Consider the following 57,671-nt stretch of genomic DNA (forward strand, 5'->3'; position numbering starts at 1 on the left):
ACGCCAAGGTAAACTAAGATGCCCCATACGCCAGCGATTAGGACCGCAGCTGATTGCTCAGGCTTGGCAAATGATACGGCAATCATCAAGACGATAAGTGCGACAAACACGCTCATGGCATCGACTTTGCCTAATTTTGCCAGACGGCTCTCAAGCCAATCGAACCAGTGTACTTCTTTTTCATCAAAGATGAAGTTTAAGAAGACGAGCAATAAGAAAATACCGCCAAATGCTGAGATTTCGGCATGATGCGCCAATAGTCTGGCTGAGTATTCTTTAGGATCGTTCAATGCCAAATCTATAACTTGCATCATACCAAGATCAGCGGTAACCGCGACGATGACAATAGGGAATACCAAACGCATACCAAAGACGGCGATTAAAATACCTACCGTTAAAAATATCTTTTTCCAAAAATCGTCCCAGCCCTTAAGGACTGAGGCGTTGACCACCGCATTATCAAACGATAATGAAATCTCCATGACGGCCAAAATAGCGGTAATAGATAGGGTGGTTATCATACCGCCCATACCGCCATGTGAATATCCCCACCATGCCGCGACCGCTAGGGCGATGGCTGTGAAAATAAAGTCTAAATAAAAATGTCTCATGACACATCCTGTCTGGTTGCATAAAGCTAAGGTCGGCCTACTATAGGCGCAAACCACAAAAAAAGCGGTTATCGCTAACCACTTTTTTTGCATAATTCTAAACGAAACATAAAGCATTACTAGTCATTTAGCTATGAATAATTGTGACTATTTTGCAACCATATTTTACAGCCATTATCATTGCTAATGGTGAGTACAAATAGAGGGCTAATACTTGCTTTATATTTTGAGTTTAATGGTCATATAGTAGTCTAAGCATGAATAAGTTATCACATTAGATAACAACGCCATACTGTTGACACATGGCTTGCAAGCCGCCTGAATAGCCTTGACCAACGGCGCGGAATTTCCATTCACCGTTGTGACGATAGACTTCGCCAAATACCATTGCTGTTTCAACAGAGTAATCTTCTGCCAAATCAAAACGTACCACTTCAGTACCTGTCTCTTCATTCACGACACGAATAAAGGCATTGGCAACTTGACCAAAGTTTTGACTACGAGCCGCCGCATCATGAATAGTAACAGTGACGACAATTTTATCCACATCAGCTGGGACTTGGGTGAGGTTTACTTTGACGACTTCATCATCTCCATCACCTTCGCCAGTGCGGTTATCACCAGTATGCTCAACCGCGCCATTATCAGACTTAAGCTGGTTATAGAAAATGAAGTCATGGTCGCCGCGTACTTTACCTGCCGTATTCAGTAAAAACACACTGGCATCAAGATCAAACTCAGCACCAGAAGTTGCGCGTTCATCCCAACCTAGACCGATAAGTAACTTCGTTAAATTTGGGTCAGTCTTGGTGAGCGATAAGTTACCGCCTTTATTAAGTGATAATGCCATGGTGTTATCCTTGTTATTAGAGTGATTAAGGGTTTGATAGTTAAGTTATATAAATAAAAACAATCGCAATAGTGGGATTAAAGCGCTCGTAAATATACGCTTCACGGTTGCTTAGCTATTACTTAGCTATTACTTAGCTATTACTTAGTGACGCTCTATCATAGCAACAAAAAATGACCCAATCAAAGCCGATTGGGTCATTGTTATGTGTACGACAAGACTGACTATAAAAGATGGCGTCTAAATGCGGTAGTTAACCTTTATATCCATCTATAAACCTAAATTATCAACCCTGACGATGACGAATCTCAAAACTTTGATGAATAGGTTTTTTAATATCAAAATCAAAACCAATGGTTTTTTGCGTGATATCGACAATATCATAACGCTCAGTTAGCTGCTCATCGAGCTCAAAGCGGGTAAAGTTATTTGAAAAATACAAAATCCCGTCAGAGGTCAAGCGGTTCATCGCACGATTAATGAGGGCAGAGTGGTCGCGCTGCACATCAAAGGTACCTTGGAACTTTTTCGAATTTGAAAAAGTCGGTGGATCGATAAAGATGACATCAAATTGTTCAGTATTGTCTTTAATCCATTCAAAGATATCGGCTGCGACGAATTGATACTTATTGCGGCTAACGTCCAGACCATTCAATACAAAGTTTTGCTTGCCCCAGTCTAGATAGTTCTGTGACAAGTCAACGCTGGTGACTTTTTTCGCGCCAGCAAGCGCCGCATGCACACTTGCCGTACAGGTATAAGCAAATAAGTTCAGTACGGATTTATTACGACTGTTATCTTTGATACGGGCACGCATATTACGGTGATCAATGAACAAACCCGTATCTAAATAGTCCGTAAAGTTGACGTAAAAATAAGCACCATCTTCACGTGCAACATGAAATTTACCACGCTTTTCTGTGGTGTTCTGTTTGCTATATTGGTCATTACCAGACTGGCGTGCACGAGTCTTAATAAATATTTGTTCACGGTTAATACCAAAAACTTCACGAATACCCATTAATGCCAAGTTGAAGCGTTTTTTAGCCGTCTCAGGTGGAATGGTTTTTGGTGGCGCATATTCTTGCACGTGCACATAGTCGCCATATAAATCGACGGCGACTTTGAAGTCGGGCAAGTCAGCATTATAAACGCGCAAATTACTAACCTTGTCTTTTTTAGCCAACTTCTTCAGCTTGGACAGGTTTTTTTGCAAGCGGTTGATAAAGTCTTGTCCCTCTTCCACTTCAATCTCACGTTTTTCGAAGCGACTAACGAGATTGCCAGTTTGTCCCGCAATCAACGTGCCATAGCGGAAATAAACGGTGATAGCACCATTATGACAGCGTAAGGTTTTTGGTTCTTTGATAGGTAAGATATCAACTTGCTCAACATTAGATGCTAATATGCCAAGCATTGGATCGATGCCGCTACCAGCAAAGCTGTCTTGCAAAATAAGCCCAATCGCTTGGTACAATGGCTTAATCATCTCTTCGTCACCCAAACGCTCACCATAAGGTGGGTTGGTGATGATTAGAGGATTGCTTAAGCGACCGTCATCGACCAATGGCTTCAAAATAGTGCTCAGCTGGTCAAGCGCACGCGTCTCAAGATCGAGTAGTGGTAGTAAATCTTGCAAACCTGCGGCAATCAAGTTTTTCTCTGTCGCTAAAATCGCGCCGCTATCGGCATCAAAACCCAAAATCAGCGGTAATGTATCTGGTTGCTCATTAGCAATTGCTAAGGCTTCGCGAAAACGTGTCTGGGCATCATCGATCATCTGTTGCCATAACGTATCATCATGATGCTGCCATTGGTAAAAACCAAATTGATTGGCGGCTTTATCGATACCCACAGCATAATCGCAATGCATGAGTAGTGCTTCAATGATAAAGGTGCCAGACCCACACATTGGATCAATTAGCGCATTATAAAAAGGTGCATTACCAGCTTCATTTTTCTTGTGCCAGCCTGCACTATATAGTAGAGCCGCTGCCAAGTTTTCTTTGAGTGGCGCTTCAGTCATTGCCACACGATAACCACGGCGATGCAAACTGGTACCTGATAAATCCAAATACAGCTCAGCTTGCTTATCATTCACAGTTGCAAATATAGAAAAGTCTGGATTTTTACTATCGACGTTAGGACGGCTGTCATAAACTTCATTGAACGTATCTGCAATCGCATCTTTGATACGTAGCATCGCAAACTGTTGACTGACGGCGACACGCTTGTCGACCGACAGACGAATGGCAAAGGTTTGCTCTAAACTAAACTGCTCAATCCAATTGACCGATTTTGCCAAGCCATAAAGTTGCTCAGCCACATCGTATTCGGCATTGATGTTTTTGCGTTTAATGAGCATTAGTACCCGCGAGGCGACACGTGACCACAAACAAATGCTATATAAGTCACGCAAAGTACCAGTAACTGCCAGACGGCCTGTACTTTTGATTTCACTTGCAATACCAAAACTTGTCAGCTCAGTTTGGAGTGGTGCCTCAAGCCCATCGGCACAGGTGATAATAAGGTCAAGCGACAATTCTGGTGAAGCTGCTGTTAGAGGTGCGGGCGCGGTTGTTTCGGTCATACGGATACCTGTGGGCTAAATTGATAAGTAATGCACATCATAAAATAAGATGTTTAACCGCCAATTTTACCATAATTCAGGGCAGGATGGTTTAAAGTGGTGGTGTTTATCAAAGAGAGGTTCAGCAACGCTACCTTTCACAAAATCATGCTTATCATACTGAGGATGAAAATCTTGAGCCTAAAAATTGTGGAATAAATTGTCCAAGGGATAAATAATATAATGAGCTTATTTATCCGCTTTGCTCAGTGGTGGTGTTTCTGACACGACCTGCGTTGTAGTCGCAAAAGGTTTAGTGGCAATAGGATAATCCACGTCCTTTGGCATAAGCAGACGCATATGAGGATAAGGAGTAGAAATATTAGCGGCATCAAAGGCACGCTTGATATCTTCTTTTAGACCTTCTTTAATTTTGGGCATGCGCGCGACAGCAGCAGGCTTGACCCAAAAACGCACGATAAAGAACACTCCATACTCACCAATTTCATCCACGGTGGCCGAGGTTTCAGGACGGCTGAGTACCACATCGGTGTCAGTAAGCACCTGCAAAATTTCCTTGCGAGCAGTATCGATATCATCTTCAAAGGCGATACGCACACGAATATCGAAACGTATGAAGTTCTTGGAGGTTAAATTGGTCACCTCAGAGGAGGCAACGTTAGAGTTGGGAATAATGACGGTGATGTTGTCTCGCGTCAAAATATGGGTGGTGCGTAACGCAATGAGTACGACGCGACCCTCGTTGTCATTGATATGAATCCAGTCACCAACCTGAAAAGATTGTTCGAGTAAAATGGTAATACCTGCAATGAAATTAGCAAGCGTTGACTGGGCAGCAAAACCGACTGCCAAGCCCACAATCCCTAAACCTGCGACCAATGAGACGATATCGAAACCAAATTGCGCCATGACGCTGGCAAGTCCGAGTACCAATAGCAGCACTGACAAGATGTTTTGAAGCAGCTGCTCTATAGAAGCATTGAGACCATAATGCTGTAACACCTTATGGATAATCTGTCCAGATGACGCCCAAAGTACATAATAAATACCCGCCCATGTACTGGCTTTTGCAGTGGCTTTGATAGTCTCTGGCTCAAAGTAAATCTGGCTCATAATGGCAATCAAGCTGGCAACTATCCAGATATAACGCAAGACTGAACGGACAATCTTAGTACGGCGCTCATTCAGGCGGATTTTTGTCCTACTTTGCTTAAGGATGTAAATGGCAAGCCAATAAAAAAATCCCAACACTGCCAGCAGTATCAGGATTTTGATGGCAGTACTAGCGAGCTCTACCGCTTGAGACGACCAATCAAGTGACTCTTCATCGACAGAGCCGCCAAGCGCAAGGTAGAGGCTAGTATGCAGGTCACGAACAATCTCTTTAAAAAAATCAGTAATACTAGCGATTGCCATTTTTTGGTCCATGCAGAGTTTTTAAAGTACCTCAAGTCGTTAGTGCTACCAAACACAACATGAGTGATGATTAATACGGCACATCCTTGTTTTGAAAGTGTAGCTGAGCTGATGCTTAAAAGCTATCTTCCTGTGTGTCTTGGTACTGATAAGGTATTGCCATTTTGTGTTGAACATCGCGTAAGGCGGTACGTAAGCCCTCTAATATCGTAGGATGATAAAAAGGCGTATCGAGCATGGCCTTAACACTCAAATCATTGGTAATCGCTGCCGCTAAAATATGTCCAATATACTCGGCATCAGAACCCACCATACTAGCGCCTAAGATTCTATCAGTTTTTTTACAGCCATAGATATGTAGCAGACCACAGTTGACGCCCATCACGCGACTACGTCCTTGATTATCGAAGCTGACGCTACCGATGACATATTCTAAGCTTGTATCCTGCTGAATGTCTGGTAGAGACATGCCGACGTTAACGATTTGTGGTGAGCAAAACACAATCGAGAAGGGCGTGGCGGGCGGGCGAATATGAGCGGCGTCTTCATTCTCGCAGACCATACTTCCAGCGCTATAGCCTTCATCACTGGCCACATGCAATAGTGGGAGATTGGCGTTGGCATCACCAACGATATAGACATCTAAATCACCAATCTGACCTGTTTTTTTATTCAAGTGCTTTGGACGATCCTTATCATCAAGTTTAACGCCTAAATGTTCGACTCCCAGCGGTTTGATATTATTGCGGCGACCGGTCGCAACCAGTACATACTCACCTTGCCATTGTTGCGACTCTCCAGCACTGTCTTCATAGTCAATGAACGCGGCTGAATGGTCATTATCCGTGGCTGTTTGCACGCCGACATCGTTGATTTTGCTGCCCAAATGCATGGTTAATTCGCGGCTTAAGCAATCGATAGCTTTGTTATTGATATCATCGTCTTTGAGACCTGCAACACGTTTGACACGATTAAACAAAGTTACTTCTACGCCTAAGCGGTTAAAGGCTTGCGCAAGCTCTAATCCGATAGCACCTGTACCGACGACGGCCATTGTTTTTGGTAAATTTGTGAGCTCAAAGATCGTATCAGAGGTGAGTATGGCGTCACCAAGCTTATCTGCCCAGCCATCTGGGATAAATGGAGAGCTGCCCGTGGCGATAATGATTTTGTCAGCGGCAATCAGCTCATCATTGACTTCAATGAATCCTTGGTTATTGATATGAGCGCGTCCTGAGATTTTTTTGTGATCAGGCCAGCTATCTACTTGAGCTTTGATGTAGCTAGCAAAATGAGCACGCTCGTCCCGAACGCGTTGCATGACTTGCTTGCCATCTATCTGGACAGTGGCATGAACGCCAAATTCAGCAGAGTGATTGGCTTCATACGCGCGATCAGCGGCGGCAATCAATAGTTTGCTTGGCATACAGCCGACCGCAATACAAGTGGTCGTCCAGAATCCGTCATTAATAATAACAACATCATCATGGGTTTTACTGGCTTGACGAAAAGCATTTTGCCCAGCAGTACCTGCACCGATAACGGCAACAGATACTTGGCGAGTAGCTTTGGATGCTGTGTTATCCGCTGCAGTATCGGATTGTTTATTCATATGATTCTCAAGTTATAAGATGTTTATTATTCAGGGCTGTTTTTTAGATAATTTTTTTAAGAGATTCCTCTGATAAGAGATTGCTCTAAAAGATAGTCATTCAAAAACTACTTTTGGCCTCTGATATCCAGCGTTTATCGTAATGATTATTAGCGTCTATTCTAAAATTCTTTTTTATGACTCTTAGTTTTATTGGTTAAGGTGCTAAGGTTTCAAGCAAACGTTCAGTGTAGCCTTTGGCACGTAGATTTCGCTGAGCATGGGTCAGCTCGCCATCTTTGTTAAAAACGAACACTGAGCGGATCAGCCCTAATGTTATTTTGCCGTACATGTTTTTTTCTTTAATAACGTCAAAGTATTGGCATAATTTTTCGTCAGTATCGCTGATAAGGGCAATGTTTAAATCATATTTGGTGATGAATTTCTCGTGAGATTCAACACTATCACGTGAGACGCCGATAATGTCATAGCCTAAATCATCAAACTCATGGAGATGAGCAGTAAATTCGGTTGCTTGAGTGGTACAGCCTGGCGTACTATCTTTTGGATAAAAGTACAAAATAAGTCCTTTATCAGTATTGGCAATCATCTCTTTGAGATTGATTTCATCATGGATAAAGTTGCCGGCAAGCTTTCGTACTATCGTCACTGGAAAGTCAGGTAAGGTTAGGTTTTCTGTGGTTGGTTTTGCCATTATAAAATCCTTATTCGTTTTTGTTTATGTCAGTACTTATATCAGTACTTACTTCGATTGGTAATCTATGCTGTGTGCTTATTATAAGCAGATTAGCAGCGATTCATAATCAGTTTTACACTTTGCGCCTGTATTGACAACAAAAAAGACTGGCAATAGCCAGTATCTTTCACTTCTATTTATTCTGAGCTATGCTGAAGAAACCGTACACCTAAACTTGGTAAACTAACGACTCGATGAGGAGTTTACCATGACTAAGAAAATCAGAACTTACAGCACAGAATTCAAAGCTGAAGCCGTCAAGAAGATAGCGGACAACGATGGGAATATTTCAGCGACTGCAAAGCAGCTTGGTATCGCCATGCAGACTTTATCTAACTGGCATAACAAAGCCACTCAAGGCAAGCTTGAAGGGACTGAGCAGTACGATACACAGCTTATGGCCGTGATGGAAGAGAACAAGCGCCTCAAACGACAGCTTAAAGTGGCTGAAGAGGAACGAGAGATACTAAATGAGGAAGGATAAAGCGAAGCACTGTTTCGCCCCGATGCAAGATGAGAGCTATGCTCGAATGAGGCGACGGCGTACTTCGCCAAGCACAGCTAGTAAGGTATGCCTTTATAAAAACTAATAGACAGGTTTTTAGTATCGTCTCTATGTGCCGTGTACTAAGTATTAAGCCGTCAAGCTACTACGACTGGATCAATCGTGATATCAGCGACCAACAGATACATAATAACCATTGCGAGCTACTAGTTAGAGCCGCTCATAGTGAAAGTAAAGAACGTTAAGGGGAGTTTATGGAACATTACGCGCAAAGGAGTATATGTCTCGAATGAAAGATAGTTTTCTCATAATAACGATGCAAGCAATGAGGAGGCAGGAAGAAGCAAACTTGCCTAATGATTTAGATATCGTGTATTGTAGATTTATTTGAATGAAGCTGAGAGTAAACAATACAATGAAAGCATTAAACCACTTATTCACATTCATATCAGGCATTATAGTTTTAACAGTTTGTTCTTTGGGAATAGCAAGTGCCAATAATGAATATGCCATGGTTGCAGCCGAACCATCTAGTGCAGAAGCATACGCAAAAGCACAAGCATCAGGAAAAGTAGCTAGGGCAGAAGCATACGCGAAAGCAGACGCAGCCATTGCAAAAGCAAACGCAGCCATTGCAAAAGCAGAAATAGCTAGGACAGAAGAAAAAGCAGCTAGGGTAAAAGTAGAAGCAGCTAGGGCAGAAGCGGACGCAAAAGCACACGCAGCTTGGGTACAGTCCAGTGCAGAAGCAAAAGCAGATAGGGAGGTATCATTCAAGAGGATTGAGCTGAAGGAATTAAGAACACATTGAGCGACAGCTTATGCAGCGGTGCTAGCGACCTGATGCAAGTATGCAAGCAATAAGAAAGCGTTTGAAGTGGCATGAAAACCCTTATCGAAAACCTAAAGGCATGCACTATGAAACCTACAAGCGGCTATTCACTGAATATCACGATATAGAAGATTATTATATGAGCTGCTTAACTAAGTTTGATGGGGTTACTAGTGTTAAGAGAATGAAATAAGGGGAGTTTTTCGGAGTGCTATAAAAGGAGAGAAAGCTACAGGTAACTATAAAAATGGCTACCAATAGATATAGTATTTAATATATATGCAATAAAAACAATGGTTTAGGTATATACAAAAGACTGGCAATAGCCAGTCTTTTGTATATCAAACGAGATGTGTATTATGCTGGTTTTTGTGGTTGTTTTAAATCTAAGCCAACAGTGCATTGCTGCAAATCTTTTTGCATTTTTTTGACGTAAGGCAGTGCAGACGGATCTTTTTTATCTTGGGCATAACTTTCAATTTCCCACATCTGACCGATGGTCATGTTGCTACGCACGCCAATAGTGCAATTGCATAGTTTGGTCGCATCGCCTTTGTCAGCGACTTTATATTTGACCGCACCATTAACGCAGGTATTGATGTTATTTTGCTTAATATCGGCAGCGTTTGCTTGTGGCATCACAAAAATGGCAGCTAAAGCTAGGGGTAATAATGGCAACAACTTCATAAATATCCTCTTACGGGTAACATCAATTTTCTAAATTTTGTACTCAAAGTAAAGCAAAAGTACTCATAGTTCGTTGACTAATGTGGTTACTTATATCTTGTGATAAATGCAATCGCTCATACCATAACAAGTATGTGAGTTAAAATACAACGGCGGCGTGCTGTGTTAATGCAAGCGAATGTTTCGCTAATGTTGATTGCTATCACGCTTTCATGCAAGTGCAATCTCATCATTAACTAAGATTGATAATGGGTTGGGTCAGTGATGCCAGCCTGAGCAAAGCCTTGACGGCGTAGGGCACAGCTATCACATACACCGCAAGCAAGACCTTGTGCATCGGCTTGGTAGCAAGATATGGTTTGCCCATAATCGACGCCCAATGACAATCCAAGCTCAATGGTTTTTGCTTTTGACAGTTGCTGTAATGGCGTTTGAATGGATAAGTGATGACCGGTAACACCCGCTTTGGTGGCAAGATTGGCCATATGCTCGAAGGCGGCAATATACTCTGGACGACAGTCAGGGTAGCCTGAGTAATCGACTGAGCTGACGCCAATGACGATATGATTGGCATCGGTCACTTCAGCAACGGCTAGCGCATAAGACAAAAATATCGTATTACGCGCAGGCACATAGGTGTTGGGAATAGCGTCGTTATCGATCTCATCACGCTTTTTATTAGGGAACTTATCCGTATCGCCATCAGGAACAATCATACTGTGATCTGTCAGCGAAGAGCCACCAAGCTGAGCGATATCAATATCAATAATCCTGTGATTGACCTCGGCAGTCTCAGCGATGGCTTTTGCCGCGACCAGCTCACTATTGTGGCGTTGACCATAGTTAAAACTGACCGCAGTCACCGACGCATAACGTGCCTTGGCCCAATACAAACAAGTCACCGAATCAAGCCCGCCTGACAGTAGCACAACGGCATTTTGGCTTTTATGCAGAGCATTTAAGTCAGTATCGAAGGCTTGATTATTGGAGGCGCTTTGCGAAGTAACATTAGTCATAGTGGTATCTATTATTGGTTTGCGAAATGGGTTTGCGAAAAACGCCTATTTTAGCAAAAATACGCTCATTACAGAACCACGAAGCCATTATAAATACGATATGAAACCTTAATCAGCTCAAAAGAGAAATTTGTTTATAAAAGTGTGGAGCTATCAGCAGTGCTATGGTCGAATGTTCACCATACCTTAAGCTAAGCCATAAAAAAGACTGAATATTTAATCTGATAGTTGAATCTCATCTTTTCAATCTGTTAGCAAATTTTGTTATAATCGCTGCTTTTAGAGCCACTGTGCTATTACCTCCTTGCTAAAGGCTTTATCCTTCCATTTTTTAGCAAAATTCCCTTGTAAAGATATTGAGTAACTTATGACCGCAGCAACCTTGTTTACGCCACAAATTACGCCTGAAATCGATGATATGTCAGCTGATACAGGTTTGGATAATCATGCTTGGGACACTGATGGTGATAGCATGGAATATGAGGATGTTGCTGACGATCATACAAATGAAAACAGTATCGCCGCTGCACCGTCAACGTCTACTGAATCAGCAGAGTTCCGTAAACTGCAAAAGAAGCTGCGTAGACAAGTCTCTTGGGCGATTCGTGATTTTAATATGATCGAAGACGGCGATGTAGTGATGGTCTGTGTTTCAGGTGGTAAAGACAGCTATACCTTGCTGGATATTTTACTATTACTCAAGCGTATCGCCCCGATTAACTTTGATATCGTCGCGGTCAATCTCGATCAAAAGCAACCTGGATATCCTGAAGATATTTTGCCAGCGTATTTGAACGAGCAGGGCATTGCTCACTATATCTTAGAAAAAGACACTTATAGTATTGTTAAGAGCGTGGTGCCAGAAGGCAAAACTTATTGCTCGGCGTGTTCACGTCTGCGCCGCGGCTCATTATACGGTTTTGCTAAGCAGATTGGCGCAACCAAAATTGCGCTGGGTCATCATCGCGATGATATGTTGGCGACTTTCTTTTTGAATTTATTTCATGGCGGCACTCTTAAATCGATGCCACCGAAATTGCTCAGTGACGACAAGCAAAACCTACTTATTCGCCCATTGGCTTATGTCGAAGAAAAAGACATCATCGAATATGCTCGCTTAAAAGAATTTCCAATTATTCCATGTAATTTATGTGGCAGCCAAACCAACTTACAAAGAGCCATTATCAACGATATGTTGCGGGAATGGGATAATGCTCATCCGCAGCGTTTGGCCTCTATTTTTAAAGCCATGCAAAACGTCGCACCGTCACAACTAGCAGACCGTGAGCTATTCGATTTTGAGCAGTTAAGTCTTGATCGTGATGACAATGAACGTTTGTTTGAAGGGGATAATATCCAAGCAGGGCAGACCGAGAGCTTGGCTGAAATTGGCTTACCTGTATCGCCAAAAACTCAAGCGTTCAATCCGAAGTTTGATCGTAAGCTGCTTTCGACAGAGTCGGATAATTCAGCAGAAAACAAGCATACGAATCAGAAGATTCCAACAATAAATCCTGTTATTTGACAATTCGCTTATTCGATATTGTTAAATGACATTTATAAAAATAGCGTAAACTGTTAGTATAAAAAACCAGCTCATTATTGATAAATGGCTGGTTTCTTTATGTGTTAATAAATCAATTATTAATCATGCTTATAATAGCAAGATTGGTAAAATCAACTTTCTGCAAAAACAGGTAATGGGTCAAAGCTAACTTTTGAACGTGGTAATTTCGCCACATCTTGCATACGCCAGTCATCTTTACCATCACTACTTACTTGTAGATAATATTTTGCTTTTAAAGGATCTATATCTACCTGCGCACTGTATTTATTGCCCTCGACATGTTGAAGTACGACATCGTGATCTTTTTTGATGTCGGTTGCATGCGAGATAGACAGATCTAGTTTTTCAGGATAAGCCAAAGGATTACCATTCAGCAGTTTACCTGATTGCAGACTCTGTTCAGGATAATTTAGATAAAATACAACATCACCATTATCTGCAAACTGCATTTCGCCGTGCAAATCTAAGTCATAAGTCAGCTTGTCACGTGATACATCATGATAAAGCGTCTTACCATCCATATACCAGTCGTCACGTACCACGCTATCCCGAATTTGATAAGAGTAATAAACAAAAAAGATACAGGCCACTACGACAAATGCTGGCATGCCAATAACAAAAATAACCACCATGTAATTCTTATACCATGGCTGAGTATCTTGATGCTTAAAATTTGATGCTGGAGTAGACATAAAATACCTATTAATCAGATATCTGTTTATCAGATATCTATAAACTGTATCAATGGATAAGCTGACAACGAAACAGCTGCCAGTTTAATGATAAATCGTCCACCTGCTAGCCACTGACTCACAGGTGAAATATAGAATTATATACTAGGGCGCATCCTCAGTCTGAATGAAAGCACCTAAATGGATTAAAAATGGTTAAATTTTGCCAAACTACTGGTTAATAGCACGATGTTATCTGCACTACTTTCCCAGTTTAGCTGCCATTTATCTCATTTTTATTACCACTTTTAAAATGAGGACCCGCACTAGCTAAGCTATCAAGCGCTTATAAAAACCTACTGCCCTTGAGTAGTAAATACGTTTTGTTTACTGACTTTATACTGACCATCTTCACTGGTCACATTTAGGGTCACTGATGTTTGTTCAAAATCGATGACCTTAGGATCGCCATAAATACTCACAGGCATATCAAAGCTTTCACCTGCTTCTAATGGTACATCGTTGAATCGCAGCGCCAAGCTCAAACCTTCTTGTGGAGCAAGGGTTATTGTATAGGTATGCGGCTCTTGTGTTTTATTAGTCAGCTTGACGATATAGCTGTTTTCAATCATGCCTTGATTATTCACTGAAGACAACTGATTACGGTCACGGCGAATATCAATCTCTAACGGTACACGGTCCGTCAACGCATAAATAACGCCACCACATAAAATAGTAATAACGGCTAAATAAGCAAATAGACGTGGACTGATGACGCGGGTATTTTCTTTTTCTGACAACTGTCGTTCTGTTGTATAGCGGATAAGCCCACGTGGATAGCCGACTTTATCCATAATTTCATTACAAGCGTCAATACAAGCAGCACATTGGATGCAACCAACTTGCAAGCCATCTCGAATATCAATCCCAGTCGGACAAACCTGTACGCACATGGTACATTCGATACAATCCCCTAAATGTTCAGGATGGGTGCCTTTTTTACGTGCCCCGCGAGGTTCGCCACGTTCATAATCATAAGACACAACCAACGTATCTTTATCAAACATAACGCTCTGAAAACGACCATAAGGACAGATCTGTACGCACATCTGCTCGCGCATGTAGCCCGCATTGGCATAAGTGGCAAAGGTAAAGATAAACATTGATACCCATACCCATGTTGGCCAATCAGGAATAGGAATAAAACCAATGGTTTGCCAGCTTTGATATAAATAATCTGTTCCAGCGACATAACTGACAAAGGTTGCCGCGGTAATCACTGAAAATACCAACCAAATAAAATATATCAAAGAACGTTTAAAGGCTTTTTTTGCACTCATCGGTTCTTTATCAAACTTGATACGTTTGTTGCGATCGCCAATCACCCATTTTTCAACATATTGATAAAGATGTGTCCAAATCGTCTGAGGGCAGGCATAGCCACACCAAACACGCCCCGCATACACAGTCACCATGAATAAAGTGAATGCGGCAATAATCGCAAAGGCGGCAATGAAGTAAAAATCTTGGGTCAAAAAAGTCATGCCAAAAATATAGTAATGCTGCGAGGGAACATCAAGCCATATTGCTTGCCTACCATTATAACGTAACCACGGCAACAGCAGAAAAGCGGCTAAAAGTGCATACATCGTGACGACACGAATGTTTTGATAAAAACCGGTGACAAACCTAGGGTGAACTCGATGCTTGGTCGCATCAAGGTCAATTTGCTGTACAGGGATTTTATTGGGTTGTGGTGCTGACATAAACGTGCCTCTTTTAAAAAAGAATCAGTTTGCTGGCATGATGAACAAACATCTTTAATCATCAGATGTATGAGTGTGTGATGTTATCAATGTCAGTAAGTAGCGGATAAAATATTGAACAGAAAAATATTTTAACCCATCTACCAAATGATCGATTGCAAATAGCTTAATGAGAATGGATGACTATCTTCTAAATTCGCCACTAATAAGTGGTTTTTATGTATTATCATTTTAGCATTCTCCCTATTATAAATGGGGTAATAATCTTAAAAACCAATCAATATATCAGCATAATGATCGATATATTGGTCATGCTCTATGCAGTATTAAACTCCATTTCATTTGCTACTCAAATTTTGACAATGCGGTAGCAGTCGATAAATTCTCATCAAAGAATTTATAAAAAAAGGAGAACTGCAATAACAGTTCTCCTTTTATCAAATCTTATCCACTGATGCTATGACAACCATCTTTAAATATTAGTTAGCCGTCGTTTCTATAGTGGTTGCTATTTGAGTAGCGGTTGGTGCTTTAGCAGCAGGTTGAGGGGTTTTATCTGATAATGAGTAAACATAAGCTGCAAGTAGCATAATACGCTCATTACCCAGTTTGGTTTCCCACTCAGGCATCACACCAGCACGACCATAACGTAAGGTTTCGCGGATGGTCTCACGATCACCACCATATAACCAAATGTTATCTGTCAAGTTTGGCGCGCCAGTAGAAGTCATACCTTTGGCATCTGCACCATGACAAAGTACACAGTTAGTCGGCTCATTAAAGATGGCCTCACCTTGAGCGACTTGAGCTTTATCAAGCTCGTAACCAGGTTGGTTGCCAGATATTGATAGCACGTATTCAGATACCGCACGTACCCCATCTTCACCGATTTGATCACGCCATGCAGCCATACCACCAACTCGACCTTTATGTAGCGTGGTCAAAATGTTTGACGCTTCTCCGCCATATAACCAGTCATTGTCAGTTAGATTTGGATAGCCTATCGCACCTTTGGCGTTAGAGCCATGACAGACCGCACAGTTCTGTAAGAACAAACGACTACCAACTTTTAAAGCATTCCGGTTTTCTGAAAGCTTTTCTACATAAGGGGATAGTTCTGCAGTTTTCTTGTCAATTTGATCTTGCAGATCTGCTGGTGGTGTTTCACTGCGGCGCATCGTTGCCTGTAACTCAGCAAGTGCCGCTAAGGTCTGTGTCGCACCACTAGCATCCGCTTTTGCTAAAATATTTTTCTCAAAGTTATCCGTAAATACTTTGTTATTACTCTCAAGTTCGCTATATAGCTCGTTCTTAGAGGTCCACGGTACAATTTCGCCATCGACTTCTACAGTGGCAATACCTTCCCATTTTGATGGGAAAATACCTGGGAAAAATACCCAATAGGCAACACCCCAAGCAATAGAGCCAAAAAATATCACGAGCCACCATTTAGGCAATGGCTTGTCGTACTCTTTGATACCATCATAAGCGTGGCCTGTCGTACCGTCATCTTCTAGTTCTGGCTTGTACTTCAATACCATTAGTAAGACACCGAGGATAGCAGCCCAACACATGATACTTAGTATGGTAATCCAAGAACTCCAAAAAAATGTCATCGTTTATCCTTATTGCGCTGCTCTTCAGACAGAGATTTTATATCCTCGTCATCAAGCGCAAGTTGTGCATCTTCTTCGAAGCGTTTTTTGTTTTTTGGCGAATACGCCCACCATGCAACACCTACGAAGGCAACAAAGGCAGAAACGGTCGCAATTGTTTGTAATTCACCAATACCCATTAGCGCTGTCCTTCCATCGCGGTGCCCAGTTGCTGTAGATAAGCAACCAAAGCATCAAGTTCAGTGGCACCAAGTACAGCATCTGGTGCTCCTTCGATATCTTCTTCAGTGTAAGGTACACCAAAGCGATCACGGAATAGACGCATTTTAGTTTGAACGTTTTCACCATTCACTTCGTTGGTAGCAAGCCACGGGAAACCAGGCATTACTGATTCAGGTACTAGTGAACGTGGCGCAATTAAATGCTGCTTTTGCCAGTCTTCAGAATAACGACCGCCAACACGTGCCAGATCAGGTCCAGTACGTTTTGAACCCCATAAGAACGGGTGATCCCACGTAGATTCAGCAGCACGTGAGTAGGGCCCATAACGTTCAACTTCAGCACGTAGTGGACGAATCATCTGAGTATGACAAACGTGACAACCTTCACGAATATAGATGTCACGACCCTCAAATTCTAGTGCAGTCCATGGCTCCATGGAGGGCAGGGGAGCATTCACCCCACCTTCTTCAGGACCCTTGTTGTCATATATCAATGGTACGATTTCAACTAGCGTTGCAAAGCTAATAGCAATAACGATACCGATAACCAACAAGCCTGTATTTTTTTCAATAATTTCATGCGGTGTACCAGACATGATCGCTCCTTATACGTTAGCTGCTGAAGGTTTATCAACACTAGGTTCATGATCAGTAGGATCTGCGATATCGACAGGCTTACCTTCTGGCATTTTAAGTGTTTTATAAACGTTATATGCCATCACAAACATACCCGATACATACAATAGGCCACCAAAAGCACGACCAATATATGGGAAATGTGAGAACTCAACTGTATCAACGAAGCTATATACTAACGTACCGTCTGGATTAGTAGCCAGCCACATCATGCCTTGGCCAATACCTGAAATCCACATTGATACGATATAGAAAATAGTACCCGCTGTCGCCAACCAAAAATGCGTGGTGATTAAGCTGATAGAATACATCTTAGGTTTGTTATAAATACGTGGTAACAGTACATATAGCGAACCAATGGTAATCATACCTACCCAACCAAGTGCACCTGAGTGTACGTGACCGACTGTCCAATCCGTATTATGCGATAACGCATTCACTGTCTTAATCGACATCATTGGGCCTTCGAACGTCGACATCGCATAGAACGACAATGCCACAATCATAAAGCGAATGATCGGATCGGTACGTAACTTATCCCAACTACCTGATAGTGTGAGCACACCGTTAATCATACCACCCCAAGATGGCGCAAACAGGATGATTGAGAATACCATTGCTAAAGACTGCGTCCAATCTGGAAGCGCTGAATAATGCAAATGGTGACCACCAGCCCACATATATGACGCAATAAGTGCCCAAAAGTGAACGATAGACAAACGGTAAGAATAAATAGGACGACCAATCTGTACTGGAACGAAGTAATACATCATTCCTAAGAAAGCTGCCGTTAGATAAAAACCTACCGCGTTATGTCCGTACCACCACTGCACCATCGCATCGGTCGCACCGCCAAATAACGAGTAAGACTTAAATGCGCTAACAGGAATCGCCATGCTGTTTACGATATGCAGTAATGCAATCGTAATAATAAAGGCTGCAAAGAACCAGTTAGCCACATAAATATGTGAGGTTTTACGTTTGATGAGCGTACCGAAGAAAACAATGGCATAAGAGATCCATACCAAGGCAATCAAAATATCGATTGGCCACTCAAGCTCAGCGTATTCCTTGGTCGATGTTAAACCTAAAGGTAGGGTAATAACCGCTGATACGATAACGGCTTGCCAACCCCAAAAGGTAAACCAAGCTAAATAAGGAGCAAATAACCTTGTCTTACAGGTACGCTGAACAATATAGTAAGACGTTGCGAACAGGGCAGAGCCACCGAACGCAAAAATGACCGCATTGGTATGTAGCGGTCTTAAACGACTAAATGTCAGCCATGGAATGTCAAAGTTAAGTGATGGCCATGCTAACTGTGAAGCAATGAACACACCAATACTCATGCCGACGATGCCCCATACCACGGCCATTATCGTAAAGAATCTTACGATAGTAATTTCGTACTCACGGTCAACTGGGGCGACTGCTGTGTTTTGTAAACTCATTGGATGATTCCTTTACAGCCCGAATTATCAACAGAATTAACTAACTCTCCGCGCTATCTGCATCATAAAAGTAATAGTCAGATAAAAATAGAATCGCGGCACATGCTGTTTTTTGTCTCGCTTATCACCATAATATTATTAACTATCAATCTAAGCTTTCGCTTTGTATCAGCTGGTATTGAGGCATAAAGGCGTTTTAAACGCACGACACTCACAGCTGGTCGATAGTAGGATTGTTAATAAATCATTAAGGTGAATAAGAAGATGCGCCGTTTTTGAGCATCAAACATCTAAAGAGGTGAAGTATTTATCTTAATTATTACCAAAAATGCTGTACTAATGAAGATAGATACCAATATCCATAGGGCCATAAAAATGTACTGACCATAGACGTATGCTAGCGGCGGCTGACAAAAAAACATGTTTGCGTAATGTTTAGTTAAAACTCCCGACTCTGTTTAAGGGTATTGTAACGCAATCCTAATCAAATATCATCAGAACTATGCGGCAAAATACAAACTCTTTGGTAAAAATCTTAGCAAGCAACTTATTATAGCTGTGCAATCTGTCTATTTTATACCCAATTTTATCACGATTCTAGAAATACATTTTGGTGATAGAGGGACAGTAATTACTACGCTTAGATATCATGACCAGCAGCATTTTTGTAACAATGGCCGCATAAGCACTCTAAATAAGTTTTACTTATCATCAAGTCGACCCTTATAATGAGGCTAAATATAAGTGATGATAGCAGTTTTTGTACTGCTATTATGAGCAACTATTTTATCACTTGATATCCAGTCAGGCGAGTGAGCCAAACAACGGTAGCCTGAAATAACACCAATTAAGGACAATAATATGGCAGTTTTTTTGACAGATGAGTGGTTTGAGCAAGTTGAGCAAATGGGTAATGAGGCAGGCGAGCTAAATTTGCCGCCAGCACTGGCGAATATGATCGTCAATCTAAAAGTATCTGACACTGAGCAAGACATTGAAGCAAACTTTGCAAACGGTTTATTGCATCGCGGCTTGAACGATGCAGCGACCACTACCTTGTTGCTTGACCGCAGTATCTTGCAATCAATCATCACTGATTTCGATACCAATGAAATTATGGGTGCCTTTATGGGTGGTAAAATTCGCGTTGAAGGCGATATGTCACAACTGATGGCAGTACAAACGGCACGCCCAAGTGCTGAACAAAAAGAGCTATATACTCGTATTAAATCAATGACGACCATGGCTTAATTTTATATTTTCAGGATTTTATCCCGACGATTGTAAAAAGACAAAAAGCCCCTAATGCTTATTAGGGGCTTTTTATTTGATGATACATTTAATGGTCATTCTTAAAAGTAGCGAATGACTCGTAAAGTAGTTAACTGGCTTTTGATTGCTGCGCCGCACTTTGCTGGTTTTCTTTATAGATGGCAGCTTGTAGCCAGACGTTCGCTTGTACGTAGTCATGCACTTTAATAGAAGCCGTCTCTGGCGTGTTGAGCGCGCCGATACGAATCACGAAAGGATCGGCATCTTGTTCGCGTAGTACCACGACATCAAACAGGATAATGGATTTATCATTAAACACTGTTTCTTGCTTACCGAGCACCTGACCTTGGCACCATGCTTCATCTTCTTGTCCCAAAGTATCACCAAATAGATAGGCACACATGTGACCTAAGTTGATCTCAACTGGCGCCATTTGCGCTTTGGTCTCTGGTTTCCATTCTTTGATTTGCTCTTGCAGATCATCGGGTATTTTTCCATCATTGGCGGCAACGATGTCGTTAAATGCACGGTGATAGCGGATCGCTTCTTGATCTTCGACCATGATGACTTCGTTTTGCTCACTTAGCTTAATCTCATGTGCCCAAGCGCTAAAGTTCACAAAGTAAGACGTGTCTCGCTGATATAAATGGCGATTGGTGGTGTAGAGCTGGTCAAAGGCGTAAATAATACTACCATCAGCGGTACGCAAGCGTAATACAGCATCGTGTGAATTGTCATTGGCAATGATACGCTCAATCTTACAATTGAGTCCATACGGGCTATCGACACAAGGATAAGCATTGATAAAGCATTCAGGCTTACCATTTTTCATGGCCAATACTTGATTGATATGACAAGGCTGGTTTTCAGACAGCAATAGGCAGCTGTCTTGAGCGCTGACATTGCTATTGAGACCTTTAGGCATGGCCGCCTTTTCGATCATTTTTTGTAGCCATTCTGGCACGTCATGACTCATGTCATCGGTCAGAATACTCCAATGATCGGCGTGACCTGCAGATTGTTCATCAGTCATGGTGATTTTGGTGGGAGATTGGACGTTTTTATATTGATAATTAATGGTCATGAAGATACTCAAAATTAGTCAGCGTGAGGTTTGGACCTGAAACGGCTATTGCTGGCTATCATAAGGCTCTATTTAACACGATAGATTTATGATAGTTGGCAACGTTGTCATCAGTAAAGGGTCAACAAACAACAATGAAATGAATGGTTAATGACAATTGTCCTTAGCATACAATATATAGGTATTGACGCAAGTAATAGCAAGCCCCTCATAAAAAATAGTAACAAAAGCCAGTTTTTTATTAAAAAATACGCCCAGTTTTTGCTAATGACTGGCACATATCAGCCAAATTGTGTCAAACTAGCTCCCTTTTGACGGCTGTCTTTGGCTCGTCTGAAACCCTGTTTTTGTGTTCGATTTATATGTGACTATGGCAAGTGCAGGTGTGAGATGCATTTGCTGTTGCTCGTTGTATAGTATATATAAAGTCGCACGTAGATAAGATAAAGAGTTTGAATATGTTTCGTCCTTTAGCGTTGTTTATCGGCTTACGATACACCCGAGCAGAGCGTAGTAATGGTTTTATCTCCTTTATCTCGCTGATCTCGATGATTGGTTTGACTCTTGGGGTTGCCGTATTGATCACGGTGCTATCAGTCATGAATGGTTTTGATCGGGAGTTAAAAACCCGTATTTTGGGTATGGTTCCGCAAGCAACGGTCGTTTCCACCGAGATTATCAGTGATTGGAAGCAATTGGCTGATAAAATTAAAGAAGATCCTGAAGTGGCAGCTGTAGCGCCTTTTATTCAACTGCAAGGGATGTTGACGTCAAACGGTCAGGTTGCAGGGATTATGGTCACTGGTGTCGATCCTGAATACGAAAAAGATGTCTCTATTATCAATGAACATATGGTTCAAGGCAGTATTGATACTTTACAAAGTGGTGAGTTCAATATTGTACTGGGTGAAGAGATGGTACAGTCTCTAGGGCTGCAACTGGGTGATAAAGTGACGCTAGTGCTACCAGAGGCATCGCCTTCACCAGCTGGCGTGATACCACGATTCAAGCGCTTTACCTTGACCGGTATTTTTACCATCAGTCCAGAAGTGGATAGCCTCATGGCATTTATCCCGATGGGTGATGCGGCAAAACTGTTGCGTCTGCCAGATGGCGCGCAGGGTGTGCGTATGAAGCTTAATGACATCTTTACCGCGCCGATGGCAGCAGAAAAAGCCGCCGCTATTGCTCCTCAGCAATTGTATCCTAATGATTGGACACAAACGCATGGCAACCTATTTGGTGCGATTCAAATGGAAAAAGCCATGGTCGGCTTGCTGCTATTTTTAATTATCTTAGTAGCAGCTTTTAATATTGTCTCCAGCCTAGTGATGCTCGTTACCGACAAAAAAGCGGATATTGCGATTCTAAAAACTTTTGGTGCGTCTCCTCGTTTGATTACCCAAGTGTTTATGGTGCAAGGTGTGGTGATCGGTGTGATTGGTACGATTGCTGGTACGATACTGGGCGTGATATTTGCGCTTACAGTGAGTGATATTTTAGGCTTTATTAATCAAGTCTTTAATTTGAACTTGTTTGATGCGTATTTTGTTAATTATTTGCCATCAGAGTTGCGTGTACTAGATGTAGTATTGATTACAGGTGCGTCTTTCGTACTGAGCTTTTTGGCAACTATTTATCCAGCACGCCGAGCGGCTAAGATTCAGCCAGCACAGACGTTGCGTTATGAATAAATGATTTTATATGCCGCTTAAGTTTTTATATACAGTTTAAGTTATCACCAATGCTTGTTAGTTAAAATTAATTTTAATGCAAGTTTAGGCTGATAAATTGTTTGTAGCGCTGAATACAGCATCAATACCAGTATAAATAGAATAAAGGAAAAGCCATGTCTGCCATTTTAGAGGCGAAAAATATCAACAAGATATATGATGAAGGGGCGGTTAGTACGCAAGTATTGACTGGCTTGGATTTGACCGTCCATGCTGGCGAGCGCATCGCCATCGTTGGCACCAGTGGTTCAGGCAAGAGCACTTTGCTACACTTGCTTGGTGGTCTTGATACGCCAACCAGCGGCGAGGTCTGGCTACATGGTCAATTGTTAAATAGCATGAATGAAACTGAGCGCGGTGCCATGCGTAACAAGCATCTGGGATTTATTTATCAGTTTCATCACTTATTAGCCGAATTTACTGCCATTGAAAACGTTGCGATGCCGTTATTGATGCGACCAGAGGTCTCAACGACTTCAGCAAGAGAGCAAGCAATTGCGATACTAGAAAGTGTCGGACTTGAGCACCGTCTGGCGCATAGACCTGGTGAGCTATCGGGCGGCGAGCGTCAGCGTGTGGCTATTGCCCGTGCTTTGGTTACGAAGCCATCGCTCATTTTGGCAGATGAGCCAACTGGTAATTTGGACTATGACAATGCGCAAAGCGTGTTTGGATTATTATCAGAGCTGCAAAATACCATGCAGACCGCACTATTAATGGTGACACATGATCGCAATCTCGCGGCGTTGGCAGATCGTCAGTTATTGCTACGTAATGGTCATTGGGAGCAGTATTAACTGTTTTTTAACACTGCATTTTTTAACGTTTTATTTTTAATAGCGTAAATGGTTATGGTTGCTAACTAGTAGGGTGTGTCCTGATTTAAGTCAATTGATATCTACATGGGCTAAACTTTATCAAACGTCGTTGAAATGAACTGCTGATTAATATTTACTATGATCTGTGTTATTTCTCTTGTTTAACGGCAATTTGTCTTGCTTTTATCATCATTATTATTAAATGAGGATATACCCTAGAACGATAATATTATGTTCAACAGACACGAAGTTTTTAATAAATATAAACGCAAAATGGGGCTGCAAAATGCCACCAATTTATTAAAGAAGGACTATTATGATGGATAGAGATGACGACCCAATCGCTGCTTTTGGCAGTGCCGAAGAAGGCAATGAACCTTTAACACCCTATATGGATGTGACGTTATTCGAAACAATTGATAAACAGGCACAAATAGATTTATTAACACCCGTTTTTGATGCCATTACTTTGGCTGGCGTTGATTATGATCTAAAAGCTCAAGACAGTGCAACGGGCAAACGTTATACATTGCTTAAAGATGAAAAAGTGGTTGAAGTTTTCGTGATGGACACTAGCCTTACGGACAACATCCTCGCTGCCATAGAAAAGAATAAAGAAGCAGAGTGATGGGTATCAGCAAAGAAAATGGCTTTTGTTTTTAGGTCATAGCATAGAATAATCGAGGGTAGATGGTGACCTAGATTGCTATCGTTAGCGAATGGTTAGCAGTAAAAGGTGGTTCGCTACGTTAAGGTTACCATGACTTGATAACAGCAGCATATATTAGATTTTAGGCGGTTTATCAGAAGGTTCTTGCTGACGTTTTTGCCAGCTCACGACGGTTTTATAGCGCCAAACAGCCTTAAATGCCAGTCCACAAACGATGCTGGTCACAATCGCTAAGATCGTCAAGCCTATGCAAAAAGCAGCAATCGATACCGTGCCGCGATAGGTAATAAATGGATTTGCACCATCTGACAGTGCCCATAAGCTAAAATCAGCAATCATCCTGCCGATAAGCCGCAGACTAATCATCGGTACGTCAAGGATTTTGGCACCGATATAATAGCCTGCATAAAAGATCGGCAAGCTCGTGAGTGGATTGGTAATCCAAGTCAAACCGAGTGCCATGGGAACATTGGCACGGAAAATTAATGAGCCAACTAGAGCCAGTAGCATTTGCCCTGGCAATGGGAAAAATGCACTAAGCACCCCGATATAGACCGCTTTATTTAAGCTATGTCGATTAAAGTGCCATAATCGTGGATCAGCCAAATGCGGTGCGAACAGTTTTAAGGTGCGACTTTCTAAGATTTTCTCTGGCGTAGGAAGCAGGTCTTTCAGACGTTTTTGGGGCACAGGATCGCCTTTTGTAATCGTTAGCTACAGTCCGCTCAATCGCATTGATGGTCTGCTATAAAGTAATACTATTCATAAAGTGTACAGCTGAGAATATATAGGATAATGATATCAGATTATCATCATCGCAATATGTCAGTCAGTATAGGGTAATAGTTATATAAATGCTATTGCATGACGTATCAGTTGTTGTTGCTGGTTTAAGTATCAATCTGTGTTTTGGTGTTCCGATACATTTTCGTCATATTAAGTGGCTATTTATCATAATAAATGGCTTTATTTAGGCAAAAACTAATATTCACCTCATCAAGCAAGGAGCGCTGGTGTACTGGTTGATTGGTAGCTTGATTATTATCGCCATGATGGGCGTTTTGGCAGTCGCAGATAGTATGGCGATACCCACTAGCTCATCGTTAATGGATATATTGAATACTCCTATCTTATCTTTGTCGCTCATTATTTTTGCTATTATCCTGATTGTTATTGCCCAGTTTAATGTACCTTCTGCAAAACCCAGCCATTTATCGCAACATACTGCTGGTCTCTCTTCACGTAATCCTTCATATAATACTTCACATAAATCTAAACTCTTCTTTCGTATTTTGACTCATGTTTTAGTTGCTGTATTGGCACTTGGATTAATCATTGGCAGTGCGCTGCAAGCCCTGATTGGCCATCAACAAGCAGAATTAACAGAAATCACTGAGCCAATGCGTGTACAAGCATTAGTCACTATCGAAGGGATAAGTGACAGCGTTTATGACGTCGCCACAGACAGTGGCTATCGACAAGTTGCTGTCATTAGTGATATATCACCCTTGGTGTCGGCGTTGGCGGTTGAAGATTTAGATGCTATGACCAGTAACTTTCTAATAGATGAAAATAATAGCCTAAGCAATAATAACCTATATAAAAATAACTCAAATAACAGTAAGGATGTCACGTATCGTGTATTGCTCAATGGTTATCCAAAAAGTCCATCAAAACAATCATCCAAGAAAAATTTGGACAATAATCCGTTTGACCGCTTAAATTATTTACAACCTGGGGATCAGCTGTTTATGAGTTTAGCCTTTGCACCACTGGCGACCTCTGAGCAAGCGTTGAGCAATCCATCTGGTTTTGACAGTTATCGCTGGCTACGAGGTCGTCATATTGATGGAGTTGCTAATATATTGACCGTTGGCACCTCAAATTTCACCAATACTGAGGTATCAAAGCAAGCATTTGCCTCTTCTTCATATCTGCAGCGTTTTCAGACTTATATCAACCAAGGACGTTGGCAATTACGCCAGCATTTTTATCAAGATTGGTCGACACAGACCACAGCAGCGCAACAGGCAAAAGCGGTCACTTTAAGTTTGCTCACAGGTGATCGCAGTTTAATCAATCGCGATACCAAGGATTTGTATCAACTGGCTGGTATTTCACATTTGCTGGCTATCTCTGGCACTCATGTATTGTTTTTAGCGATTATGCTGGCAGGTGCGGCGGTGTTGCTTTTTGATCGGTTATGGCCAAAGGTTTATCGTTATGTACCGCGTTGGCAAGTGCGCTGGTGGGTGATGATCGCTGCTGCTTTTATTTATGCGTTATTTACTGGTTTTGATGTACCTGCTGCTCGTACCGCATGGATGTTATTCGCGATAGGTTTGGTACGTTTAACATTATTGCCGGTTAGTACGATGCGGGTGTTGTTTGCCTTGGCAGTGTTGATGGCATGGCTTGATCCCTACGTATTATGGCAGGCAGGGTACTGGCTATCTTTTATCGCAGTGGCATTACTCCTTAAATATGATGATGCCTCATATACGCAATCAGCTGTCATATCAGAAACGGCATCTGCTCATAGTGCCAGTATAGTAGAGACTGCGTTCAAGCGTGTTTGGATAATAGGCAAACGTGTATTCAAATTACAGTTTTGGCTATTTATTACTTTATTACCTATTACATTGCTATTATTTGGCAAGGCGTCGCTGTGGGGTCTTGTCATCAATCTGTTTGCTATCGGTTTATTTGGTTGGGTGATTGTGCCGCTTAATCTGTTAGCAGGGCTTTGCTATCTTTTATCACCTGCTATTGCTGATAGTATTTGGCGGCTCGTTAGCGCCATTGTCGCGAAATTGCATGAACTGATAACGTGGTTAACTTCATTACCTGCATTGTCAGAAGCGTGGCTTTATACTCCTGTGAATGTCGCCATATTGCTGATGGTACTATTAAGTATGTTGCCATGGCTACTACCACGAGGATTTATCAGTCGTTGGCTGGCACTGCCGCCGCTAACCTTATTAATGATGACGGTATATGCCAATCAGCAATCACTAACGACGATACCGACCTTGTATATCTTACCAACGGGTGATCCCTATATAAGCGCTGCTTTGTTGCAGTATCCTGTTGTCAATAATGAGCAGTCATCCACAACAAATACGCATAAGACAAACATCAGCTGGCTATTTTTATCTGACCACAGACCCAATGCCGCACGAACGATGCCAAGTAATCTAAAGGCGAATAAGCTGTCGATGACATTGGCGCAGCAGCTGGGTAGCTTGTCAGTTGATACACTAGAAGGTATAGTCGTGCAGAGTAGTAGTGCTGGATTGACGGAGACGCTTACTACTGATAAGACGTATTTAGCTTCTAATGCTTTTGCTTCTACTAATGCTAATGCTTCTGCGCTGTTGCCTTTGACGGTTTTTCAGCTTAATCAGCGTTTACCTATTAGTCAGTATTGGCAAGCAGGACGCTCGGATCGTTGGTCTGCATTTCAGCAAGCCTATAAAGTCACTAGCCAATCCAAGGACATGACGAATATTAGTGTGCAACGCTGTGAACAAGGCAAAACGTGGCAGTTGGGCAATGGTGACTTGTCCATACAAGCATTGACAGGGTGGAGCAACATAGACAGTCCGAGTGTTTGGGATTGTACGGTGGCTATAGATGCCAGCTTGCCCATAAGGGTATTAAAGTATAATGCGGCTGATCCACTCAAATCAATACCTGCTACTGTGCAGACACTCACATCAAGTAGCCAGCCATCGACTCATCAAGCCAATACGCTTCAGGCACGTCTGATATTAAATGCAGATACTCATCAGCGCATTTGGCAAATGTGGACATTGTTATGTCCAGTTGAACCACCTGAGCAACCACGCACTTTTCGTAATGTGACATGGCTAGGACATAGCACATCACAGATAACTGCTGAGGTGATAAGTCGTCAAACCATCAATGAAATGATCACTTATGATGGCAAAATGCCAGAAGCAACGTTGTCTCTCAATCCGGCAGTAGATACTACCAATACGACGCCATAAAAATATTGCTTATCTAATCAATGTTACAATATAGTGATATTTCCCAGTTATACTATTGAACCATGATTGAAATACCACCATACTTAGCAGCCTATGAATATAGATGACTGTGACCGTATTTGGAGTGACAAGCAGCTCCTTATTACTGACTGTATTTCTATCTTCTCTTTTTATTGCTTTAGACTGTTTCTGACTTAGGAAGTTATATGCCCAACTGGCCACCAGACCCTAACAAACGTCCTGACAATTCGGCAAATCAGCCAGTACCGATGTCGCCGCCAAGCCAGCCGAGTGGACAAGAATGGCGATTGCTTGAAAACACTTTATTGGCTAGTGTGGTAGAGCAACGCCGCGCCCGTCGCTGGAGTATCTTTTTTAAACTATTGACCTTTGGTTATATTTTACTGATATTTCTGACGCTTGGTCGTAGTTGCAGCAGCAGCGCGCCAACGGGTCTAGATGGTGTCGACACGAGCAAGCCGCATTTAGCCGTGGTTGAGCTACAAGGTGTCATTAGTAGTGGCGATGTGGCCAACGCTTATGATGTCAATGAGGCATTGACCCGTGCTTTTGAAAATAGCAATTCAAAGGCGGTAGCCTTGGATATCAATTCACCTGGTGGCTCACCAGTACAGTCTGATGAGATTTGGCAGACTATGATGGATTTGCGTAAAGAATATCCAGACAAAAAACTCTATGCTGTGATTGGTGATATGGGTGCTTCTGGCGCGTATTATATTGCTTCTGCGGCGGATGAGATTTATGTGAACCCGTCAAGTTTAGTTGGCTCTATTGGCGTGATTATGCCAAGCTATAACATCAAAGGTTTGATGGATAAAGTTGGCGTAGAAGATCGTACGATTACTGCTGGTGAATACAAAGACATCTTAAGTTTGTCGCGTCCGCTAACGCCTTATGAAGAACAACATGTGGAAAAAGTCTTGGACAATACCCATAAGCATTTTATTAATGCAGTCAAAGAAGGTCGCGGCGATCGCCTCAAAAATCCTGAACAAAATAAGCTGTTCTCAGGATTATTCTGGACAGGCGAGCAGTCTATTGAGCTTGGCTTAGCCGATAAGAAAGGCAGCATTGCTACTTTAGAAAAACAATTAAAGCTGGATAATGTTATCAATTATAGCCCAACAGATCCGTTCCAGTTATTCATGGACCGCTTTGCTGTTAAATTGGGTGCGGGCATTGGCTCTAGTGTCAGCCTTGATGTTTTACCGCAAGAAGAAGGCAATGCGCAGATGCGTTAAGCGTTTTATGTTTGAGATTTACTGTGTATGATTGTTGAGGCTGAGCGTATGATTATGCTCAGCCTCAATTGTATATGAGATTCAATGATTATAAAAAACACCCTAAATAGCGACTTAAATCGAAGAGAGCTTGTCATGAGTGATGAAATTAATTTGCCAATTTTTACTGCTTTACCTGTCTCTACACTAACCAACAAACCTGTCCTGCATTTTGCTCATGCTAATGGGATGCCAAGTGCGGTTTATCAACCATTTTTTGAGAAGTTAGCAGAATTTTTTACCATTGAATATATTGCCATGTTAGGTGCAACGCCTGATTATCCAGTCGATGACCATTGGCGTAGCCTTACACAGCAGATTATTGATAGTGTCAAAAATACCTGTGAGAAGCATGGCGTGACGCAAGTAGTGGCAGTGGGCCATTCGCTGGGTGCGATGTGTACCTTGCAGGCATTGTATCGTGCGCCGCAGTACTTTGCCCAGGCGGTGCTCATGGATCCACCTTGGATTTATGGCAAGGTGAGTTTGCTATGGCATTTGGCAAAGACGGCGGATAGATTGCCGATGATGAATAACCGCCTGATGGATAAATTGTCACCAGCTGGCGTGTCTAAGCATCGCCGTGATGTCTGGGCGAGCCGCGCAGATGCGTATGATAAGATGCGGCACAAAGGTTTTTTCAAAAACTTTGATGAACGCAGTTTTCAAGGCTATATCGAGCATGGGCTACACGAACGTGCGGATGGCAAAGTGACATTGGCGATTCCGAAAGCCAGTGAGGTCGCTGTCTTTCGCACCAATCCATCTTGGTATTGGCTGGCACCAAATCATGGACCAAAGCCGCCTGTTACTTTGATTATCGGTCAAGACAGTATCTTTTTAAAACGCCGATTTCCGCAACAAATAAAGTCGCGTTTGAATATTCCTTATGAGACCCATGCCGGTGGTCATATGTTCCCACTTGAGTATCCAGAGTCGGTCTCTCAGCAAGTATTATCATTGATTGAGCAGCAATTACCAACATAATCGCTGATGACTATTTCTGCTCATTATTGCTTATGTTAATGCGAGCTGACAAAATATCCGTTTGAGTAATGACTTTATGCTAAAAAATGCTACTGGTTCGCACAATCTTAATACACCGCCTAAGCGCACGCCGCTATTTTCACGATTGGGTGTCTTTCTACTGACTGTTGGTATGCTGATGGCATTTTTTATCAGTCAGCTGCTAGGCGTGTATATCGCTGGCAAGCTAGTATTACCGGCTTCTAAAAATTCAACCATGGCTGATATCTTCTTTTTTGGTAGTAACGATGGCACCGTGGTCAGCCTCTCTATTATCATAGGCTGCGTGCTATTGATTGCTATTAGTCTTTTGGTGATCCGTGTAAGAGGCGGCGATAGTCGGCAGTATTTAGCGCTAAAGCCGTTCTCATTTGCGGTGGGTATGGGATTGCTTGGGCTGCTATTGATATTTATGATTGGCAGTCAGGCATTGACTTATTTACTTGATAAATCGCCATTGCTCTTCGTCGACCCTTTATATCAGTCTGTCAGCTCAGTATGGCTATTGATATTTGCAATGGTCATTGTCGCGCCAATCTATGAAGAGCTGATATTTCGTGGTCTATTATGGTCAGCGATCGCAGAGCAATTTACCTCGTCAACTTATTCAAAGCATCGAGGGGCGATCGTAGCAAGTGTCGTGACCAGCTTGATATTTGCGGTGATCCATGTGCAGTATGGTATTTATGAAATCAGCACCATTGTGGTACTGGCATTGATATTTTGCTACGCGCGTATCAAGTCAGGCTCGCTGTTACTGCCGATATTATTGCATATTGTGAATAATGGGGCGGCGATGTGGCAATATATTGCGCAAATCGCTTAAATAAACAATGGCTATTTCGGCGTTATTATTACACTTTTATGCTATCGTCATAATAATGAATTTTCTTAAGCATCAGGATTTAGTAGTAACACCTCATCCGCTGCCCGTTTGATATCGTCGATTGTTAGCTGAGGTTTACCACTTAATGCCTGTCGCCATTTGCGCGCACCCGTCAGTCCTTGAAACAACCCTAAATAATGTCTTGTCATCGTTGGCAGTGCTTCACCATTAGCAATCTGCGCCTGCATATACGGATACAGCTGCGCTAGAATATCTGAGCGCTTAGGTGCTGGTTCGTTCCATAAGCTATTGGTTTCTGCTAATAGGTAAGGGTTGTGATAAAACGCGCGACCAATCATCACGCCATCCACATGCTGCAAATGTGCTTCGATGTCTTTAACGGTATCGATGCCGCCATTAATTTCGATATCAAGCTGTGGAAAGTCTTGTTTGAGACGATAGACATCCTCATAACGTAGCGGTGGTATCTCGCGATTTTGCTTGGGGCTAAGCCCTTGTAGCCATGCAGTACGTGCATGGACAATAAAGCGTGTACAACCCGCTGCTGCCACTTTTTCTACAAAATCCACCATAAACTCATAACTGTCAAAATCATCGATACCAATACGATGCTTCACGGTTACTGGGATATCGACCGCCGCTTGCATGTGCTTGACCAAATCGGCAACCGTGTGCGGCTCTGCCATGAGGCAAGCACCAATCTTATTATGCTGTACGCGATCAGAGGGACAACCAACATTGATATTGACCTCATTATAACCGTGCTGCTGCGCAAATTCAGCACATTGCGTCATCTCGCTAATATCTGCGCCGCCCAGCTGTAGTACAAGCGGATGCTCAAGCGTATCAAAGCGCAGATGCCGTGCTCGATTGCCATGTATCAGCGCGCCCGTACTGATCATCTCGGTGTATAAATAAACATGCGGATTAAAAAGCCGAGCAAAATAACGATAATCCGTCGTTGTCCAATCAATCATGGGCGCAACGGAAAGACGTTTGTTGGTCATATCAACCATGGTTTTGAGCCTTAATATTTTAATATTGGTGTCTTAAATAAATGAACAAGGTGCAATGTATGAGACATACGATTGCACCTTAATTTTTAATTTCAATCGTTATGCAGACAATAGGCAGCTACTAGCTAAATAATGTGGTCGATTTTTTTAAATTCAGGCAAATTATAAAAGTAAATACCCATTATTATGCCGATAAAACCGATAAATGCAATGTAGAGCGCTGGTGAGAAACTCACATACAGAGTGGCATAACCCAGTCCAAAAGGCACAAGCACTCCAACAATACCGTAGGCGATATTATAACAAAAGGCCATTCCTGTTAGTCTTACATTGGTCGGAAATAACTGTACGAGGATGGCAGGTATCATCCCAACGATGCCAGCACAAAAGCCTAAAAGCGCATACATAATGAGGATGTAGTCACCGCTGGCTTGCAGATGGTAGAAAAAGGCAAACATCTGAGCGATCAAAAGAATAGAGCCAACCGTCAGAATCTTACCGAAGTTTTGGTGGTTGGATATTATCCCATAAAAAATACAACCAAAAACCATGAACACAATACCCAGACTGTGTGAGAATCCAAATAAATCGCTGTCTAAGGTAAAACGTAATTCAATCAAATCGGGTAGCAATAGCACAACAACGGTCGTGATGCTAGAAACAATAAGCGTGAGAACCATGCCGATAAATAGCGAATGTTTGCAATGCTTAAAGAGTAAATTGAAGGGTTTGGCAACATAATCGCTTGGTTTTGAGTTTTTCATTTCCAGAAAAAAGGGTGACTCATCTATCCATCGCCACGCCAGTAATGGCAATAAACTCAGAATAGCCGCGATGAAAAATGGCAAGCGCCAGCCGTAATTAGCCAATTGCTCAGTCGTCATAGAATTGGTTAACCAAAGAAAAAAGGCATTAGAAAACAGCACGCCTACATAAAAACTGGCGGTGACATAGCTACAAGATACTGACGAATATTGGCGCGGTACATGCTCTGCCACAAAAACCCAAGCGAGTGGCACATAAAGACCAAATGCCATGCCTTGTATCAGCCTCAAGACTATAAATAAGGTTGGTGCAATCAACCCCCATTGCCCATAGGTCGGTAAGCATGCCATCGCCAACAAGCTGACCGCCGTCACTAATATACTGATCAATAGTATGGGTTTTCGGCCTTTGATATCACCATAACGACCAAAGATAATACCGCCAAGTGGGCGTGCCAAATAGCCAATTGCAAATAGACCAAGCCCTTGCACCTTTGTAATAGCTGGGTCGATATTAGCAGGGAAAAAAGCGGTCGCCATGATATCTGCTAGATATAAATAAATCAAAAAATCAAAAAACGCGACTGCGCTGCTAAAGCAGATAAACAGTACGGTGTTTCTGTCTTTAGAAGACATCATTGCATATTGAGAACGAGAAGGCATAATAGGTCGCGCATCCACATATAATAGTATTCGTTAAGCCGATTATTATCTGGATAACCGGCTATAATAAAAAACGACAAATCAATATGAAAAATAATGATTTGCCGAAAAAATAAAGACGTTTGAGCTAAAAGTTATTGAGCAATAAGCATCGGAGTTAAGAGCACTTGAATGAATAGTGCTTAAATGAAAAGCACTCCAACTAAAAAGTATTCAAACTAAAAAAAATTGGGTCAAAGAATCACTCAATAGCGCTGTTATTATGTAAATATGACCAAGTTTTAGAGTGTTTTTGATGATGGCAGCTATAGCAACCAATCAATAGGTAACCATGACATGATAGTCAGCCAGACATGATCGCTGATATCGACACGTGGCTCTGAATCGTAAACTACTTTTTTATCGTCTTCCATAGTATGCCACTGTAGCTTACCATTATCTGATAGTTTGACTTCATAAGCTTGGTTTAGCAGGTCATCGCTCAGCGCACCATGCAATTGTTTTGCCAGCTCATCATCATTGATGATCACACCCATTTCTGTATTGATATTGGCAGAGCGAGGGTCGACATTATAGGAGCCAATGAATACTTGATAGTCATCAACGGCAAACGTTTTTGCATGTAAACTGGTTGAGGATTGGCTACGAGCTTTCCAAAGCTTGTTTTCGCGTTTTTCCTCAGAGGCGGTGGATTTTAGCTCGTAGATTTTGACACCGGCGCGCAGCAAGTTAGGTCGCCATTGACTATAGCCAGAATGCACAGCAGTCACGTCGGTCGCATCAAATGAATTGGTCAAAATCTTAATCTCGATACCAGCTTCAGCCAATTGCACTAAAGTATTGACACCATCTTTGGTGGGTACAAAGTAAGAGGAAATGATGGTTAGCTTTTTGGTTGGGCTGCCTAATAAGGTACGCAATTGATGCACCAAATTGGTATCCGCTGGTACCGTTTTGGTCAGCTTGCCCACATCATCACTCAAAAACTGCATATCTGTCCAGCGAAAAGGCACGCGTTTATTGACCAAGTCACTGTCTATCGTTGACTCTTCTAGCGCTTCTTTATATACCGTCAAATGATTGTCGCTACCTTTTTCATCCTGACCGAGCTTGTCCAGTGCCGCTAGGAAATCAGGCGCTGTACTGTTGGCAGGCTTCACTAAAGTTTCGATGTCAAATGACAAAGGCGACGACCAATAGCTTGAAAAACTGTTGTCAATATCTGCGACGACTTTACCGATGAGTAAAACATCCAAATCCGCAAATTGACTATTTTGGTCATTGCTTAAATATTCATTGCCAATATTACGTCCCCCAATGATAGTAATCTGCTTATCAAAAGTCATGCTTTTATTATGCATGCGGCGATTGATACGTGGCAGACCTGTGACGTAATTTAATGTTTGAAACTTACGATGCATCAGCGGATTGATGATTCGTACCGCAATGTTCGGGTGACTGGAAAAACGTAATAAATGCTGATCGAAGGTGGCATCATTATTAAAATCATCTAATAATAAGCGTACAATGATGCCGCGTTCAGCCGCTTCCCACAGATCTTTCAATAGTAGCTGACCAGCTTGGTCATTATGCCAAATATAATACTGCGCATCGATATTACGTGTGGACATGTCCGTTAATATACTGCGAGAAGCAAAAGCATTGGCACCAGTTACAATGGGGTGATAGCCGGATAAATCTGGGTGAATATCATTCTGTTCACTAATCGATGCTACCAAATCAACGTCATTGGTTGCTACTGTGTCACTTTGTCCAGTTTCTTGATTGTCTTCTTGTTGATATAAGTCATGTACTCGTGCTGATAATGCTTGGCTCTCAGGTAAGTGCGGCTGTTTTGGCAAAACCTGACATCCACTAAGACCTAAGGTTAGTCCGAGTGTTAGACTCAACGATAAGTTGCTTGGTTCTATACTGAACATCGACATAAATGAATTACCTTAGTGAGCCTTACATAAAGAAGTATTTGTTAGAAAGTAAGCGTGAGGGCATGTCCTCAGTTTTAGCCCATTAAAAAGACTATCAATTGAATGAAGGACATGCGCTAGTGCATCGTTTATTTTACCGATGATAGCACTGATTACGAAGCGTATAACAATATCGCCCAAGGCAAAAATTAAATCGCCGCTAAGCTTATCAGCTGTCGTCATCTATGCCTATTATAAATACGTTATTTTTGTTAGATTCAGCGACTTATTCAGTCATTATTTACTTATCGTCTCTCTTTCATCTGTTGTTGAGAAAGAGATAGATGTGTATTCAAAAATAATATTTAGCCATCGCTTGAAACCAGCTGTGTGGAATAAGTTGACATGATATGATAACGCTGATGCATTCGGTCGATAATCAGAAGAATAAGCAGTCATTTTATATCAATCAAAATACCAATCAAAGCAACGGAATATTTATGAGTCAGTCGCAAGCCCATGATGATAAAAATGTAGATAAATTAGATCCAAACTGGCGCAGTGACGCGCTCAATTTAGCTCTCGATTATGGTATGCAAACCATTGCTGTAAGGGCAGGGCAACATCGTACCGATGAGGGTGAGCACTCAGAGGCTATCTTTACCACCAGCTCATACGTTTATACCTCAGCGACAGATGCCGCGGCACATTTTAATGGAGACAAGACTGGCAACGTGTACTCACGCCATACCAATCCAAGTGTACGTACCTTTGAGCGTCGTTTGGCAGCGCTTGAAAACGGAGCGCGCGCAGTGGCGACAGCCTCTGGCATGGGCGCGATTTTGACCATGTGCTTGGCATATCTGAAAGCGGGCGATCATTTGCTTGCTGCCAATCAATTATTTGGCTCATCGATTGGTCTATTTAATAATTATATGGCAAAGTTCGGTGTGGAAGTCAGCTACGTTGATTGCTTCGATAATGAGGCGTGGGCAAACGCCGTTCAACCAAATACTAAAGTGATCTATTGCGAAAGCCCTAGTAATCCATTAGCCCAGATTTGTGATATCGGCTATTTAAGCCAGCTGTGTAAAGCCAATGATATCCTACTCGTTGTGGATAATTGTTTTGCCACTCCAGCTTTGCAGCGTCCGCTTGATTTGGGTGCCGATGTGGTGATTCATTCTGCCACTAAATATTTAGATGGTCAGGGTCGAGTACTTGGCGGCGCATTGGTCGGCAGTAATAAGCTTATGCAAGAGGCGTTTACTGTGGTACGTTCAGGCGGTATCAGTATGAGTCCGTTTAATGCTTGGGTATTTACCAAAGGGTTAGAGACGCTGAAACTGCGTATGCAAGCGCATTGTCAAAATGCCAATCAAGTGGCAGCGTTTTTGGTCAATCATCCCAATGTCAGTACCGTACATTTTTCAGGTTTGAGTGATCATCCCGCTCATGAGCTTGCGACGCGTCAACATCATATGACAGGTGGCTATGGTGCTATCATGGGTTTTGAGGTAAAGGCTTCTGACAGCACTGATTCAAATAGTCGTGATTCGAAATCTGCGGCTTGGCATGTCATTGACTCGACCCAAATGGTTTCTATTACTAATAACTTGGGCGATGCTAAAACCACCATTACCCATCCTGCAACAACGACCCATTTTCGTTTGAGTGCAAAAGAGCGCGCTGAAGCGGGCGTAAAAGATGGTCTTATTCGTTTGTCAGTAGGCTTAGAAGATGTAGAAGATATCATCAAAGATTTGGCGCGTGGTTTAGACAGTTTGTAAAGATAACGGTATAATCGCGGTTAGCACTTTATATTAGGGCGTGTCCTTATTTCAAAAATGGTGATAAAAATGAGATAAATTGCCGTCAAACGAGGAAAATAGCGCAGATAATATCGGGATATTAACCAGCTATTTAACGATGTTTGGCAAAATTTAGCCATTTTTAGCCCGTTTAGATATGATCAATTGAATTGAGGACACGCCCTAGTAAAATATCAATCATTTATGATTAAAAAACAAAAGAGGCAACTATGAATATTCAAGCATTAATGCAACAAGCACAAACGATGCAAAAGAAAGTCGAAGCAAACGTTGAAAACGCTAAAAAAGAGCTTGCGAATAAAGAAGTACAAGCTGAAGCGGGCAGTGGTCTGGTAAAAGTTACCATGACGGGTCGCCATGTGGTTAAGCGTTTAACCATCGATCCAAGCTTGCTTGAAGATGAGCCAGATATGATCGAAGATCTTATCGCTGCTGCTATCAATGACGCTGTTCGTCAAGCAGATGCGCTATACGAAGAAACCATGGCTGGCGCGACCTCAGGTATGGGTCTACCACCTGGTATGCAAGGTATGTTCTAAGCATTAAATACTTCATACTGAAGGCAAAAATGGGGTTGTTATCGACACGATACGACCCCATTTTTATAGCTACGATTTATAAATTAAGTTAAATAAAGGAAGATGCTTTGCTGACAGCCAAATTTGATCAGCTGGTTAAACAGCTGCGTATTTTGCCGGGTGTGGGTCAAAAAAGTGCCCAACGTATGGCGCTGCATTTGCTCACCAAAAAACGTCCACAAGGCATGGCACTTGCCCAAGCGCTTGATGAGGCGATGCGCGATATCGTCGAATGCCAACGCTGCCACAGCTTCAGTGATGATCAAATCTGTCCGCTGTGCCAAGATCCGCGGCGTGATGATGCCTTGCTATGTGTGGTTGAGACCGCAGCAGACGTGATGGCTATCGAACAAACCGCAGGCTACCGTGGCCGCTACTTTGTGTTAGGTGGTCATTTATCACCGATTGATGGTATTAGCGCTGATGATTTGAATATTGAACAACTGGTCTGGCGGGTNNAAGCAAGAGCCTGTTGAAGAGTTGATATTGGCGACTGGTACGACTGTCGAAGGGCAGACCACCGCGCACTTTATCAGTGCAGCGGTCAGTCGTCATGTTAATAAGGTCACACGTTTGGCACAAGGTGTACCAATGGGCGGCGAGCTTGAATATCTTGATAGCATGACCCTTGGACAAGCGATGCAAAATCGTTCATTTTTATAGCATACTGGTATTTTTTCTATAACTTCTTTATAAAAACCAAGTCTTGCCCATTTTATTTCATGAAATTGTTATAATTGATTCACTAGGGCGTGTCCTCAATTCAATCGATAGTTATCTAAATGGGTTAAAAATGGCTAAATCTTGCTAAACGGCGTCAAATAGCTGACTAATATCTCGATATTATCTGCGCTATTTTCCTTGTTTAACTGCAATTTATCTCATTTTTATCACCATTTTTAAAATGAGGACACGCCCTAGTATTTTATTATTTACTTCTATTGAGACGCCCTTTAGCGTTTTATTTTTTCCTATTTATGCAGGTATCTGCCCGTGTCCAACCATGCTCCAACAGCTTCAACTGCTGCCATTCAATCAAACCTTGCAGACCACATTAACATTGCTGCTTCTAATGATTTATTAGCACCATCAATTAATTCTAAAATAGAGTCAGCAGATCTGCCGTCAGAGCCAGATATCGATGCGCTGCTAGATAGTGCCGACGAAGCTGCTGTCACGTGGGTGCGTGAACAAAATGGTTTGGCTGAAGTTATCGACGCATTGGCAACTTGTGGTCGGGTGGCGTTAGATACCGAGTTTATCAAACGTGATACTTACTATCCGCGCTTGGCATTGGTGCAGCTCAACACCGGTAATCATATTTATTTATTAGATGCCCCGCAGTTGCAACTGACCGAATTGTGGCAGGCACTGGCCAAAGTTGATGTAGCGATTTGGCATGCCTGTGGTGAGGATTTGGGTATTTTTTACTTACTATCTGGCTGTCCGCCATTGACCAATATATTTGATACGCAAATTGCGTTGTCTTACTTAACGGGTCAGTTGCAAATGGGCTATCAACAAGCGCTTGACGACCAGCTAGACATGCACATTGATAAAGAACAAAGCCAGTCGGACTGGCTACAACGTCCATTATCAGACGAGCAAGAGCAGTATGCGATTGATGACGTACGCTTTTTGCCAGCGCTTTATTTAAGTCTTGAATATGCGTTAAAAAAGCAAGGTTTGTACGATTATGTATGGGCAGATTGCCAGCTTTATGCCAGTGATTTGTATGATGCTCAGCATGTTGAAGACAATGCAATGTACCTAACAATGGCAGATTATCGTTATACTTCACAGCAGATGGCGATACTGCAAGCGGTTGCGACGTGGCGCGAGGAGCTGGCACGTTCGACCAATCAGCCGCGTACGTTTGTGATTAAAAAACAAGCAGTACGTGAGATCATCACTGAAAAACCAAGTAATATGCGAGAGCTTGCGCACAAAACCACGATGCACCGCAGTATGTTGCGCTTATACGGCGAAGAGCTGCTAAAAGTGATAAATCAAGCAAAAAACCTGCACCCTGCTGAATATCCTGATTGCCTATTACCGCCGTATCGCTCAAAAAATAAAGTACTGTCAAAAGCAGTGCAGCAAGCGATCGATAATCACGCACGAGCTATCGGCGTACCTGACAATGTATTGATGCGTAAAAAGTGGCTCGGGCAATTGTATGAAGTAATTGCTTTTGATAAGGAGTTAAGCGAGTTGCCAGAAGGTTTAAAAGGCTGGCGGAATGACTGGGTCATGAACACCCTGATTCCAGTCATCAAAAAACATAAAACTGAGTTGCAGCAGGGTATGGGTATCAATGTTCGATAAGCCATAAGATTCTATCATTGATAAAAGATGATGCTTTTCTCAAGACGTAAGTTTGTTATGCTCGAACTGTCCATGTTGTAAAAAGTACTTGGTTTGCGCGGCTACTGTTTTATCGACCAGCATCCCAGTATGCGAGACTTGTAAAACTATGTGATCAGTGGCTGCTTCTATTTTGGTTTCTGCTACATATACGGTGCCATCATGTAGTAGATGTTCTACTGATGGCATATTATTTGTCTTACGCAGTTTGCGATTATGATACTGTAAAAACAGCTGACCCAAACCGTAGGGGCGATTACCCGCAATCACACCAAGGGTAATATGTTTTGGTAGTGGCGCTACGGTGCCATCTAAGGCATCGACGTATGAGCACCCTACCACAGCTGGGGTCAAGCGCCAAATGTAGTCAGCACATACACTGCCTACATGCGGTGTCCCAAGTGTCACGCAGCGTCCTATCTGCCACTGCGGATATGCAGTGACAAAATCACGAATAATCAGACCGCCCAAACTATGACCGACCAAATCTATCGGTTGGTCAGGGTGATGATGGTTTTCTAGCCAGCTATTTAGGCGGGCACTATTGGTTTTGATACCGTCACGCATACTACGATAACCGAATTGATGAGTATCAAATCCTGTTGCTTGCAAGCGTTTGGCCAGTGGTCGCATGATCCAAGCGGTTTGGTGCAGACCATGGATGAGAATGACGCAGTTTTTTTGTGGCATGGCATTTTCCAATAAAGTAAAAATAGTTTTGGTAACATATGAAAAAGAATGCTAAAAACATGAAGAACCAGTCTTTATAACTCATATAATTTATGTATGTTAAATCTAGCTCAAGTTTGACGCATTTTGCGGAGCTCTACTTCCAACCTTATATGGCAATATATACTAAAGATAATTGAGCAAACCAGTGCCCAACCTAGAAAGCTTAGTAAATACTTATCCCAATGTTTATAGATAACAAGTTGGTAGTTGTGACTCAGCTTTCTGTTTTCTGCAATTTCTTGATTTTCTAAGTAATCTATAAAAGCGCCACTATCATCATATCCAAAGCAGTTTTGTTGCCACGATCTATTAGAATACTGATTTTTCCAAATTACTTCTCCATAAGTACCATATAATTGAGCTTTGCACAGCGTTTTTTGGAAGCTATTACTAACTGCGCTAGGACTCCTGTTAAAAACGAATACTCCTGAGATATTAGCAGTAGTAATAGGTTGATCATCAAATAACACAGTCTTCTGGTCAAGTAGGTTTACTTTAACAACTTGACAGATTGCGATTTCGTTGTGTCGTTTTTTTTCACAGCTGATGTTTAACTTATAGTCATTAAAATAGATACTGATAACTGTGGCTAGAGCAGCAAAAAACATGATGCCTGCTATGAGTATGACACCTTCAATCTGAATGGGCTCGTGATTAGACACTGTCGTATTTTTATTTGCACGAGTCATTTTAGCTATTCCACATAAGATTAAATAAGAAGGTCATTATTATAAAGCGTTTGCTTATAGATACAATTGTGATTTTAATTAACTATAGTTGATTAAATTTAAAAAGAATTAAGTGCTGCTGAGATAAGTTTTACGTAGCATCTACAGTGACGAAGTCGCACAGCAAGCAAGGAAAATATATATTAGTAACAGGCTATTCTGATCATCTTTTGTTTTATTTAGAGTTAACCATGCTAAGAGCATAACAAGTCAGATAAAGTACATACAAAATAAAAACCTCCAAATCAGCTGCTGACTTGGAGGTTTATTTTTATATCAACTGTTCATACTTATTTGAAAACTACATATAGTTTTCGATACTTGGGCAAGAACACATGAGGTTCTTATCACCATAAGCGTCATTGACACGTGCTACACTCGGCCAGAACTTATGGGCGCGGATATAAGGCAGTGGGAATGCTGCTGTGTCACGGCTGTATGGGTGCGTCCATTCGCTGTTGGTGACCATCGCCGCGGTATGTGGTGCGTTGACCAGTGGGTTGTCTTCTAACGTCCAACCCTCTTCGCCAGCTTTGGCTTTCATTGCTTCGGCTTTGATAGATTTTAGGGCACTGATGAAACGGTCTAATTCTTCTTTAGATTCAGACTCAGTTGGTTCAATCATCAAGGTACCCGCAACTGGGAAGCTCATCGTTGGTGAGTGGAAACCATAATCCATCAAGCGCTTGGCGATATCGCTTTCACTGATGCCAGTCTCTTCTTTTAGCGGACGAATATCGATGATACATTCGTGCGCGACGCGACCGTTTTTGCCCGTATAAAGGACAGGGTAGTGGTCTTTTAATTGAGCAGCGACATAGTTAGCATTTAATAGCGCAAGCTCAGTGGCTTTTAGCAGACCATCACGACCCATCATGGCAATGTACATCCATGAAATTGGTAAAATACTTGCTGAACCATAAGGGGCTGCCGATACGGCCGAGCAGTCTTTTTGCGCATTATGCACAGGGCTCAATGTATGATTGGCCATAAAGGGTGCTAAATGCGACTTCATGCCGATAGGGCCCATGCCTGGCCCGCCGCCGCCATGCGGGATGCAGAAGGTTTTATGCAAGTTCATGTGTAATACATCAGCGCCAACGTCAGCCGGTTGCATCATGCCAACCTGTGCATTCATATTGGCACCATCCATATAAACTTGACCGCCATGTTTATGGATAAGGTCACAGATTTTACGGATGCCTTCTTCAAACACGCCATGCGTTGATGGATAAGTAATCATCAATGCACCTAGATTGGCACTGTTTTCTTCACACTTAGCAGTTAGATCATCGATATCAACGTTACCATTGTCATCAGTTTTAACCACGATTACTTTCATACCCATCATCATAGCCGTCGCAGGGTTGGTACCGTGCGCTGACTGAGGGATTAAACAAACATCACGGTCAGTTTCACCCAATGATTCGTGATAACGGCGAATCGCTAGCAGACCAGCATACTCACCTGAAGCGCCAGAGTTTGGCTGCATAGACACATCATCAAAACCAGTAATGGCTTTCAACTGGTCTTGCAAGCTATCAATCATGGCAACATAACCTGTGACTTGGTCACGTGGTGCAAAAGGATGCACATTAGCAAATTCAGGCCAAGTAATCGGTAGCATTTCACTGGTGGCATTCAGTTTCATGGTACAGCTACCCAATGAAATCATGCTGCGGTTCATTGCCAAATCTTTGTCTTCAAGCGATTTTAAATAACGCAGCATTTCATGTTCGGTATGATGCGAGTTAAATACTGGATGCGTCAAGATAGCGTCAGTACGCAAGTGTGCACTATCAAGAGAAACGCGTGCGTCTTCTGGTAGGTCATGTGCTTTACTAACAAACAGTTGAGTTAATACGCTAAAGTCTTGTTGATCGCTGGTTTCACTAAACGCGACGCTTAATTTGGTTTCATCAAGACGCCATAAGTTATAGCCTACATTGTCAGCATTTTCGAAAATTTGAGTAGCCAGTTTTTCTGATCCACAATCAACGACGACGCTGTCAAAGAATTGGTCATGTACCACGTTTAAATTGCTGTCATTAGCATTTTTGATGACATCAGCAAAGGCCGTGGCAAATGCATGAATACGAGTAGCAATACGCTTTACGCCACCTGGACCATGATAAACGGCATACATACCGGCTAGGTTTGCCAATAGTACTTGTGAGGTACAGATGTTTGAGTTGGCTTTTTCGCGGCGGATATGCTGCTCACGAGTTTGCAATGCCATACGTAGGGCAGTATTGCCTTGTGAATCTTTAGAGACGCCGATGATACGACCAGGCGCTGAGCGTTTGGCTTTATCAGAGAAGGCAAAGTAGGCGGCATGTGGACCACCAAAGCCCATTGGAATACCAAAACGCTGCGTGCTACCTAAAGCGACGTCTGCGCCCATATCTGCTGGTGATTTTAATAATACCAAGCTCATGATGTCACTGACGACACTCACGTAGGTTTTGTTTTTCTTCACAGCAGTGATGACGTCGGTTAAGTCTTTAACATCGCCTTCAACACCGACGTACTGGAATAGCGCACCAAAATAATCGCCTGATTTAGCCAGCTCGAAATCACCAACCACCACTTCCCAACCAAAGTACTTGGCACGGGTATTAATAACATCTAAGGTTTGTGGATAGATACGGTCATCAACAAAAAACTGCGTTGATTTGCTTTTGCTCACACGCTTTGACATTGCCATGGCTTCTGCGGCTGCGGTTGCTTCATCAAGCAATGACGCGCCAGCGAGCTCAAGACCAGTCAAATCAATACATACTTGTTGGAAGTTAAGCAAGGCTTCTAGACGACCTTGGGCAATCTCTGCCTGATAAGGCGTATAAGCTGTGTACCAGCCTGGATTTTCAAGGACGTTACGCTGAATGACCGCAGGCATACGTACTGGCGAATAGCCTTGTCCGATATAGCTCTTATTAACAGTGATGTCATCTGCCATGGTACGCAATTTGGCAAGCGCGGCATGTTCACTCATCGCCACTGGCAAATCTAGCTCTTTATGCAAGCGCACGGGTTCAGGCACGGTATCGTTGATGAAGCTCGCCATGTCTTGATAACCAACGGCACTGAGCAGGTCAGCTTGCTTGGTCTCATTAGAGCCTAGATGACGATAGACAAATTCAGCTTCGTTGAATAAACCTTTAAAGGTATCAAACGTTGGGTTTTGCGAGATAGTCATGACAATCCTTGGTTAAGGGAGTAATAAAGGGATGGCTAAAATAACTAGTAATAGTAACTAATGACGGTTTAAGATTTTATACGTAATGAACAAATTGCTTTTGGTCAAAGCGGAACTGGCTGTTGTAAACGCCATTATCAGCGCGCTCACCAGCACCAATCATCATAATGATATGTTGATTGTCGCTTAAATTTAATAAGCGCTTCATGGCAGGCTCATCAAAGCCACCCATCGGACAGCTATCAAAGCCATGCGCGCGTAGTGCAAGCATTAGGTTTTCAGCCGCAAGGGCGGTATTGTTGGTTGCCCAGTTTTTGGTGTCTTCAAAAGTATAGTAAGGTGATTTAATCGGACCTTTTACCCGTCTGACCACTTGAGTCGCACCCCATTTAGCCGCTGATACCACATTGGCAGGTCCTCGTAAGAAGTCCATGGCAACGACTTTGGTATAGTAGTCTTTGACCTTTTTGGGTACTGGCTTATCAGGGTATTCGCGCAATATTTGCTTGGCATGGTCATGCCACACATCGGTGCGAGCAACGACTGCGATTAAACGAGCGGCGGTTTTCGCTGCATTTTGATTCATGCAGTTTTTCACCGCGCGTTTGCGCTTGTCCGCATCATCAATCACATAAAATTCCCACGGCTGTAGATTGCTAGAGTTTGGCGCAAGCATGGCCAAACGCAAACAGTCTGCTAACACATCATCAGGTATCGGTGTGTCGGTAAAGCGGCGCACTGAACGACGTGATTCAACCACTTCGCGAAACGCTTGCAGCTGCGGTGTATTATCAGGCGTGGCAAATTTTTCTTGAGCGTTTGCTTGATTATCAGTGTCAGGGTTCATATGAGAATCCATGCTGGAGATTAAGTGATCAACTTGGGGCAGTATTGAGTACGTCTCTTTAATAGCGCCTGACAAGTAATTGATATGAATCAATCAGATAGCGATTGGAAGCAATAAATTGAGCGATAAGCATTCTAAGAAAAAGCGTACAGATATCAGCTGACGCCAATATCTGTCATAACAAGTTGTGTTTTTTAAGGTTATAAGTAGCGGCATTTAAATAAAATACCGCTTTTAAGCGAGAGAGTGAAGCTGCTATTACAGCTCGTTTTCGTACTCATCAGCGGTTAGCAATGCTTCGTAGTCAGCGATGTTGTCAGGCTTCATTCTAAAGAACCAACCTTCGCCATATGGGTCAGAGTTGATGATTTCTGGATCGTCTTCTAGGGCTTCGTTGATCGCAACGACTTCACCTGAGATAGGTGCATAAACATCAGAAGCCGCTTTTACTGATTCAACGACAGAGATTTCGTCATCAACAGCGATGATGTCGCCCACGTCTGGCAATTCAACGAATACCACGTCACCCAATAGGTCTTGAGCATGGTCAGTGATACCAACAGTGATAGTACCGTCGTCTTCTAAGCGTAACCACTCGTGGCTGGCGATGTATTTTAGTTCTGCTGGGATATTGCTCATGGTCTCTCTCCTAAATGATAGAGGATGGTTAACAAAAATAGTGGACGTTAATAATAGGGTTTATAATGCCTACGAGTCAAACTGCTGTTTGCCATTACGGACAAACGGTAGCTTCAGAACACGCACATCAACGAACTTGCCTTTGCCGCGCAGATCGACCTGAACGCTATCATCACCTGATACGCTGGCAGGCACACGGGCAATCGCAATTGAATTTTTTAGACTAGGGGAGAATGTACCACTGGTGATAATGCCAGTTTGCTCATTGTCCGTGCCTTGATTGATGGTGACTGTCATGCCTTCACGCAATACGCCGCGTGTCGTCAATAGTAAGCCGACTTGTTTCATGGCGGTGTTATCATCTTTTGCTTGTTGGCGTTTACTGACTAAAGCATCACGACCGACAAAATCACGATCGTCTTTTAACGCAAGTGTCCAGCCCATGTTGCACTCGTAAGGACTGACGTTGTCGTCCATGTCATGACCATAGAGGTTCATGCCAGCTTCCATACGCAAGGTATCACGCGCGCCAAGACCGGCAGGTTTTATGCCATTGGCTTTTAATTGCTCAAAAAACGCTGGTGCATCATCACCATGCATGATGACTTCGACGCCATCTTCACCGGTATAGCCAGTCCGAGCAACGAACCAATCTGTGCCTTCGATGTCTGTTAAATCAGCACCAACGAAAGGCTTAAGACCAGCTAAAGTATCTGCCCAGCTAGGTTTGGTTTGCGCGAGTTTTTCAACGGCGTTTGGTCCTTGCACCGCAATCATGGCAAGCTCTGGACGCTCAGTGATGCTGATGTCAAAACCTTCGGCGACTTTATCAAATTGCGCCATGTCTTTATCACGAGTAGCAGCGTTTGAGACGATACGATATTCAGTAGCGTCTTCGTTCATTAGGTAAACGATTAAGTCATCGATGACGCCACCTTGCTCGTTGAGCATGCCAGAATATAACGCTTTACCGACAGTTTTGAGTTTATCGACATCATTGGCCAGTAGCTTTTGTAGCCATGCTTTGGTATCGCTACCTGTGACATCAGCGACGACCATATGTGAGACATCAAACATACCAGCATCAGTACGCACCGCTTCGTGCTCTTCGATTTGCGAACCATAATGGATTGGTAATTCCCAACCAGAAAAATCCACCAGCTTGCCGTCACTATCAACGTGAGACTGATAAAGAGGTGTGCGTTTAGGGGCTGAAGTGTTGGCGCTTTGAGCAGTGTTATCTTGAGTAGTGGTCATAACAAATCCTTATGTGGACATCAGCTGCATTCGATAACCAGTCGTAAAAACAAGTATCAAAGTATGAGGGCTGATGTGCCTTATCATAGTAGCGAGAAGCAATATTGCAAGGTGCAAACATTGCAACCAAGGGTAGCACAGAAAAATAGCGCAATCCGCCAAACAAACGCTGAACGTCGGTTTAAGCAAAAGCCCTATCTGTCCTGTAACCTGAGATTTTCAACACGAACCATCATTGCACGTTTTTAAAAGCACTAGCCTTAAAAAACCAAATTAAATGATGTCGCATTTTCTCCCCTTCGGTGGGTAAGGCGTCGTCCGTCCTTACCGCTCTCCAGATTTGTTATGCCTTATGTTTGGGTGTGCTACGCAATTGACGGTAGACAGCGAAACAGTCGTGACATGTGTTTTTTCAGTCCTTTTACCTGAGCGATTGGCAGGGTGGATGCGCCTTCGGTGGTCAAGTAGCAATTATCAGCGCCAGCTCATTAATATGAACGCACCTGATATTTTGCTCAAGACTCTCTCCTGAAAAACGCTTTTATTATGAAAGGTTCACCGCGCTTTTACAAGTCATCTAGGCGATTAAAGTGAATAATTTTGGCAAAAATTATTTTTTGTGAGAATAATCAATACCGTATCGATAAGTAAAGCGTTTTACGTTTGGTAGGCAGTAGTCAATTTAGCATGAATGCCTATTGCAAAACGTAAAGCGACTACTGATATTCACCCAAAATATGCTAATCTATGGCGATAGTTTCTGATAGGTCATTATTATGCATTGTGATATTTATAAATTCCCCAAACATAACGATATGTATGTCTATATTGCCCGTCCTGATTATCCTGATGATACCGACGAGATTAAAGATTGGCTTGGCGTATTACCAAAAGATTTCCGTGCCAGTTTAGGGCGCAGTAAATTTGTGATGCACTTGGACTTAGCCAATACGCCGACGCTTGCGCGCGTTGATAAAGCAGAAGTACTGGCAAAATTACAGTCGCAAGGGTATTTTGTACAAATGCCTCCGCAAGATGTGATGCGCCGCCAAGCGGAATTACGTGCACGTGAAGCACAAGACAATATTTATGATTAATGGGTATTTTTGAAGCGAGTTTTTAATCAGCTTCTTTTGGCTATGTTGCATGACAGCCAGCAAGAAAAAGTTTACGACACATTTGCGCTCATGCATTTTGGTAGAAAGTCGTGATAAACTAGCAGGCTATATGAGTGACAAGACAAAAAATACGTGGCGAGGCAAAAGGTCATGTTTCAAGTGCTTATGTCTTAAGGGCTTTTGGCGATAATATATTCGATATTATGGTTCGTTGAAATAGCACACTGTCTATCGTTAAGCGCGTAAACGCGCTGCACAATTTATAAACGCAGGTAACTACACACGCATGGACTGGTTAAAAGGTATTATAAACAGCTTACCGCTGGAAGCCATTAGTGATATTCTCGGCGAAATTGCTATTTGGTGGGGACAGCTGGTAAAAGACGTGCCACCCGCAGACTTACCGATGTACGCGTATCTGGGTGGTGTCGTTATTGTGTTGGTATTGTGGTTGCTGGTCGCTCGTATGCTGCCGCGGCCGTTGGGCGGTATGAGTTGGATGATATTGTTTGCTGTGTTATTGGCACCAGGTACTGCCCTTGGCGATCCAAGTGTAATTGCCCCCGCTAGTATCGCCGTGGTTTATGCGATTATGATGAAGGACACGGCTGGCGCGATTACCAATATGCTGCCGATACTCGTGGTGTTAGTGGTCGGCTTGTTTGTGGGCTTCGTTTGGCAGCTTATTCGCGGTGCTTTTGAGTCAAGTCTAGACAAAGCGCGCAGTCGTACTGCAGAAGATACACAAGCGACCATGCAGCTGACGACTGGCAATTATTTGACAGAAGGCACGACTTTAACCGATCAAGCCACTGTTGCTGAACCGTCTAATAAAACGCCTTTAGCGGCTAACCCTAAAGCAGACGTTAGCTTAAAAAAAGACAGCAGTTTAGCTAAAAATCCTAATATGGAAAAGCTCGATAAGTAGTAAAGCAACATCAATAAAGTGCCATCAGTAAAGTGACGTCAGTAAAGTGATATTAAATTTTTGCTAGCGATGATTGGCTCTGTGCTTTGGATTTATGGTAGCTACATAAAAGACGCTATCAATAAAAATACTGTGAATGAAAAGCACCATAAAAAAAGACACCATGCGTGTCTTTTTTTATGAAAAAACGTTTTATAACTGTGCCGACCAACCGTCAATAGGCGTTCAAGGCATCTATTATTTTTCAACAACTGCGAACGCATGAGTATTTTGGCAATCAATCATGCTGTGCTAATCTAAATGATTATTTATTTGCCATCAATTGCCTCTAAGCCTTTTCTGGCTCTTGACAGCCCTAATCTATAACAATAACTGAGACTTGATTATGACCACGACTGATAAAACGAAAAAAAGCTTTACTGGTACGCAAAACTATATTGCCACTGATGATTTGCAATTGGCAGTCAATGCAGCGATGACGCTACAAAAACCATTATTGATTAAAGGCGAGCCGGGCACCGGTAAGACATTATTGGCGGAGGAGGTCGCTGAAAGCTTAGGGATGCCGCTGATTACGTGGCACATCAAGTCAACCACCAAAGCCGAGCAAGGGTTGTATGAGTACGATGCCGTATCGCGCTTGCGTGACTCGCAACTGGGTGATGATAAGGTTTATGAGATTGGCAACTATATCAAGCCCGGTAAGCTATGGGAGGCATTTACCAGTAACGAGCGCAGTGTATTATTAATTGATGAAATTGATAAAGCCGATATCGAGTTCCCAAATGACTTGCTACATGAGCTTGATAAAATGTCTTTTTATGTCTATGAGACAGGCGAGACCATCACTGCTGCACAGCGTCCTGTGGTTATTATCACCTCAAACAATGAAAAAGAGTTGCCCGATGCTTTCTTGCGTCGTTGCTTCTTCCATTATATTGACTTCCCAGAAGAAGAAACTATGCGTCAAATCATTGACGTGCATTTCCCTAATATCCAAGAAAAGCTGGTCAATGATGCGCTGGATATCTTTTATAAGCTGCGTAATGTCCAAGGGCTTAAAAAGCCGCCATCAACCTCAGAATTGGTCGATTGGTTAACGTTACTACTGGCTGATGATATGGCGCAAGCAGAGCTAGAAGAAAACTTGCGCGGTGAGAAGTCTATTCCACCATTATATGGCGCGCTGCTCAAAAATGAAGCCGATGTGAGCTTGTTGCAACGCTTTGCTAATATCATGCGTCGTTAAGCAACAGACTATTTTCAAAATGACGACACGCCCTAATAAAATGGCTTCACTCGTCACCATATCAGCCAATAAGCGATGCGACTCTTATGTTTATCAAATTGTTCTATACCTTACGTACTTATGGTGTGCCAGTCAGTACGCGTGAGCTGCTTGACCTAAATGCCGCATTAGATCAAGGGCTGATGATGCAGCCGCATCCTGAAAATCCAGAGTTGTCTACCTTTGCCAGTCGTGAGGATATGTACCGGCTGATTCGGCTTTGTATGGTCAAAGACGAGCGCCATTTTGATAAATTCGATCGAGCAATGGCAGATTATTTTGAAGGCGTCGACAGTCTAGATATGGATGAGCTATTGGCTAAATTGACGGACATTCCTAAAGAATGGCTCGATTTAAAGCTTGATCCAAAGAATTTGACCGAAGAGCAGCGGCGCTTGCTGAAAAAATACGGCTCATTAGAGGAGCTGATGAAAGCGCTTGAAGAGCGTCTCAAAGAGCAAAAAGAGCGTCATCAAGGCGGTAGTAAGTGGGTTGGTACAGGCGGTACATCGCCATTTGGCGCTTATGGTGATCATCCAGAAGGCGTGCGCGTTGGCGGTGAATCGCGTAAACGTAGCGCCGCTAAAGTCTGGGAGCAGCGTAAATACCGCAACCTTGATGATGACAGTCAGCTTGGTACCCGTCAAATTCAAATGGCACTACGAAACTTGCGCCAGTTTGCCCGTACCGGTAGCGCCGATGAGCTAGACATTCATGAGACTATTAAACGCACCGCAAAAAAAGGCGTGCTCGATATCCATATGCAAGCTGAACGCCGTAATCGCGTCAAAGTATTGATGCTGTTCGATGTGGGTGGCAGTATGGATGTCCATGTTGAAGCCTTAGAAAAGCTATTTTCAGCGGCTAGAAATGAATTTAAAACCTTAGAGTTTTTTTACTTTCATAACTGTCTTTATGACTATGTTTGGAAGGATAATAACCGTCGCCATAGTGCACCGATGCCTACCTTTGAGCTGCTCAATAAATACGGTCGTGAATATCGCGTTATCTTCGTCGGCGATGCGTCAATGTCACCATATGAGCTGATGACAGTTGGTGGCAGCGTTGAATATATGAACAATGAGGCGGGTATTGTTTGGCTCAAGCGGGTGCTCGCGCATTTTGATAAAGTCGCTTGGCTCAACCCTGAGGATCCAACATACTGGCAATATACCCAAACCATCGTTGAAATTAAGAAACTATTCGACAATAAAATGTATCCGATGACCTTACATGGGGTAGAAGAGATGACCAATTATCTAGCGCGTTAATTTTGACGTGTGGATAAAGATACGCCCTAACTTAAAAAACCTGTTAATCCCTCTATTTTTGAAAAAAGCAGCCGTTATGACAGCATAGCGGCTGCTTTTTTGTCGAAAATAATCAGTTTTGCAGTCACACGGCATTGGTATAAGCAGCAAAATATGATAACATTCATTTTAAATGAATCTTATAGAAGCGTTTTGACTGGTTCGGCGAAAAATTTGATGACAAGAATTTGATAATCGTTTGTAAAAATCAGTCGTCGTTGCTTATTTAAGCACTTCATTTTTCATATGTTAATCAACTAATCAATGTAATGAACTTATGCCATTTTCAACCATTTTAGTAGCAAAAAAGCGCGTGTAAGTACTACATTCAGTAGACTAAACGAGTTTGACGGTGCTCCTCAGATATTTTGGAATTGGTATTAATAAGAGAGACAGTATGGCTTCACCAAAGACTTTAGAAATCGTCACCGCAACTGTTCCCGTCCTTGAAGAGCATGGAACGGCAATCACCACGGTGTTTTATAAAAATATGTTTGAGGAGCATCCTGAGCTGTTGGACATCTTTAACGAAACCAATCAAAAATTGGGTCGTCAACAGACGGCTCTGGCAACGACCGTGTTAGCCGCTGCTAAGCACTTGGATAAATTGGCGACGTTATTGCCACAGGTCACGCAAATCAGCCATAAGCATCGTGCTCTACAGATTTTGCCTGAGCATTATCCTATCGTTGGTAAGCATTTAATCGGTGCAATCAAGGAAGTGTTGGGCGAGGCTGCCAATGACGATATTATCAATGCTTGGACTGAAGCTTATGATGAGATTGCCTCAGTATTTATCCAGATTGAACATGGCATGTATGAGGAGGCGATGTGGCAGGGTTTTGCGCCTTTTGTAGTGACTAAAAAGGTAGCAGCTGCTACGGATATTGCGGCTTTTACAGTTGTACCAGCCAAAGATAATGCAGAAAGTCATCAACAGATTGACCTGAGCAAATTGACTTTAACCGCAGGTCAGTACATCACAGTGAAAACAGATCCAAAAGACAGTGACCATGTTGCGCTACGTCATTACTCTTTGTACTCTGCTAGTACCGATGCAGGCATTCAGTTTGCGGTCAGACGCGACAATCGCAATGAGCATCATGGTTTGGTTTCTAACTATATGCACGACCAATTAGAAGTAGGTGACACGGTTTTATTATCGGCACCAGCAGGTGACTTTGCGCTCAATCAAGACTTGGTACAGCAAAATGAGATTCCGCTAGTATTGATGAGTGCGGGTGTTGGTGTAACCCCTGTGCTATCTATGTTGGAAGCACAAGTATTAGCCAATCCAAAACGACCTATTATCTGGGTTTATGCTTGCCAAAATGATGCGCATCACGCTTTCAATACTGAAGTGGAGACGCTGTTAGAAAAGGCTGAGACTGTAGAGAAGCATATTTTCTATTTTGAGTCTGGACAACTATTAGATGAAGCGTGGCTTGCTCAATTACCTAAGCCTGCTGATATTTATGTCTGTGGCTCGATGCCATTTATGGAAAGCATGATCGATGGGCTAGTGACGCTAGATCACGGTGTTGATAGCGTTCATTATGAACCGTTTGGTCCCAAGATGAGTTTGGGCGGTTAATTTTAGCTATTGTTAGCCATTAACTGTTGCTAATAATAAAAAAGCACTTGGATGACAAAGTCGTCTCAAGTGCTTTTTATTCAGTGCAATTTATCTTATTTTTATCACTATTTTAAAAATGGATACATCGCCTAATCTTTATTTTCAACCAATCCAACCATCACACCCATCTCTTTTTTATCATGCTTATCAATGCTGGGCGCATATAATGCCGACGCAATCCCGCCATCTAAAAACAGAGCATTCGGACAGTTTAAGTCATCCTTAAACAACGATGCAAATTGATAAAATGTCACTGGCTCATCGCTATTGACAAATTTTATGTGGCCGTCATCGCAAACACCTGCGCCATTACGAATCTTGAGTGAGGTGCTGTCAGGATTAAACTGTGGATGTATCTCGTTATTGATAACCAACATAGGACCTGATTGGGTGGCGTACCAAGGCTTCGCTTCGCCGCTGTTAAGCTGCTCGTTTAAGGCGTTGCTTTCCGTAATTTGCACGTTGCCCAATTTATCCCACCACAGCACACCATTGGGCAATAAATGGAAATTGCCACCGCCTTCTTTGAGATTTAGCGATTTGATCTCTTCGCCGTCAATGATGGTATAGCCAATCGGTGCATAGTTCTCATTGTACATGCCAGCATTCATGGCAAAGCTCAGCGATTGATTGGAGGGCAATGTGGCTAATAACGTCTCAAAGGTGAGCAACGATTTCGTACTATCAGGCTGCTGCCAAAACAATTTCAATGAATAACGTTCATCCGTCAAAGCTTCAGCATCAATGCTACAAAGACTATAGGAAAATGGTACATCCTGAGTCTGGCACGACCATTTTTGTATCTCGCTGTCAGCAGCATCAGTGCTTATCGGTTGGCAGGCACTGACACTTAGCAAGAGTAGGGCGACTGCTCCTAAAGGTAAGGGAAGAGCGAAATTTGGCATCAATGATATATCTTTTATAGTATGGAGTGAGATATAAATAGTCAGGGCTCACGGATTTTTGATCGCTAAATCTCAATCATTGTTAAGTGGAACATCGCGAAAAGTATTGTTGACGTTGCCGATTAACTGCCCACCGCCAGTGATACTCGCAAAGTTACCAAGGTTCTGTTCCACTGATGTGGTGGTTTCTCTACCTTTATCCCTTGAGTCTTTATTATAAGCAATGAGGGCGTCATCATTGGCTAAAAAGCTATCTGGGTTCGCCATGACCCACATCTGATTAAACACATCTGCACGGGCGCTATTATTGAGTAGCGCTCCCTTATCTGTAAAATAAAAGAACTTCGATAATAGTTTTATCTGCCCATCATCGAGACGACGCGCGATATGATACGGTTGTAATTGGCTTGGGTGTTGCAAGCCGACCGCACCGACGATACTGGCTAGAGATTTTAGGGTGTTTTTATGGAAGCTTGCGACGCGCTCAGCTTTGCTTGGTACATCCAGCGCTTTTTGACGATACGGGTCTTGGGTGGCAACGCCAGTCGGGCAAGTGTTGGTATGGCACGAACGTGATTGAATACAGCCAACGGCAAACATAAAGCCGCGCGCTGAATTACACCAGTCTGCACCCAAGGCAATCATACGGGCAATATCGAAACCAGAAACGATTTTACCGCTCACGCCAAGTTTGATTTTATCGCGAATGCCTGCGCCGACTAAAGTATTGTGTATTAATAAAAATCCTTCAACCATTGGCATGCCGACATTGTCCATGAATTCGACAGGAGCCGCGCCAGTACCGCCTTCTGCGCCATCGATGACGATGAAATCAGGGTAGTTATCGGTTTCAATCATGGCTTTCACAATGGCCATAAACTGCCAAGGCTGACCAACACAAAGTTTGAAGCCCACAGGTTTGCCGCCTGACAACTCACGCAGTTGTTGCCAAAAAGCCACCAATTCTCGCGGGGTGCTAAAGGCGGTATGCGATGAGGGCGACACACAATCTTGACCTGTCGGTACTTGACGAGTATCAGCGATTTCTTGGGTGATTTTCTCCGCGGGTAGCACGCCACCTTTACCAGGTTTTGCCCCTTGAGATAATTTGATTTCAATCATTTTTACTTGTGGATCAACCGCTTTTTCGGCAAAAGAATGCGGGTCAAAATTGCCACTATCATCACGGCAACCAAAATATCCTGTACCTAGCTCCCAAATCAAATCACCACCGAACTTACGATGATAAGGGCTGATAGCTCCTTCACCCGTATCATGAGTAAAGCCGCCCATTTTTGCGCCTTGATTGAGCGCCATAATCGCGTTAGCCGATAAGCTGCCAAAGCTCATCGCCGAGATATTAAATACCGACATATCATGCGGCTGTTGACAACGCTCACCGCCAACCATAATACGAAAATCTTTGTTTTCTAGAGGTTGGCTAATCGCTGATTGTAAAAACCATTCTTTACCATTGGTGTATAAATTATCTAGCGTACCAAAGGCATTGGTGTCACTGACATTCTTAGCACGTTGGTAGATTAGCGCCCGCTGCTGGCGTGAAAACGGTACTTGCTCTTTGTCATTTTCTAGTAAATATTGACGAATTTCAGGACGAAAATCTTCAAGCACATAACGAATATGTCCGGCAACGGGATAGTTTTTCAAAATAGAATGCTTTGATTGTATGACGTCATAAATTCCCAAGCATACCCCAAACCCACCGAGAATAATTAACCACCAATTTAGCAATAGTAGACCTGCTAAAAATATTAAGATGGCAGCGCCAAAGGTGCTATAACGCAGCAATAAGCCGACCAAATACGGAGAGTTGGTTTTAGGTTCAGGATTTAGATTGGTACGAGATTGGGGCATGGCTACACTCAACAGTAATACATAAATATTAAAAAGGTGACAATGATTTAAAGAGAGAGTAGGGAAAAAACCACCCCCTTATGACCATTATTGTTAGACACTGACAAAGCGCTCAGATTTATCGCCTACATCATACACATATGATATCACTGCATAGCAGTAATTGGGTAACAGAGTGCTACTGTTGATGTTGCTAGTGGCGTGATTTTAACAGACAACTTGTACCAAAGTTTTCTGCTCATCGATCACTTTAAGCTGAATCTCAACGGGCAAAAATTGCTGAATGAGCCATGCTTGGGTTTCAGCGTGCTTACTAACGACACGCGCGGTAAACTCGCCACCGCCTGCTAACGCCAACGGTAAGAGTAATTGATCGGTTAAGTATTCATCGACCAGTGAGTCGGTGTTAAATACATAACGTTTGACTAAGCCTGATAAACGACAACCTATCTTTTCCGCCGAGCTGCGTTTCTCTCCTAATAAAGTAAACACCTCGGAGTGATATTCTTTATGATTT

Annotated in this window: 46 protein-coding genes, 2 pseudogenes and 2 riboswitches (2 of these 50 running past the window's edge); of the genes and pseudogenes, 20 read left to right on the top strand and 28 right to left on the bottom strand. The window is 42.6% G+C overall.

The window, feature by feature from the left end; genetic code table 11:
- From B2575_RS08690 to B2575_RS08715, 6 genes are all read right to left on the bottom strand, one after another.
- Nucleotides 1-611, bottom strand: the 5' portion of a protein-coding gene (locus B2575_RS08690; RefSeq protein ID WP_296241328.1) for a DUF475 domain-containing protein. It extends 409 nt beyond the left edge of the window; the window shows 611 of its 1,020 coding nt (coding positions 1-611); its start codon is at nt 609-611; its stop codon lies beyond the left edge, outside the window.
- A gap of 274 nt (nt 612-885) precedes the next feature.
- Nucleotides 886-1,461: a TerD family protein gene (locus tag B2575_RS08695; RefSeq protein ID WP_055123872.1), complete on the bottom strand. Its 576-nt coding sequence runs from the start codon at nt 1,459-1,461 to the stop codon at nt 886-888.
- Between the two features lie 286 nt (nt 1,462-1,747).
- Complete coding sequence (gene rlmKL, locus B2575_RS08700; RefSeq protein ID WP_296241335.1) at nt 1,748-4,051, bottom strand: bifunctional 23S rRNA (guanine(2069)-N(7))-methyltransferase RlmK/23S rRNA (guanine(2445)-N(2))-methyltransferase RlmL; 2,304 nt, start codon at nt 4,049-4,051, stop codon at nt 1,748-1,750.
- A 228-nt stretch (nt 4,052-4,279) separates the two neighbouring features.
- On the bottom strand, nt 4,280-5,467 hold the full coding sequence (locus tag B2575_RS08705) for a mechanosensitive ion channel family protein (RefSeq protein ID WP_296241338.1): 1,188 nt from the start codon (nt 5,465-5,467) through the stop codon (nt 4,280-4,282).
- Between the two features lie 115 nt (nt 5,468-5,582).
- The gene (locus B2575_RS08710) at nt 5,583-7,079 is read right to left on the bottom strand and encodes a dihydrolipoyl dehydrogenase (RefSeq protein WP_296241339.1); all 1,497 of its coding nucleotides are present in this window, start codon (nt 7,077-7,079) and stop codon (nt 5,583-5,585) included.
- Nucleotides 7,080-7,275: 196 nt separating this feature from the next.
- The gene (locus tag B2575_RS08715; protein ID WP_176392985.1) at nt 7,276-7,773 is read right to left on the bottom strand and encodes a peroxiredoxin; all 498 of its coding nucleotides are present in this window, start codon (nt 7,771-7,773) and stop codon (nt 7,276-7,278) included.
- A 250-nt stretch (nt 7,774-8,023) separates the two neighbouring features.
- Here B2575_RS08715 and B2575_RS08720 point away from each other — a divergent pair.
- Nucleotides 8,024-8,559 (top strand): annotated as a pseudogene (locus B2575_RS08720) (transposase); the annotation flags it as partial.
- Between the two features lie 152 nt (nt 8,560-8,711).
- The gene (locus B2575_RS08725) at nt 8,712-9,131 is read left to right on the top strand and encodes a hypothetical protein (RefSeq protein WP_296241345.1); all 420 of its coding nucleotides are present in this window, start codon (nt 8,712-8,714) and stop codon (nt 9,129-9,131) included.
- A gap of 378 nt (nt 9,132-9,509) precedes the next feature.
- Here the strand turns inward: B2575_RS08725 and B2575_RS08730 are convergent, their stop codons facing one another.
- Nucleotides 9,510-9,839, bottom strand: a complete 330-nt coding sequence (locus B2575_RS08730) for a hypothetical protein (RefSeq protein WP_296241348.1) — start codon at nt 9,837-9,839, stop codon at nt 9,510-9,512.
- Nucleotides 9,840-10,075: 236 nt separating this feature from the next.
- Complete coding sequence (gene queC, locus B2575_RS08735) at nt 10,076-10,792, bottom strand: 7-cyano-7-deazaguanine synthase QueC (protein WP_167541684.1); 717 nt, start codon at nt 10,790-10,792, stop codon at nt 10,076-10,078.
- A gap of 430 nt (nt 10,793-11,222) precedes the next feature.
- Between queC and ttcA the strand changes: the two genes are divergently transcribed.
- Nucleotides 11,223-12,380, top strand: a complete 1,158-nt coding sequence (gene ttcA / locus B2575_RS08740; RefSeq protein WP_296241351.1) for a tRNA 2-thiocytidine(32) synthetase TtcA — start codon at nt 11,223-11,225, stop codon at nt 12,378-12,380.
- 152 nt (nt 12,381-12,532) lie between these two features.
- Here ttcA and B2575_RS08745 read toward each other — a convergent pair whose 3' ends face one another.
- The 6 genes from B2575_RS08745 to ccoN form a co-directional block, all read right to left on the bottom strand.
- Nucleotides 12,533-13,114 carry a FixH family protein gene (locus B2575_RS08745; protein WP_087813718.1) on the bottom strand — a complete coding sequence of 194 codons (582 nt, stop codon included), beginning with the start codon at nt 13,112-13,114 and terminating at the stop codon, nt 12,533-12,535.
- Nucleotides 13,115-13,449: 335 nt separating this feature from the next.
- Entirely contained in the window at nt 13,450-14,859 is a 1,410-nt protein-coding gene (gene ccoG, locus B2575_RS08750; RefSeq protein WP_201502321.1) for a cytochrome c oxidase accessory protein CcoG, read from the bottom strand.
- A gap of 479 nt (nt 14,860-15,338) precedes the next feature.
- Nucleotides 15,339-16,475 carry a cytochrome-c oxidase, cbb3-type subunit III gene (gene ccoP, locus B2575_RS08755; protein WP_296241358.1) on the bottom strand — a complete coding sequence of 379 codons (1,137 nt, stop codon included), beginning with the start codon at nt 16,473-16,475 and terminating at the stop codon, nt 15,339-15,341.
- A complete protein-coding gene (locus B2575_RS08760) occupies nt 16,472-16,654 on the bottom strand; it encodes a CcoQ/FixQ family Cbb3-type cytochrome c oxidase assembly chaperone (RefSeq protein ID WP_010199605.1) in 183 nt (60 codons plus the stop codon). The genes ccoP and B2575_RS08760 overlap by 4 nt, the downstream gene beginning before the upstream one ends.
- Complete coding sequence (gene ccoO, locus B2575_RS08765; RefSeq protein WP_045445396.1) at nt 16,654-17,292, bottom strand: cytochrome-c oxidase, cbb3-type subunit II; 639 nt, start codon at nt 17,290-17,292, stop codon at nt 16,654-16,656. The genes B2575_RS08760 and ccoO overlap by 1 nt, the downstream gene beginning before the upstream one ends.
- A 9-nt stretch (nt 17,293-17,301) precedes the next feature.
- On the bottom strand, nt 17,302-18,783 hold the full coding sequence (gene ccoN / locus B2575_RS08770; RefSeq protein ID WP_045445398.1) for a cytochrome-c oxidase, cbb3-type subunit I: 1,482 nt from the start codon (nt 18,781-18,783) through the stop codon (nt 17,302-17,304).
- 861 nt (nt 18,784-19,644) lie between these two features.
- On the opposite strand from ccoN, the gene B2575_RS08775 reads away from it, so the two are divergent.
- Nucleotides 19,645-20,034 (top strand): hypothetical protein, encoded by a 390-nt coding sequence (locus B2575_RS08775; RefSeq protein ID WP_055123882.1) that lies wholly within the window; start codon nt 19,645-19,647, stop codon nt 20,032-20,034.
- A gap of 130 nt (nt 20,035-20,164) precedes the next feature.
- Here B2575_RS08775 and B2575_RS08780 read toward each other — a convergent pair whose 3' ends face one another.
- Nucleotides 20,165-21,139, bottom strand: coding sequence for a hypothetical protein (locus tag B2575_RS08780; RefSeq protein ID WP_296241365.1), 975 nt, complete (start codon nt 21,137-21,139; stop codon nt 20,165-20,167).
- A gap of 458 nt (nt 21,140-21,597) precedes the next feature.
- Between B2575_RS08780 and B2575_RS08785 the strand changes: the two genes are divergently transcribed.
- From B2575_RS08785 to B2575_RS08795, 3 genes are all read left to right on the top strand, one after another.
- Nucleotides 21,598-22,833 (top strand): lipoprotein-releasing ABC transporter permease subunit, encoded by a 1,236-nt coding sequence (locus tag B2575_RS08785; RefSeq protein WP_055123885.1) that lies wholly within the window; start codon nt 21,598-21,600, stop codon nt 22,831-22,833.
- 155 nt (nt 22,834-22,988) lie between these two features.
- A complete protein-coding gene (gene lolD, locus B2575_RS08790) occupies nt 22,989-23,669 on the top strand; it encodes a lipoprotein-releasing ABC transporter ATP-binding protein LolD (RefSeq protein ID WP_045451357.1) in 681 nt (226 codons plus the stop codon).
- A gap of 337 nt (nt 23,670-24,006) precedes the next feature.
- On the top strand, nt 24,007-24,318 hold the full coding sequence (locus tag B2575_RS08795; protein WP_227678083.1) for a hypothetical protein: 312 nt from the start codon (nt 24,007-24,009) through the stop codon (nt 24,316-24,318).
- A gap of 156 nt (nt 24,319-24,474) precedes the next feature.
- On the opposite strand, the gene B2575_RS08800 is transcribed toward B2575_RS08795, so the two are convergent.
- Nucleotides 24,475-25,050, bottom strand: coding sequence for a DUF2062 domain-containing protein (locus tag B2575_RS08800; protein ID WP_045445416.1), 576 nt, complete (start codon nt 25,048-25,050; stop codon nt 24,475-24,477).
- Nucleotides 25,051-25,373: 323 nt separating this feature from the next.
- Here B2575_RS08800 and B2575_RS08805 point away from each other — a divergent pair, with 323 nt between their 5' ends.
- The 4 genes from B2575_RS08805 to B2575_RS08820 all read left to right on the top strand — a co-directional run bounded on the left by B2575_RS08805 (nt 25,374) and on the right by B2575_RS08820 (nt 31,526).
- Entirely contained in the window at nt 25,374-28,373 is a 3,000-nt protein-coding gene (locus B2575_RS08805; protein WP_296241373.1) for a ComEC/Rec2 family competence protein, read from the top strand.
- A 206-nt stretch (nt 28,374-28,579) separates the two neighbouring features.
- Nucleotides 28,580-29,635: a signal peptide peptidase SppA gene (gene sppA, locus B2575_RS08810; protein WP_296241375.1), complete on the top strand. Its 1,056-nt coding sequence runs from the start codon at nt 28,580-28,582 to the stop codon at nt 29,633-29,635.
- A 135-nt stretch (nt 29,636-29,770) separates the two neighbouring features.
- The gene (locus tag B2575_RS08815) at nt 29,771-30,661 is read left to right on the top strand and encodes an alpha/beta hydrolase (protein ID WP_296241376.1); all 891 of its coding nucleotides are present in this window, start codon (nt 29,771-29,773) and stop codon (nt 30,659-30,661) included.
- Nucleotides 30,662-30,737: 76 nt separating this feature from the next.
- Nucleotides 30,738-31,526, top strand: coding sequence for a CPBP family intramembrane glutamic endopeptidase (locus B2575_RS08820; RefSeq protein WP_296241377.1), 789 nt, complete (start codon nt 30,738-30,740; stop codon nt 31,524-31,526).
- A gap of 65 nt (nt 31,527-31,591) precedes the next feature.
- Here B2575_RS08820 and dusA read toward each other — a convergent pair whose 3' ends face one another.
- The 3 genes from dusA to B2575_RS08835 all read right to left on the bottom strand — a co-directional run bounded on the left by dusA (nt 31,592) and on the right by B2575_RS08835 (nt 35,936).
- Nucleotides 31,592-32,563 carry a tRNA dihydrouridine(20/20a) synthase DusA gene (gene dusA / locus B2575_RS08825; protein WP_296241378.1) on the bottom strand — a complete coding sequence of 324 codons (972 nt, stop codon included), beginning with the start codon at nt 32,561-32,563 and terminating at the stop codon, nt 31,592-31,594.
- A 125-nt stretch (nt 32,564-32,688) separates the two neighbouring features.
- Nucleotides 32,689-33,990, bottom strand: coding sequence for an MFS transporter (locus B2575_RS08830; protein WP_045451556.1), 1,302 nt, complete (start codon nt 33,988-33,990; stop codon nt 32,689-32,691).
- A 305-nt stretch (nt 33,991-34,295) separates the two neighbouring features.
- On the bottom strand, nt 34,296-35,936 hold the full coding sequence (locus B2575_RS08835) for a phospholipase D family protein (protein WP_296241382.1): 1,641 nt from the start codon (nt 35,934-35,936) through the stop codon (nt 34,296-34,298).
- Nucleotides 35,937-36,415: 479 nt separating this feature from the next.
- Here B2575_RS08835 and B2575_RS08840 point away from each other — a divergent pair, with 479 nt between their 5' ends.
- The 4 genes and pseudogenes from B2575_RS08840 to B2575_RS08855 all read left to right on the top strand — a co-directional run bounded on the left by B2575_RS08840 (nt 36,416) and on the right by B2575_RS08855 (nt 40,653).
- Complete coding sequence (locus tag B2575_RS08840) at nt 36,416-37,705, top strand: O-succinylhomoserine sulfhydrylase (protein WP_296241384.1); 1,290 nt, start codon at nt 36,416-36,418, stop codon at nt 37,703-37,705.
- Between the two features lie 251 nt (nt 37,706-37,956).
- Nucleotides 37,957-38,286 carry a YbaB/EbfC family nucleoid-associated protein gene (locus tag B2575_RS08845; protein ID WP_045445429.1) on the top strand — a complete coding sequence of 110 codons (330 nt, stop codon included), beginning with the start codon at nt 37,957-37,959 and terminating at the stop codon, nt 38,284-38,286.
- Between the two features lie 107 nt (nt 38,287-38,393).
- Nucleotides 38,394-38,988 (top strand): annotated as a pseudogene (gene recR / locus B2575_RS08850) (recombination mediator RecR).
- Nucleotides 38,989-39,318: 330 nt separating this feature from the next.
- On the top strand, nt 39,319-40,653 hold the full coding sequence (locus B2575_RS08855; RefSeq protein ID WP_296241387.1) for a ribonuclease D: 1,335 nt from the start codon (nt 39,319-39,321) through the stop codon (nt 40,651-40,653).
- A gap of 39 nt (nt 40,654-40,692) precedes the next feature.
- Here the strand turns inward: B2575_RS08855 and B2575_RS08860 are convergent, their stop codons facing one another.
- The 6 genes from B2575_RS08860 to gcvT all read right to left on the bottom strand — a co-directional run bounded on the left by B2575_RS08860 (nt 40,693) and on the right by gcvT (nt 48,094).
- Nucleotides 40,693-41,382: an esterase/lipase family protein gene (locus B2575_RS08860; protein WP_296241389.1), complete on the bottom strand. Its 690-nt coding sequence runs from the start codon at nt 41,380-41,382 to the stop codon at nt 40,693-40,695.
- Nucleotides 41,383-41,492: 110 nt separating this feature from the next.
- A complete protein-coding gene (locus B2575_RS08865; protein ID WP_296241394.1) occupies nt 41,493-42,113 on the bottom strand; it encodes a hypothetical protein in 621 nt (206 codons plus the stop codon).
- Nucleotides 42,114-42,453: 340 nt separating this feature from the next.
- On the bottom strand, nt 42,454-45,351 hold the full coding sequence (gene gcvP, locus B2575_RS08870; RefSeq protein ID WP_296241397.1) for an aminomethyl-transferring glycine dehydrogenase: 2,898 nt from the start codon (nt 45,349-45,351) through the stop codon (nt 42,454-42,456).
- A gap of 76 nt (nt 45,352-45,427) precedes the next feature.
- Nucleotides 45,428-46,198, bottom strand: coding sequence for a nitroreductase family protein (locus B2575_RS08875; protein ID WP_296241398.1), 771 nt, complete (start codon nt 46,196-46,198; stop codon nt 45,428-45,430).
- A 258-nt stretch (nt 46,199-46,456) separates the two neighbouring features.
- A complete protein-coding gene (gene gcvH / locus B2575_RS08880) occupies nt 46,457-46,837 on the bottom strand; it encodes a glycine cleavage system protein GcvH (RefSeq protein ID WP_011280078.1) in 381 nt (126 codons plus the stop codon).
- A 69-nt stretch (nt 46,838-46,906) separates the two neighbouring features.
- Nucleotides 46,907-48,094 (bottom strand): glycine cleavage system aminomethyltransferase GcvT, encoded by a 1,188-nt coding sequence (gcvT, locus tag B2575_RS08885; RefSeq protein WP_296241409.1) that lies wholly within the window; start codon nt 48,092-48,094, stop codon nt 46,907-46,909.
- A gap of 188 nt (nt 48,095-48,282) precedes the next feature.
- Nucleotides 48,283-48,442, bottom strand: a riboswitch (glycine riboswitch).
- Between the two features lie 55 nt (nt 48,443-48,497).
- A riboswitch (glycine riboswitch) is annotated at nt 48,498-48,635 on the bottom strand.
- Nucleotides 48,636-48,870: 235 nt separating this feature from the next.
- On the opposite strand from gcvT, the gene B2575_RS08890 reads away from it, so the two are divergent.
- From B2575_RS08890 to B2575_RS08910, 5 genes are all read left to right on the top strand, one after another.
- Nucleotides 48,871-49,191, top strand: coding sequence for a YcgL domain-containing protein (locus B2575_RS08890; RefSeq protein WP_045451381.1), 321 nt, complete (start codon nt 48,871-48,873; stop codon nt 49,189-49,191).
- 307 nt (nt 49,192-49,498) lie between these two features.
- On the top strand, nt 49,499-50,140 hold the full coding sequence (locus tag B2575_RS08895) for a hypothetical protein (RefSeq protein WP_201581610.1): 642 nt from the start codon (nt 49,499-49,501) through the stop codon (nt 50,138-50,140).
- A gap of 385 nt (nt 50,141-50,525) precedes the next feature.
- The gene (locus B2575_RS08900; RefSeq protein ID WP_270896942.1) at nt 50,526-51,389 is read left to right on the top strand and encodes an AAA family ATPase; all 864 of its coding nucleotides are present in this window, start codon (nt 50,526-50,528) and stop codon (nt 51,387-51,389) included.
- Nucleotides 51,390-51,475: 86 nt separating this feature from the next.
- Entirely contained in the window at nt 51,476-52,699 is a 1,224-nt protein-coding gene (locus B2575_RS08905) for a vWA domain-containing protein (RefSeq protein WP_296241419.1), read from the top strand.
- A 436-nt stretch (nt 52,700-53,135) separates the two neighbouring features.
- On the top strand, nt 53,136-54,332 hold the full coding sequence (locus tag B2575_RS08910; RefSeq protein WP_296241422.1) for a globin domain-containing protein: 1,197 nt from the start codon (nt 53,136-53,138) through the stop codon (nt 54,330-54,332).
- A gap of 131 nt (nt 54,333-54,463) precedes the next feature.
- Here the strand turns inward: B2575_RS08910 and B2575_RS08915 are convergent, their stop codons facing one another.
- From B2575_RS08915 to rtcA, 3 genes are all read right to left on the bottom strand, one after another.
- Nucleotides 54,464-55,279 carry a phosphodiester glycosidase family protein gene (locus tag B2575_RS08915; RefSeq protein WP_296241424.1) on the bottom strand — a complete coding sequence of 272 codons (816 nt, stop codon included), beginning with the start codon at nt 55,277-55,279 and terminating at the stop codon, nt 54,464-54,466.
- 72 nt (nt 55,280-55,351) lie between these two features.
- Complete coding sequence (locus B2575_RS08920) at nt 55,352-57,154, bottom strand: FMN-binding glutamate synthase family protein (RefSeq protein ID WP_296241426.1); 1,803 nt, start codon at nt 57,152-57,154, stop codon at nt 55,352-55,354.
- A gap of 207 nt (nt 57,155-57,361) precedes the next feature.
- Nucleotides 57,362-57,671: the 3' end of an RNA 3'-terminal phosphate cyclase gene (gene rtcA / locus B2575_RS08925; protein ID WP_296241428.1), read on the bottom strand. Its footprint extends 791 nt past the window's final position; 310 of the gene's 1,101 nt are visible here — the last part of the coding sequence; the start codon falls outside the window, past its right edge — the gene reads right to left on this strand; the stop codon is at nt 57,362-57,364.

It is taken from the genome of Psychrobacter sp. UBA6739, from assembly GCF_002453835.1.
GTDB lineage: Bacteria > Pseudomonadota > Gammaproteobacteria > Pseudomonadales > Moraxellaceae > Psychrobacter > Psychrobacter immobilis_A.

Bases quoted from the DNA above. Each gene is read 5' to 3' on its own strand.
- B2575_RS08845 (WP_045445429.1), top strand. From the start codon at position 37,957: ATGAATATTCAAGCATTAATGCAACAAGCACAAACGATGCAAAAGAAA.
- gcvT (WP_296241409.1), bottom strand. From the start codon at position 48,094: ATGACCACTACTCAAGATAACACTGCTCAAAGCGCCAACACTTCAGCC.
- B2575_RS08795 (WP_227678083.1), top strand. From the start codon at position 24,007: ATGATGGATAGAGATGACGACCCAATCGCTGCTTTTGGCAGTGCCGAA.
- B2575_RS08745 (WP_087813718.1), bottom strand. From the start codon at position 13,114: ATGTCTACTCCAGCATCAAATTTTAAGCATCAAGATACTCAGCCATGG.
- B2575_RS08715 (WP_176392985.1), bottom strand. From the start codon at position 7,773: ATGGCAAAACCAACCACAGAAAACCTAACCTTACCTGACTTTCCAGTG.
- B2575_RS08895 (WP_201581610.1), top strand. From the start codon at position 49,499: ATGGACTGGTTAAAAGGTATTATAAACAGCTTACCGCTGGAAGCCATT.
- dusA (WP_296241378.1), bottom strand. From the start codon at position 32,563: ATGGTTGATATGACCAACAAACGTCTTTCCGTTGCGCCCATGATTGAT.
- gcvP (WP_296241397.1), bottom strand. From the start codon at position 45,351: ATGACTATCTCGCAAAACCCAACGTTTGATACCTTTAAAGGTTTATTC.
- sppA (WP_296241375.1), top strand. From the start codon at position 28,580: ATGCCCAACTGGCCACCAGACCCTAACAAACGTCCTGACAATTCGGCA.
- B2575_RS08830 (WP_045451556.1), bottom strand. From the start codon at position 33,990: ATGCCTTCTCGTTCTCAATATGCAATGATGTCTTCTAAAGACAGAAAC.
- B2575_RS08900 (WP_270896942.1), top strand. From the start codon at position 50,526: ATGACCACGACTGATAAAACGAAAAAAAGCTTTACTGGTACGCAAAAC.
- B2575_RS08920 (WP_296241426.1), bottom strand. From the start codon at position 57,154: ATGCCCCAATCTCGTACCAATCTAAATCCTGAACCTAAAACCAACTCT.
- ccoN (WP_045445398.1), bottom strand. From the start codon at position 18,783: ATGAGTTTACAAAACACAGCAGTCGCCCCAGTTGACCGTGAGTACGAA.
- B2575_RS08725 (WP_296241345.1), top strand. From the start codon at position 8,712: ATGAAGCTGAGAGTAAACAATACAATGAAAGCATTAAACCACTTATTC.
- ccoP (WP_296241358.1), bottom strand. From the start codon at position 16,475: ATGACATTTTTTTGGAGTTCTTGGATTACCATACTAAGTATCATGTGT.
- B2575_RS08915 (WP_296241424.1), bottom strand. From the start codon at position 55,279: ATGCCAAATTTCGCTCTTCCCTTACCTTTAGGAGCAGTCGCCCTACTC.
- B2575_RS08710 (WP_296241339.1), bottom strand. From the start codon at position 7,079: ATGAATAAACAATCCGATACTGCAGCGGATAACACAGCATCCAAAGCT.
- B2575_RS08820 (WP_296241377.1), top strand. From the start codon at position 30,738: ATGCTAAAAAATGCTACTGGTTCGCACAATCTTAATACACCGCCTAAG.
- gcvH (WP_011280078.1), bottom strand. From the start codon at position 46,837: ATGAGCAATATCCCAGCAGAACTAAAATACATCGCCAGCCACGAGTGG.
- B2575_RS08775 (WP_055123882.1), top strand. From the start codon at position 19,645: ATGGCAGTTTTTTTGACAGATGAGTGGTTTGAGCAAGTTGAGCAAATG.
- rlmKL (WP_296241335.1), bottom strand. From the start codon at position 4,051: ATGACCGAAACAACCGCGCCCGCACCTCTAACAGCAGCTTCACCAGAA.
- B2575_RS08695 (WP_055123872.1), bottom strand. From the start codon at position 1,461: ATGGCATTATCACTTAATAAAGGCGGTAACTTATCGCTCACCAAGACT.
- B2575_RS08815 (WP_296241376.1), top strand. From the start codon at position 29,771: ATGAGTGATGAAATTAATTTGCCAATTTTTACTGCTTTACCTGTCTCT.
- B2575_RS08705 (WP_296241338.1), bottom strand. From the start codon at position 5,467: ATGGCAATCGCTAGTATTACTGATTTTTTTAAAGAGATTGTTCGTGAC.
- B2575_RS08780 (WP_296241365.1), bottom strand. From the start codon at position 21,139: ATGACCATTAATTATCAATATAAAAACGTCCAATCTCCCACCAAAATC.
- B2575_RS08910 (WP_296241422.1), top strand. From the start codon at position 53,136: ATGGCTTCACCAAAGACTTTAGAAATCGTCACCGCAACTGTTCCCGTC.
- B2575_RS08865 (WP_296241394.1), bottom strand. From the start codon at position 42,113: ATGACTCGTGCAAATAAAAATACGACAGTGTCTAATCACGAGCCCATT.
- B2575_RS08875 (WP_296241398.1), bottom strand. From the start codon at position 46,198: ATGAACCCTGACACTGATAATCAAGCAAACGCTCAAGAAAAATTTGCC.
- B2575_RS08840 (WP_296241384.1), top strand. From the start codon at position 36,416: ATGAGTCAGTCGCAAGCCCATGATGATAAAAATGTAGATAAATTAGAT.
- lolD (WP_045451357.1), top strand. From the start codon at position 22,989: ATGTCTGCCATTTTAGAGGCGAAAAATATCAACAAGATATATGATGAA.
- B2575_RS08730 (WP_296241348.1), bottom strand. From the start codon at position 9,839: ATGAAGTTGTTGCCATTATTACCCCTAGCTTTAGCTGCCATTTTTGTG.
- ccoG (WP_201502321.1), bottom strand. From the start codon at position 14,859: ATGTCAGCACCACAACCCAATAAAATCCCTGTACAGCAAATTGACCTT.
- B2575_RS08785 (WP_055123885.1), top strand. From the start codon at position 21,598: ATGTTTCGTCCTTTAGCGTTGTTTATCGGCTTACGATACACCCGAGCA.
- B2575_RS08760 (WP_010199605.1), bottom strand. From the start codon at position 16,654: ATGGGTATTGGTGAATTACAAACAATTGCGACCGTTTCTGCCTTTGTT.
- B2575_RS08890 (WP_045451381.1), top strand. From the start codon at position 48,871: ATGCATTGTGATATTTATAAATTCCCCAAACATAACGATATGTATGTC.
- B2575_RS08835 (WP_296241382.1), bottom strand. From the start codon at position 35,936: ATGTCGATGTTCAGTATAGAACCAAGCAACTTATCGTTGAGTCTAACA.
- ccoO (WP_045445396.1), bottom strand. From the start codon at position 17,292: ATGTCTGGTACACCGCATGAAATTATTGAAAAAAATACAGGCTTGTTG.
- ttcA (WP_296241351.1), top strand. From the start codon at position 11,223: ATGACCGCAGCAACCTTGTTTACGCCACAAATTACGCCTGAAATCGAT.
- B2575_RS08905 (WP_296241419.1), top strand. From the start codon at position 51,476: ATGTTTATCAAATTGTTCTATACCTTACGTACTTATGGTGTGCCAGTC.
- B2575_RS08860 (WP_296241389.1), bottom strand. From the start codon at position 41,382: ATGCCACAAAAAAACTGCGTCATTCTCATCCATGGTCTGCACCAAACC.